At 60.9% G+C, this 57671-nt stretch carries 47 protein-coding genes and 4 tRNA genes (1 of these 51 running past the window's edge); 28 read left to right on the top strand and 23 right to left on the bottom strand.

Annotation, left to right across the window (positions count from 1 at the left end; translation table 11 throughout):
- The 15 genes from ACF8EA_RS06095 to ACF8EA_RS06025 form a co-directional block, all read left to right on the top strand.
- Window positions 1-632, top strand: partial view of a FimV/HubP family polar landmark protein gene (locus ACF8EA_RS06095; protein WP_392521297.1) — the 3' end only. The gene continues 2104 nt to the left of window position 1, outside the view; 632 of the gene's 2736 nt are visible here — the last part of the coding sequence; its start codon lies beyond the left edge, outside the window; it ends in the stop codon at window positions 630-632.
- Between the two features lie 194 nt (window positions 633-826).
- The gene (gene truA, locus ACF8EA_RS06090; RefSeq protein ID WP_274118697.1) at window positions 827-1687 is read left to right on the top strand and encodes a tRNA pseudouridine(38-40) synthase TruA; all 861 of its coding nucleotides are present in this window, start codon (window positions 827-829) and stop codon (window positions 1685-1687) included.
- A gap of 61 nt (window positions 1688-1748) precedes the next feature.
- Window positions 1749-2369: a phosphoribosylanthranilate isomerase gene (locus ACF8EA_RS06085; protein WP_021784488.1), complete on the top strand. Its 621-nt coding sequence runs from the start codon at window positions 1749-1751 to the stop codon at window positions 2367-2369.
- A gap of 223 nt (window positions 2370-2592) precedes the next feature.
- On the top strand, window positions 2593-3486 hold the full coding sequence (gene accD / locus ACF8EA_RS06080) for an acetyl-CoA carboxylase, carboxyltransferase subunit beta (RefSeq protein WP_021784489.1): 894 nt from the start codon (window positions 2593-2595) through the stop codon (window positions 3484-3486).
- Window positions 3486-4793, top strand: a complete 1308-nt coding sequence (gene folC, locus ACF8EA_RS06075; protein WP_392521296.1) for a bifunctional tetrahydrofolate synthase/dihydrofolate synthase — start codon at window positions 3486-3488, stop codon at window positions 4791-4793. Before accD ends, folC begins: the two co-directional genes overlap by 1 nt.
- Window positions 4777-5421, top strand: a complete 645-nt coding sequence (locus ACF8EA_RS06070; protein ID WP_103443909.1) for an SPOR domain-containing protein — start codon at window positions 4777-4779, stop codon at window positions 5419-5421. The genes folC and ACF8EA_RS06070 overlap by 17 nt, the downstream gene beginning before the upstream one ends.
- Before the next feature lie 196 nt (window positions 5422-5617).
- On the top strand, window positions 5618-6175 hold the full coding sequence (locus tag ACF8EA_RS06065) for a CvpA family protein (RefSeq protein ID WP_021784492.1): 558 nt from the start codon (window positions 5618-5620) through the stop codon (window positions 6173-6175).
- A gap of 42 nt (window positions 6176-6217) precedes the next feature.
- Window positions 6218-7723 (top strand): amidophosphoribosyltransferase, encoded by a 1506-nt coding sequence (purF, locus tag ACF8EA_RS06060; RefSeq protein WP_004574897.1) that lies wholly within the window; start codon window positions 6218-6220, stop codon window positions 7721-7723.
- 16 nt (window positions 7724-7739) lie between these two features.
- Window positions 7740-8951, top strand: coding sequence for an O-succinylhomoserine sulfhydrylase (locus tag ACF8EA_RS06055; protein WP_021784493.1), 1212 nt, complete (start codon window positions 7740-7742; stop codon window positions 8949-8951).
- The gene (locus tag ACF8EA_RS06050; protein ID WP_323600561.1) at window positions 8948-9721 is read left to right on the top strand and encodes an SDR family oxidoreductase; all 774 of its coding nucleotides are present in this window, start codon (window positions 8948-8950) and stop codon (window positions 9719-9721) included. Before ACF8EA_RS06055 ends, ACF8EA_RS06050 begins: the two co-directional genes overlap by 4 nt.
- Window positions 9722-9940: 219 nt before the next feature.
- Window positions 9941-10016: transfer RNA gene (locus ACF8EA_RS06045), tRNA-Val, on the top strand.
- A 65-nt stretch (window positions 10017-10081) separates the two neighbouring features.
- Window positions 10082-10158, top strand: a tRNA-Asp gene (locus ACF8EA_RS06040).
- 99 nt (window positions 10159-10257) lie between these two features.
- Window positions 10258-10334: transfer RNA gene (locus ACF8EA_RS06035), tRNA-Asp, on the top strand.
- Between the two features lie 142 nt (window positions 10335-10476).
- A tRNA-Asp gene (locus ACF8EA_RS06030) sits at window positions 10477-10553 on the top strand.
- A gap of 200 nt (window positions 10554-10753) precedes the next feature.
- Window positions 10754-11572 carry a DUF2242 domain-containing protein gene (locus tag ACF8EA_RS06025; RefSeq protein ID WP_392521295.1) on the top strand — a complete coding sequence of 273 codons (819 nt, stop codon included), beginning with the start codon at window positions 10754-10756 and terminating at the stop codon, window positions 11570-11572.
- Between the two features lie 92 nt (window positions 11573-11664).
- Here ACF8EA_RS06025 and ACF8EA_RS06020 read toward each other — a convergent pair whose 3' ends face one another.
- Both ACF8EA_RS06020 and ACF8EA_RS06015 read right to left on the bottom strand, forming a co-directional pair.
- Complete coding sequence (locus tag ACF8EA_RS06020) at window positions 11665-13011, bottom strand: MFS transporter (protein ID WP_392521294.1); 1347 nt, start codon at window positions 13009-13011, stop codon at window positions 11665-11667.
- Window positions 13012-13422: 411 nt separating this feature from the next.
- Window positions 13423-14259 (bottom strand): IclR family transcriptional regulator, encoded by an 837-nt coding sequence (locus ACF8EA_RS06015; protein ID WP_392521293.1) that lies wholly within the window; start codon window positions 14257-14259, stop codon window positions 13423-13425.
- Window positions 14260-14341: 82 nt separating this feature from the next.
- On the opposite strand from ACF8EA_RS06015, the gene ACF8EA_RS06010 reads away from it, so the two are divergent.
- The 7 genes from ACF8EA_RS06010 to ACF8EA_RS05980 all read left to right on the top strand — a co-directional run bounded on the left by ACF8EA_RS06010 (window position 14342) and on the right by ACF8EA_RS05980 (window position 23552).
- Complete coding sequence (locus ACF8EA_RS06010; protein ID WP_392521292.1) at window positions 14342-15148, top strand: enoyl-CoA hydratase/isomerase family protein; 807 nt, start codon at window positions 14342-14344, stop codon at window positions 15146-15148.
- Window positions 15149-15151: 3 nt separating this feature from the next.
- Window positions 15152-17233, top strand: a complete 2082-nt coding sequence (locus ACF8EA_RS06005) for an acetate--CoA ligase family protein (RefSeq protein ID WP_392521291.1) — start codon at window positions 15152-15154, stop codon at window positions 17231-17233.
- Window positions 17234-17448: 215 nt separating this feature from the next.
- Window positions 17449-18276: an ABC transporter ATP-binding protein gene (locus tag ACF8EA_RS06000; RefSeq protein WP_392521290.1), complete on the top strand. Its 828-nt coding sequence runs from the start codon at window positions 17449-17451 to the stop codon at window positions 18274-18276.
- Between the two features lie 26 nt (window positions 18277-18302).
- Window positions 18303-19070 (top strand): ABC transporter permease, encoded by a 768-nt coding sequence (locus ACF8EA_RS05995; protein WP_176684513.1) that lies wholly within the window; start codon window positions 18303-18305, stop codon window positions 19068-19070.
- Between the two features lie 84 nt (window positions 19071-19154).
- A complete protein-coding gene (locus ACF8EA_RS05990; RefSeq protein ID WP_392521289.1) occupies window positions 19155-20108 on the top strand; it encodes an ABC transporter substrate-binding protein in 954 nt (317 codons plus the stop codon).
- Window positions 20109-20186: 78 nt separating this feature from the next.
- Entirely contained in the window at window positions 20187-21440 is a 1254-nt protein-coding gene (locus ACF8EA_RS05985) for an OprD family porin (RefSeq protein WP_392521288.1), read from the top strand.
- Window positions 21441-21467: 27 nt separating this feature from the next.
- The gene (locus tag ACF8EA_RS05980) at window positions 21468-23552 is read left to right on the top strand and encodes a 3-hydroxyacyl-CoA dehydrogenase NAD-binding domain-containing protein (protein WP_392521287.1); all 2085 of its coding nucleotides are present in this window, start codon (window positions 21468-21470) and stop codon (window positions 23550-23552) included.
- Between the two features lie 9 nt (window positions 23553-23561).
- Here the strand turns inward: ACF8EA_RS05980 and ACF8EA_RS05975 are convergent, their stop codons facing one another.
- Entirely contained in the window at window positions 23562-24671 is a 1110-nt protein-coding gene (locus ACF8EA_RS05975; RefSeq protein WP_392521286.1) for an AbrB family transcriptional regulator, read from the bottom strand.
- 100 nt (window positions 24672-24771) lie between these two features.
- Here ACF8EA_RS05975 and ACF8EA_RS05970 point away from each other — a divergent pair, with 100 nt between their 5' ends.
- Entirely contained in the window at window positions 24772-25674 is a 903-nt protein-coding gene (locus ACF8EA_RS05970) for a LysR family transcriptional regulator (protein ID WP_392521285.1), read from the top strand.
- Window positions 25675-25796: 122 nt separating this feature from the next.
- Here ACF8EA_RS05970 and ACF8EA_RS05965 read toward each other — a convergent pair whose 3' ends face one another.
- The gene (locus ACF8EA_RS05965) at window positions 25797-26723 is read right to left on the bottom strand and encodes a LysR substrate-binding domain-containing protein (RefSeq protein ID WP_392521300.1); all 927 of its coding nucleotides are present in this window, start codon (window positions 26721-26723) and stop codon (window positions 25797-25799) included.
- A 151-nt stretch (window positions 26724-26874) separates the two neighbouring features.
- Between ACF8EA_RS05965 and ACF8EA_RS05960 the strand changes: the two genes are divergently transcribed.
- Window positions 26875-27798 (top strand): carbon-nitrogen hydrolase family protein, encoded by a 924-nt coding sequence (locus tag ACF8EA_RS05960; protein ID WP_392521284.1) that lies wholly within the window; start codon window positions 26875-26877, stop codon window positions 27796-27798.
- 134 nt (window positions 27799-27932) lie between these two features.
- Here ACF8EA_RS05960 and ACF8EA_RS05955 read toward each other — a convergent pair whose 3' ends face one another.
- The 7 genes from ACF8EA_RS05955 to ACF8EA_RS05925 form a co-directional block, all read right to left on the bottom strand.
- Window positions 27933-28826: an alpha/beta fold hydrolase gene (locus ACF8EA_RS05955; RefSeq protein ID WP_392521283.1), complete on the bottom strand. Its 894-nt coding sequence runs from the start codon at window positions 28824-28826 to the stop codon at window positions 27933-27935.
- 3 nt (window positions 28827-28829) lie between these two features.
- Window positions 28830-29513, bottom strand: a complete 684-nt coding sequence (locus ACF8EA_RS05950; RefSeq protein ID WP_392521299.1) for a substrate-binding domain-containing protein — start codon at window positions 29511-29513, stop codon at window positions 28830-28832.
- 148 nt (window positions 29514-29661) lie between these two features.
- Entirely contained in the window at window positions 29662-30597 is a 936-nt protein-coding gene (locus ACF8EA_RS05945) for an SMP-30/gluconolactonase/LRE family protein (protein WP_392521282.1), read from the bottom strand.
- Between the two features lie 36 nt (window positions 30598-30633).
- Window positions 30634-31578 (bottom strand): amidohydrolase family protein, encoded by a 945-nt coding sequence (locus ACF8EA_RS05940; protein WP_392521281.1) that lies wholly within the window; start codon window positions 31576-31578, stop codon window positions 30634-30636.
- 56 nt (window positions 31579-31634) lie between these two features.
- Entirely contained in the window at window positions 31635-32453 is an 819-nt protein-coding gene (locus ACF8EA_RS05935) for an SDR family NAD(P)-dependent oxidoreductase (RefSeq protein WP_392521280.1), read from the bottom strand.
- Between the two features lie 10 nt (window positions 32454-32463).
- Complete coding sequence (locus tag ACF8EA_RS05930) at window positions 32464-33024, bottom strand: carboxymuconolactone decarboxylase family protein (protein WP_392521279.1); 561 nt, start codon at window positions 33022-33024, stop codon at window positions 32464-32466.
- Between the two features lie 11 nt (window positions 33025-33035).
- Window positions 33036-34388 (bottom strand): cation:dicarboxylate symporter family transporter, encoded by a 1353-nt coding sequence (locus tag ACF8EA_RS05925; RefSeq protein ID WP_392521278.1) that lies wholly within the window; start codon window positions 34386-34388, stop codon window positions 33036-33038.
- Between the two features lie 166 nt (window positions 34389-34554).
- Between ACF8EA_RS05925 and ACF8EA_RS05920 the strand changes: the two genes are divergently transcribed.
- Window positions 34555-35481, top strand: a complete 927-nt coding sequence (locus ACF8EA_RS05920) for a LysR family transcriptional regulator (protein WP_392521277.1) — start codon at window positions 34555-34557, stop codon at window positions 35479-35481.
- Window positions 35482-35836: 355 nt separating this feature from the next.
- On the top strand, window positions 35837-36718 hold the full coding sequence (locus ACF8EA_RS05915; protein WP_392521276.1) for an alpha/beta fold hydrolase: 882 nt from the start codon (window positions 35837-35839) through the stop codon (window positions 36716-36718).
- A gap of 427 nt (window positions 36719-37145) precedes the next feature.
- Here ACF8EA_RS05915 and ACF8EA_RS05910 read toward each other — a convergent pair whose 3' ends face one another.
- The 11 genes from ACF8EA_RS05910 to ACF8EA_RS05860 form a co-directional block, all read right to left on the bottom strand.
- Window positions 37146-38186, bottom strand: coding sequence for an AraC family transcriptional regulator (locus tag ACF8EA_RS05910; protein ID WP_028698028.1), 1041 nt, complete (start codon window positions 38184-38186; stop codon window positions 37146-37148).
- Window positions 38187-38190: 4 nt separating this feature from the next.
- The gene (locus tag ACF8EA_RS05905) at window positions 38191-39309 is read right to left on the bottom strand and encodes a nitrilase-related carbon-nitrogen hydrolase (RefSeq protein WP_319298408.1); all 1119 of its coding nucleotides are present in this window, start codon (window positions 39307-39309) and stop codon (window positions 38191-38193) included.
- Between the two features lie 172 nt (window positions 39310-39481).
- On the bottom strand, window positions 39482-42037 hold the full coding sequence (locus ACF8EA_RS05900) for a fimbria/pilus outer membrane usher protein (RefSeq protein ID WP_392521275.1): 2556 nt from the start codon (window positions 42035-42037) through the stop codon (window positions 39482-39484).
- A gap of 83 nt (window positions 42038-42120) precedes the next feature.
- On the bottom strand, window positions 42121-42867 hold the full coding sequence (locus tag ACF8EA_RS05895) for a molecular chaperone (protein ID WP_392521274.1): 747 nt from the start codon (window positions 42865-42867) through the stop codon (window positions 42121-42123).
- A 71-nt stretch (window positions 42868-42938) separates the two neighbouring features.
- Complete coding sequence (locus ACF8EA_RS05890) at window positions 42939-43538, bottom strand: fimbrial protein (protein ID WP_323600564.1); 600 nt, start codon at window positions 43536-43538, stop codon at window positions 42939-42941.
- 117 nt (window positions 43539-43655) lie between these two features.
- On the bottom strand, window positions 43656-44303 hold the full coding sequence (locus ACF8EA_RS05885; RefSeq protein ID WP_012053262.1) for a response regulator: 648 nt from the start codon (window positions 44301-44303) through the stop codon (window positions 43656-43658).
- Between the two features lie 69 nt (window positions 44304-44372).
- Window positions 44373-47585: a response regulator gene (locus ACF8EA_RS05880; protein ID WP_392521273.1), complete on the bottom strand. Its 3213-nt coding sequence runs from the start codon at window positions 47583-47585 to the stop codon at window positions 44373-44375.
- A gap of 84 nt (window positions 47586-47669) precedes the next feature.
- On the bottom strand, window positions 47670-48863 hold the full coding sequence (locus ACF8EA_RS05875; RefSeq protein ID WP_319298390.1) for an EAL domain-containing response regulator: 1194 nt from the start codon (window positions 48861-48863) through the stop codon (window positions 47670-47672).
- Window positions 48860-51667: an ATP-binding protein gene (locus tag ACF8EA_RS05870; protein WP_392521298.1), complete on the bottom strand. Its 2808-nt coding sequence runs from the start codon at window positions 51665-51667 to the stop codon at window positions 48860-48862. The genes ACF8EA_RS05875 and ACF8EA_RS05870 overlap by 4 nt, the downstream gene beginning before the upstream one ends.
- A 70-nt stretch (window positions 51668-51737) precedes the next feature.
- The gene (locus ACF8EA_RS05865) at window positions 51738-52727 is read right to left on the bottom strand and encodes a fimbrial protein (protein ID WP_392521272.1); all 990 of its coding nucleotides are present in this window, start codon (window positions 52725-52727) and stop codon (window positions 51738-51740) included.
- Between the two features lie 25 nt (window positions 52728-52752).
- Window positions 52753-53457 carry a molecular chaperone gene (locus tag ACF8EA_RS05860; protein WP_392521271.1) on the bottom strand — a complete coding sequence of 235 codons (705 nt, stop codon included), beginning with the start codon at window positions 53455-53457 and terminating at the stop codon, window positions 52753-52755.
- Window positions 53458-53913: 456 nt separating this feature from the next.
- On the opposite strand from ACF8EA_RS05860, the gene ACF8EA_RS05855 reads away from it, so the two are divergent.
- On the top strand, window positions 53914-55950 hold the full coding sequence (locus ACF8EA_RS05855; RefSeq protein ID WP_392521270.1) for an FAD-dependent oxidoreductase: 2037 nt from the start codon (window positions 53914-53916) through the stop codon (window positions 55948-55950).
- Between the two features lie 160 nt (window positions 55951-56110).
- A complete protein-coding gene (locus ACF8EA_RS05850) occupies window positions 56111-57004 on the top strand; it encodes a 1-aminocyclopropane-1-carboxylate deaminase/D-cysteine desulfhydrase (RefSeq protein WP_392521269.1) in 894 nt (297 codons plus the stop codon).
- On the opposite strand, the gene ACF8EA_RS05845 is transcribed toward ACF8EA_RS05850, so the two are convergent.
- The gene (locus tag ACF8EA_RS05845) at window positions 56995-57540 is read right to left on the bottom strand and encodes a cytochrome b (RefSeq protein WP_010953021.1); all 546 of its coding nucleotides are present in this window, start codon (window positions 57538-57540) and stop codon (window positions 56995-56997) included. The two genes, ACF8EA_RS05850 and ACF8EA_RS05845, sit on opposite strands and share 10 nt — an antisense overlap.
- Window positions 57541-57671: the final 131 nt, after the last annotated feature.

Genomic DNA, 57671 nt, shown 5'->3' with positions numbered 1-57671 from the left:
CCGTACAGGAAGAGGCTCAGCCAGAAGAGCCACCGTTTGCCGTGGATGCCGAGCTGCAAGCCGACGCCGACGCTGATTTCGAGGCCATGCTGGCGCAAGCCGAGCCTCAGCCTGCCGTGGACCTGTCTGATTTCGACCTCGACATCAGTGAACCTGTGGCTCCAGCCACTCCGGACACGGTGGAGCAGGGCCCGGTCGATGTCGCCGCCGAACTGGCTGCCTTCGACAGCAAGCCTGAGTTTGACCCGGTCTCCGAGTTTGACCTGCCATCGGACTTCGACTTGTCCCTGTCGCTGGACGACGATTCGCCGGCAGCCAAGAGCTTTGCCTCGGAGCTCAGTGACGTCAACGCCGAGCTGGACAAGCTGTCGCAGAGCCTCGAAACGCCTTCGTTGGAGCCGCACTTCACCAGCGAAGACGCGGTTGCGCAGCCAGAGCCCGAGCCATTGGACGACCTGGACTTCGACTTCTTCTCCGGCAGTGACGAAGTCGCCACCAAGCTCGACCTGGCCCGTGCCTACATTGACATGGGCGATAGCCAGGGCGCGCGCGACATCCTTGATGAAGTGGTCAAGGATGGCGACGACAGCCAGCGCCAGGAAGCCGAGGACATGCTCTCCCGGCTGGTTTGATGCAAGCAGGGCAGGCCTCTTCGCGGGCTTGCCCGCTCCTACAGGGACCCCACGAATTTTCGACCTTGTGAGTGAGCTGTGGGGGCGGACGCGCCCGCCACGAGGCCCGCAAATGCAGTGCGCATCCACCGGCAGCCCTACAAGGCTGCCGTTGTCGTTATAATCCCCGCCATTCCGTACACCCCACAGGTTTCATGCTCTTGGACATCATCGACACCGCTACCGCCGAATCCGCGGCCGAAGGCTACTCCCGCATCGCCCTGGGCGTGGAATACAAAGGTGCGCGCTACCGCGGCTGGCAGCGCCAGGCCAGCGGCGTGCCGAGTGTCCAGCAAGCCCTGGAGCAAGCGCTGTCCAAGGTCGCCAACGAGCCGATTTCGGTGATTTGCGCCGGGCGTACCGACGCCGGCGTTCACGGCTGCGGGCAGGTCGTGCACTTCGATACCCGTGCCGTGCGTGACGAGCGCGCCTGGACCATGGGCACCAACTTCAACCTGCCGCACGACATCAGCGTGGTCTGGTCGCGGCCAATGCCGGCCGACTTTCATGCCCGCTTCAAGGCCTGCGCCCGGCGCTACCGCTATGTGATCTACAACGATCCGATTCGCCCGGCGCACCTGGCCGAGGAAGTGACCTGGAACCACCGCCCGCTGGACGTCGATCGCATGGCCGAGGCCGCGCAGTTCCTGCTCGGTACCCATGACTTCAGCGCCTTCCGCGCCAGCCAGTGTCAGGCCAAATCACCCATCAAGCACATCTACCACCTGCGTGTTACCCGCCATGGCCAGATGATCGTGCTGGACGTGCGTGCCACCGCCTTCCTGCACCACATGGTGCGTAACATTGCCGGTGTGCTGATGGCCATCGGCGCCGGCGAGCGTCCGGTTACCTGGGCCCGCGAAGTGCTGGAAGGGCGCAACCGCCGCGAAGGTGGGGTAACGGCCCACCCATACGGGCTTTACCTGGTGCAGGTGGAGTACCCCGAAGCGTTTGCGTTGCCCAAGCGTTACATCGGCCCACACTTTTTGAGTGGTTACGAGGCGTTGGCAGACTGACGGGCGAAAAGCCATTTGCTAACATCCGCCCTTTCGCCGCAACAATCAGGGTTCGTGTTCCATGAGCAATGTTCGCAGCAAGATCTGCGGGATTACCCGCATCGAAGACGCACTGGCCGCTGCCGAAGCGGGTGCTGATGCCATCGGCTTCGTCTTCTATGCCAAGAGCCCGCGGGCAGTGGACGTGCGCCAGGCGCGGGCGATCATCGCCGAGTTGCCGCCATTCGTGACCACGGTCGGGTTGTTCGTCAATGCCTCGCGCTGCGAGCTGAACGAGATCCTCGAAGTGGTTCCGCTGGACCTGCTACAGTTTCACGGCGATGAAACCCCGCAGGACTGTGAAGGCTACCACCGCCCCTGGATCAAGGCCCTGCGTGTGCGCCCCGGCGACGACCTTGAGGCCGCCTGCCGGCTTTACGCGGGTGCCCGCGGCATTTTGCTGGACACCTATGTGCCGGGCGTACCCGGGGGAACCGGTGAGGCGTTCGACTGGTCATTGGTGCCGGCGCGTCTTGGCAAGCCGATCATCCTCGCGGGTGGGCTGTCGGCCGATAACGTTGGCCAGGCCATTGCACAGGTAAAGCCTTACGCGGTGGATGTCAGCGGTGGCGTCGAGCAGGCCAAGGGCATCAAGGATGCGGCGAAGATCGAGGCCTTCATGAAGGCGGTGAAACAGGCTTGATGGCAGATGTGACGGCTGGCTGCGCGCCATCGTCCATAGCTTTCGCAGCCCTGCTGGGCCGCCGCCAGTACCAATGGCGGCAAGAAAATACATTAGCGGTGGAGTGGCGCGCTGGAAGCCCCGGCGGCCGGTCCACCATCGTTTCATAAAAGATTTTGAGCTCAAGGGCAGGGCAGGGACGGTGATGCTGTCCCCCCGCCTGCCAATACTGGAGAAAGAAAGCATGAGCAACTGGTTAGTCGACAAACTGATCCCTTCGATCATGCGTTCCGAGGTGAAGAAGAGCTCGGTGCCCGAGGGCCTGTGGCACAAGTGCCCGTCCTGCGAGGCCGTGCTGTATCGTCCGGAGCTGGAAAAGTCCCTGGATGTCTGCACCAAGTGCAATCACCACATGCGTATCGGCGCACGTGCGCGTATCGACATTTTCCTTGACGCTGAAGGCCGGGCTGAACTGGGCGCTGACCTGGAGCCGGTCGACCGCCTGAAGTTCCGTGATGGCAAGAAGTACAAGGACCGCCTGACCGCTGCGCAGAAGCAGACCGGCGAAAAGGACGCGCTGATCTCCATGAGCGGCACCCTGATGGGCATGCCGATCGTGGTTAGCGCCTTCGAGTTCTCGTTCATGGGCGGCTCCATGGGTGCCATCGTCGGCGAGCGCTTCGTACGCGCGGCCAACTATGCCCTGGAAAACCGCTGCCCAATGGTTTGCTTCTCCGCTTCGGGCGGTGCGCGCATGCAGGAGGCGCTGATCTCGCTGATGCAGATGGCCAAGACCTCGGCCGTGCTGGCGCGCCTGCGCGAAGAAGGCATCCCGTTCATCTCGGTCCTGACCGACCCGGTGTATGGTGGTGTTTCCGCCAGCTTGGCGATGCTAGGTGACGTCATCGTCGGTGAGCCAAAGGCCCTGATCGGCTTCGCCGGCCCACGCGTGATCGAGCAGACCGTACGCGAGAAGCTGCCTGAAGGCTTCCAGCGCAGCGAGTTCCTGCTGGAGCACGGCGCCATCGACCTGATCATCTCCCGTGGCGAATTGCGCCCGCGTCTGGCCCGCCTGCTGGCGCAGATGACCGGTCAGCAAACCCCGGAAGAAGCGCGTGAGGCGGCTGCCGTCGCGTGATGAAACAACGATCCCTGGGCGAATGGCTCGCCTACCTCGAGCAAGTGCACCCCTCGGCCATCGACATGGGCCTGGAGCGGTCGCAGAAGGTGCTTGCCCGCTTGTCGCTGGGCAAGCTGGCGCCGCGCGTGGTGACGGTAACCGGCACCAACGGCAAGGGTTCGACCTGTGCCTTCGTGGCTTCGTTGCTGCGTGCCCAGGGGCTCAAGGTCGGTGTATACAGTTCGCCGCACCTGTTGCGTTACAACGAGCGGGTGATGATCGATGGCCAGGAGGCCAGCGATGAGCGCCTGTGCGAAGCCTTCGCCGCCGTCGAGGCGGCACGGGGCGATATTTCCCTGACCTACTTCGAGATGGGTACGTTGGCCGCGTTCTGGTTGTTCTACCAGTCGCAGCTGGATGCCGTGGTGCTCGAGGTGGGCCTTGGTGGCCGCCTGGATACCGTGAACGTAGTGGATGCCGACTTCGCATTGGTGACCAGCATCGGTGTCGACCATGTTGATTACCTGGGGGATACCCGCGAGCTGGTGGCCTTCGAGAAGGCTGGCATCTTCCGCCCGGGCAAGCCGGCCTTGTGCGGCGACCTGGATCCGCCCAAGCCGTTGCTGGACAAGGCCGCCGAACTGGCTGCGCCACTGTTCCTGCGCGGTCGGGAATTTGACCTGGCCAGCACCGATGGCTGCTGGAGCTGGCGCGGTACTGCGGCTGATGGCGCGCAGGTAGAGCTGCATGACCTGCCTTTGCTTGACCTGCCCATGGAAAACGCCACGCTGGCCCTGCAGGCTTACCTGCTGATGGGGCTGCCGTGGGACGCGGCGCAGGTTCGCCAGGCGCTGCTGGATACCCGTATCACTGGGCGTCTCGACCTCCGTAATTTGAACTGGCAGGGCAAGCCGGTAGCGTTGCTGCTGGATGTCGGGCATAACCCGCATGCGGCGCAGTACCTGGCCAGGCGCCTGGCGGCCCGGCCGCTGAAGGGGCGTCGCCTCGCGGTATTTGGCCTGCTCGCCGACAAGGATCTGGAGGGCGTTATCGCGCCGCTGCAGGGCCTCATCGACGACTGGGCGGTGGCGCCGCTGGATACCCCGCGCAGTCGCCCGGCCGCAGAGCTGGTCACGTCCTTGGCGAACCTCGGTGCCGCGGTGAAGTCTTATGCCAGCGTCGACGCAGCCCTTGAAGGGCAATGTGCGCAGGCGACGGCGGATGATCAGATCCTGCTGTTCGGTTCGTTTTTCTGTGTCGCCCAGGCGCTGGAATGGCTGGAGCGGCACGCCCAGGAGGGTGGAATAGATGGCTGTGCTGGATAAAGGGATGAAACAGCGCATGGTGGGTGCGCTGGTGCTGGTGGCGCTGGCGGTTATCTTCCTGCCGATGCTGTTTACCCGCGAGGACGAGATGCGCCAGGTGCACGTCGAAGCCCCGCAGGCACCGGCCATGCCCAGCCTGCCGGAAGTGAAGGTGGAGCCGGTTGCCGTACCGGAGCCGCAGGTTATTCCGGAGGCGCCGCAGCAGGCGCCCGTGGTGATCGACGAGTCGACTGCCCCGGCCAGTACGCCGAGCCAGCCAATTACCCCGTCACCGCAGACCCAGGCGCAGGTTCAGCCGCCCAAGCCGCAGGCGCCCGCGCCCAAGGTAGAGGCCAAAGCTGCTGCAACACCAGCGCCTGCCGCACCATCGAAGATCGACGTCAATGGCCTGCCAGTCAGTTGGTCGATCCAGCTGGCCAGTCTGTCCAACCGCGCCGGTGCCGAAAAGCTGCAGCAAACCTTGCGTAGCCAAGGTTATAACGCCTATATCCGTACAGCGGGTGGCATGAACCGTGTGTACGTGGGGCCGTTGATCGAGCGCGCCGAGGCCGAGCGCGTGCGCGACGCGGTCAACCGTCAGAACAGCCTCAAGGGCTTTGTGGTGCGCTTCCAGCCCGAGCGCAGCTGATTCCCCGGGGCGGCCATGCCGCCCATTTGCGAGTGGGCCCGCTCTTTCAGGTACCGCGTCGCTGCAAGGCGCACACAGAACCTGTGGGAGCGGTCTTGGCTGCGAATCGCCCAACACCAATCCAGCTGACATTCCGCTTACTCCCGGCCCGCCGCTCTGGTAAAATGCGCCGCCTCAAACGTCTGCAGGCAGCACCGTGGCATTTACCTTGGTTGATTGGGCGATCATCGCGATCATCGCCGTCTCCACATTGATCAGTCTCAAGCGCGGCTTCGTCAAGGAGGCCTTGTCCTTGCTCATCTGGATCATTGCCGGTGCGGTTGCCTGGATGTTCGGCGGTTCGCTCTCGGTGTATCTTGAGAGCTATATCCAGACGCCATCGATGCGCGTCATCGCTGGCTGCGCCATTCTTTTCGTCGCCACCTTGCTGGTGGGGGCCATGGTCAACTTCCTTGTCGGTGAGCTGATCCGCGTGACCGGGCTGTCCGGCACCGATCGTTTCCTGGGCATGGCCTTCGGCGCAGCGCGCGGGGCCTTGCTGGTAGTGGTGGCCATAGGCCTGATCAGCCTGGGGCCGGTTCAACAAGACACCTGGTGGCAGGAATCACGCCTGATACCACAGTTTCTCTTGGTCGCCGACTGGTCGAAAAACCTGATTCTGGGTTTCACCGACCAATGGACGCCCAGTGGCCTGATCAGCACTCCGGCTGATCTTCCGTTCAAGGAACAGTTGCTCGGGCCGTCCAAGCCCTGAGCACTATTCACTCAAGTTTCATCAAAGTAGGGGTTGCGTCGCATGTGTGGCATCGTCGGTATCGTCGGTAAGTCGAACGTCAATCAGGCGCTGTATGACGCGCTTACGGTCCTCCAGCACCGCGGCCAGGACGCTGCCGGTATCGTGACCAGCCATGACGGCCGGTTGTTCCTGCGCAAGGATAATGGCCTGGTGCGCGACGTGTTCCAGCAGCGCCACATGCAGCGCCTGGTAGGCAACATCGGCATTGGCCACGTGCGCTACCCGACTGCGGGCAGCTCGACCTCGGCCGAGGCCCAGCCGTTCTACGTCAACTCGCCTTACGGCATCACCCTGGCTCACAACGGCAACCTGACCAACGTCGAGCAGTTGGCCAAGGAGATCTACGAGTCCGACCTGCGTCACGTCAACACCAACTCCGACTCGGAAGTGCTGCTGAACGTGTTCGCCCATGAGCTGGCGGTGCGCGGCAAGCTGCAGCCGACCGAAGAAGACGTGTTCGCTGCGGTCTCCCATGTGCACAGCCGCTGCGTTGGCGGTTACGCCGTGGTGGCCATGATCACCGGCTACGGCATCGTCGGTTTCCGCGACCCCCATGGCATTCGCCCGGTGGTGTTCGGCCAGCGTCACACCGACGAAGGCGTGGAATACATGATCGCCTCGGAAAGCGTTGCCCTGGACGTGCTCGGCTTCACCCTGATCCGCGACCTGGCACCGGGCGAAGCGGTGTACATCACCGAAGAAGGCCAGCTGTTCACCAAGCAGTGCGCCGAAGCGCCAAAGTTGCAGCCGTGCATCTTCGAGCACGTCTACCTGGCTCGCCCGGACTCGATCATCGATGGGGTCTCGGTGTACAAGGCGCGTCTGCGCATGGGTGAAAAGCTGGCCGACAAGATCATGCGCGAGCGCCCCGATCATGATATCGACGTGGTCATCCCGATCCCGGATACCAGCCGTACCGCCGCGCTGGAACTGGCCAACCGGCTGGGCGTCAAGTTCCGCGAAGGTTTCGTCAAGAACCGTTACATCGGCCGTACCTTCATCATGCCCGGCCAGGCTGCGCGCAAGAAGTCGGTGCGTCAGAAGCTCAACGCTATCGAGCTGGAGTTCCGCGGTAAGAATGTGATGCTGGTGGACGACTCGATCGTGCGCGGCACCACCTGCAAGCAGATCATCCAGATGGCCCGCGAAGCCGGCGCCAAGAATGTCTACTTCTGCTCCGCGGCTCCTGCAGTACGCTACCCCAACGTCTACGGCATCGACATGCCGAGTGTTCACGAACTGATCGCCCACAACCGCACCACCGAACAGGTGGGTGAGTTGATCGGCGCCGATTGGCTGGTCTATCAGGACCTGCCAGACCTGATCGACTCGGTCGGCGGCGGCAAGATCAAGATCGAGCAGTTCGATTGCGCGGTGTTCAACGGTGAGTACGTCACTGGCGATATCGACGAAGCCTACCTCGACCGCATCGAGCAGGCCCGTAACGACTTGGCCAAGGTCAAGAACCAGGCCGTCAGCGCGATCATCGACCTTTACAACAACTGATTTTGGGAGCGACGGCATGACGGATCAATGGGATGCCGGGCGACTGGACAGTGACCTCGAGGGTGTCGGTTTCGACACCCTGGCGGTGCGCGCTGGTCAGAACCGTACCCCGGAAGGCGAGCACAGCGAAGCGCTGTTCCTGACCTCCAGCTATGTGTTCCGCACGGCAGCCGATGCTGCTGCGCGTTTTGCCGGTGAAACGCCGGGCAACGTCTACTCGCGCTACACCAACCCGTCGGTGCGTGCCTTCGAGGAACGCCTGGCGGCCATGGAAGGGGCCGAGCAGGCCGTGGGTACGTCCACCGGCATGGCGGCGCTCCTGGCCGTGGTCATGTCGCTGTGCAGCGCCGGTGACCATGTGCTGGTGTCGCAGAGCGTATTCGGCTCCACCATCAGCCTGTTCGAGAAGTACTTCAAACGCTTTGGCGTACAAGTGGACTACGTGCCACTGGTCGACCTCACCGGCTGGGAAAAGGCCATCAAGGCCAACACCAAACTGCTGATCGTCGAATCGCCCTCCAATCCGCTGGCCGAGTTGGTCGATATCACTGCGCTCAGCGAAATCGCCCATGCACATGGTGCCATGCTGGTGGTGGACAACTGTTTCAGTACCCCGGCGTTGCAGCAGCCGCTGAAGCTGGGTGCCGACATTGTGTTCCACTCGGCCACCAAGTTCATCGACGGCCAGGGCCGCTGCATGGGCGGTGTGGTTGCCGGCCGTACCGAGCAAATGAAGGAAGTGGTCGGTTTCCTGCGTACCGCAGGTCCAACCCTCAGCCCGTTCAACGCCTGGATCTTCACCAAGGGCTTGGAAACGCTGCGCCTGCGTATGCGTGCACACTGCGAAAGCGCTCAGGCCCTGGCCGAATGGCTGGAGCAGCAGGACGGCGTGGAGAAGGTGCATTACGCCGGCCTGCCCAGCCACCCGCAGCACGAACTGGCCAAGCGCCAGATGAGCGGTTTTGGTGCAGTGGTCAGCTTTGAGGTCAAGGGTGGCAAAGAGGGCGCGTGGCGTTTCATCGACGCGACCCGAGTGATTTCCATCACGACCAACCTGGGTGACAGCAAAACCACCATCGCTCATCCGGCGACCACCTCACACGGTCGTCTGTCGCCGCAGGAGCGTGAAGCGGCGGGTATCCGCGACAGCCTGATCCGCGTTGCCGTGGGCCTGGAAGACGTGGCCGACCTGCAGGCTGACCTGGCGCGCGGGCTGGCAGCATTGTGATCGAAATCAGCGGCAGCACCCCGGGCCACAATGGCCGGGTAGCCTTGGTCACAGGTGCCGCCCGCGGCATCGGTCTGGGCATTGCCGCATGGCTGATCTGCGAAGGCTGGCAAGTGGTGCTGAGTGATCTGGACCGCCAGCGTGGTACCAAAGTGGCCAAGGCGTTGGGCGACAACGCCTGGTTCATCACCATGGACGTTGCCGACGAGGCCCAGGTCAGTGCCGGAGTGTCCGAAGTGCTCGGGCAGTTCGGCCGGCTGGACGCGCTGGTGTGCAATGCGGCCATTGCCAACCCGCACAACCAGACGCTGGAAAGCCTGAGCCTTGCACAATGGAACCGGGTGCTGGCGGTCAACCTCAGCGGCCCGATGCTGCTGGCCAAGCACTGTGCGCCGTACCTGCGTGCGCACAATGGGGCGATCGTCAACCTGACCTCTACCCGTGCTCGGCAGTCCGAACCGGACACCGAGGCTTATGCGGCAAGCAAGGGCGGCCTGGTGGCTTTGACCCATGCCCTGGCCATGAGCCTGGGCCCGGAGATTCGTGTCAATGCGGTGAGCCCGGGCTGGATCGATGCCCGTGATCCGTCGCAGCGCCGTGCCGAGCCGTTGAGTGAAGCTGACCATGCCCAGCACCCAACGGGCAGGGTAGGGACCGTGGAAGATGTAGCGGCCATGGTTGCCTGGTTGCTGTCACGCCAGGCGGCATTTGTCACCGGCCAGGAGTTTGTGGTCGATGGCGGCATGACCCGCAAGATGATCTATACCTGAGCACCTTGTTTAATCTGCGTCTGTCTCTTCGCGGGTAAACCCGCTCCTACAGTCGGACATTAACCGTCGTAGGAGCGGGTTTACCCGCGAAGAGGTCGGCACAGGCAATCACATCACGTTGCCTTTTTGAAAAAAATTCAATGGGGCTATTGACTTAGCTTCGCCACCTGCGTAAATTTCGCGGCCTCAGCGAAGCAAACGCAACAAGCAACATCGCGAGGGTGATTAGCTCAGCCGGGAGAGCATCTGCCTTACAAGCAGAGGGTCGGCGGTTCGATCCCGTCATCACCCACCACTTCCTGAGATGTTCCTGGAGTATCGGATTCGCAAGAAGCCTATATCCAGAGAGGAACGCACTGCGCAGCGGTAGTTCAGTCGGTTAGAATACCGGCCTGTCACGCCGGGGGTCGCGGGTTCGAGTCCCGTCCGCTGCGCCATTTTTCAGTAACAGATGGGTGCCTTGCACCGGTCTGAGGCCACAAGGCAAACGCCTTGGGCTGATCCCAGTTTCAATCGGGCGCAAGCCTGAACGATACGCAGCGGTAGTTCAGTCGGTTAGAATACCGGCCTGTCACGCCGGGGGTCGCGGGTTCGAGTCCCGTCCGCTGCGCCATCTTCGTTTCAAGGTCCCTAGAACGCCTTGAAGCAAACACAAGAGAAGCGATCACGTTATCGCTTTTTTTGTGCCTGCCCTGAGGCCATTGCGCCGGAAAGGGTAGACCCAGTTTTCAATCGGGCGAAAGCCTGAATGATACGCAGCGGTAGTTCAGTCGGTTAGAATACCGGCCTGTCACGCCGGGGGTCGCGGGTTCGAGTCCCGTCCGCTGCGCCATCTTCGCTTCAAGGCCCCATGAACGCCATGAAGCAACGTTAAAGCGACCTTCGGGTCGCTTTTTTCGTTGGTGCACCTGGCAAATGCCGGCCTTTACCCGGTTCTACACCAAGCTTACAGATTCTTCACCGACCAGTGGTTCCTGTGCCTGCCTGCTGTGTTGCACAATAGGCACTTCCCTCACATACCCGGAATTCGCAATGACCAGATCTTCCGTCTTTGGTGCGCTCGGGCTGGCCCTGGTGCTGGCGGGCGTGACCGGTTGTTCCTCGAAAAAAGCGGCCGTCTATGAGCACGAGAACTTCGATGACTCGGGCACCTTCTCGCGCAGCTTTCCGGTGAGCGATGCCGGCTCTTGCGAGGCCGCCCGGCGTGCTTTGCTCAGCCAGGGATACATCATCACCAGCAGCGGCGCCAACCAGGTGGTGGGTAACAAGAGCTTTCAGCAAAACAGCGAGAACCACCTGCAGATCAGCTTCAATGTCACCTGCGCACCGGACGTGAGCGACGACCAGCACTCGACCATGTTCGCCAACGCCCTGCAGGACCGCTATGCGCTGAAAAAGTCCAACACCTCGGCCAGCCTGGGCGTGGGGGTGCTGGGTTCGGTGTCGATGCCGATCGGCTCCAGTGACGACTCGATGGTCAAGGTAGCTAGCGAGACGGTGACCGCGGCACAGTTCTATGACCGCTATTTTGCCTTGGTGGAGAGTTACCTGCCCAAGCCGAAGAAGGTCGAAAAGGCCAAGGTCGAGGCGCCCAAGGTGGAAAAGCCGGCGGTGGACCTGGGGCTGCCGGAGCAGGCTGCGGCGAACCCGGTGGCGCCGGCCCCGGCAGCTGCACCTTTGGTTGAAGCGACGCCTGCACCTGCGGGGGTAGCCCCGGCCAGCGAGGCGGCAGCGGCGCCGGTGGTGGATGACAGCCAGGGTTCGCAGCCGGTGGCCCCACCGGTGGAAGCTGCACCCATTCAGGTGCAGCAGGATGCCCAGCCGGCCGAGCCTGCTGCCCCCTCCCTTTGATTGCGAGCGTGAAGCGCTAACCCCTATGGGAGCAAGAGGCCGTCGCCCTGACGTATGTAGCCAGGCAGTCCCCTCGTACTGCAGTGCAAGTCTTATGACGTGCCCGAGGCGTGGGCGTCACCGTTCTGTCTCATCAGTCGCCCTGGTTTCTCCTTGACCATGCAACCCAATACAACGGTCAGCACGGTGGCTAAGCAAAGCATGAATGCCATGCCCATCAAACCGGCGCTGAACGAGCCGGTAACGTCTTTTAGCCAGCCGACAGCGTAAGGACCCACCAATCCGCCCAAGCTTCCTGTTGCGTTGATGAATGCAATGCCACCAGCGGCTGCTTGCTTGCTCAGAAAGGTAGAGGGAATGCTGTAGAAGCAGGTACGTACGGAACACAGACCGATGAGGGCAACTGTCAGCCCGAACAAAGCGGGCAGGAGGTTACTGTAGACCACCGAGAATATGAAACCGGCAGCCCCGGTGCCGCAGGTGAGTGCCAAGTGAAGGATATAGCGTCTTTTATGAGCAAGTAACTTGGCCCACAGCAGCATGGCAACACTGGCAATCATGTAGGGTGCGGCGGAGATCCATCCGATCTGCATGGTCGTCAGGTTATGACTCTTCAGAATTTGTGGGAGCCATACACCGATGCCCAAAATGCCGATGATGTAGCTGAACAGAATGGCTGCGAGCAACCAGACACGTGGGTCCTTGAGTGATTGGCGGAAGCTGTGCGCGCTTTTGGATTCGTGCTCAGCGTCCAAAACAGCTTGCAGAGCTGCTTTCTCTTTCATCGTAAGCCAGTTGGCATCTGCCGGTTTGTCGGCCAGCAGGCGTAAACACAAAAGGCCCAGGAAGCATGCTGGAAGCCCTTGGAGAACGAGCAACCATTGCCAGCCAGCGAAGCCCCAGATGCCATCCATTTGCAACATGGCGGCAGACAAGGGGCCGCCAAGAACGGACGACATAGGGATCGCGAACAGAAACCACGCCATAATCTTCGTACGGTAGTGAGCGGGAAACCACAAGGAAAGGAAGAAGATGACGCCAGGGAAAAATCCTGCCTCAGCAATCCCCGCGAGCAATCGGATCACCGCATAGCTGGTGGGGCCTTGTGCCAGGGAGGTTGCGGCGGCAAACAGTCCCCACGTGATCATTATTCTGGCAATCCACCGTCGAGCCCCATATTTGTAGAGTGCCAAGTTGCTCGGGACTTCAAATATGCAGTAACCCAAATAGAAAATACCCGCTGCGAAACCAAACTGCGACGCGGTTAGCCCTAGGTCATCATTCATCGTGAGGGAGGCGAACCCGACGTTGGTGCGATCCAGATAGTTGAAAAAATAAGCAAGGGCCAAAAGCGGAACAAGCCGTAGTGCGGCTTTTTTACACGCGCGTATTTCCGCAGGATCTCTTTCCTGCGCAGTTGAAGCAGTCAAGGTAGTCATCTGGCGACCATTATTTTTTAGAGAAAGAGCTCGGCAGCATAGAGCAGCTAAAACTCAGACCGCCAAGACCTTTAGACCATGACTTGCCATACCATCACGGCATACGTTTGCCATGCCCTACAGGCATTGCACTCTATAAAGACAAAGCATTAGTGTTTTTTCGGATAATGAATAATATCGCTGGTCACGTTCCGGCCCTGTTGGGTATCCACTCTACCGACCAGAACAGAATTCTCATGTTTGGTCGTGGCGTCTGGCTTATGCTCAGGTCTTTCACACACCGCTTGGCTACCGTGCGGGTATGCCAGGCGTTTTTTTTGCCCGAGTTTCGTGGACGGTACGGGGCATAACGGCTGTAGGCCTGCTTATCGCCGTCTGGAAGGAGCCATCGCGAGGATCGAACCTGAATGCTCACTCATCCTCAGGCAGACTAAGTGATGCACGGATGGCGTCTGCGAGGGTCATGAGGATCGGCGCGTACCGTTCGATCACATTTTCCGGCGCTTCGGCGGTTGAGAGGCTGATGTTCAGAGCGTGTGTCTTGTAAACCGGGTGATCAAGCGGAGTCGCGATAGCAATGACCTCAGGCTGCCAAGAGGCTGCGCAATAGCCATTGGCTTTCACATCAGCAATCGCCGCTTCAATATCTCGCACCAATTGCCCCGCCTTGGCTTCGCATCGTCTCGAACTGAACAGCTCGATCAGCGGTCTTCGTTGCGCAGCGTCCAGAATCGAAAGGTAGGCCCTGCCCAGGGATGTCATATCCATGGGCAGCCGTTGGCCGGTCAGTACGTTTCGCGGGGATTTGCGTTTACTGAAGCGTATGGATTCCAGGTAGATCATCTCGTCACCGTCCGCTGCGGCAAGGCCAACATTCACTTGGTGTTCCCGAGCCACCTGCGCCATCAGAGGCGTAGCGACTTGAAGCAGGAAACTGCCGTGATACATGGAGTGAGCCATGGCCAATACCGAGGGCGCTAGCCTGTAGCCACCTGAAATGGTGTCGTAGTCGAGAAAGCCAGAACGAACGAGGGTTTGTGAAAGCCTGCTTACAGTTGATTTGGACAAACCTGTGGTTTCGCTCAGGTCACCGTTGGTGAGGTGCTCGCTGCCTGGCCTGAATGCACGAAGGATATCCAATCCGCGTTCTAGCGAGCGATTCAATGGTGCCTTGCCCTGCCCGGGAATGTAGGGGGAGGTGGTACCTCCCTCGCCTTGTTCCATCAGGTGGAACGGTCGCGTTGTCATGAAAACCCCTCTCCCTCAGATTGCAAACAAGCTTGGCTCATCGCCGGGCGGTCAATCAACCGAATAATAAGAGAGGTACCGCATGACGACTTCCCCGGAACTGTCGACACCGATCGACCTTGCCGTTACCAACGGTATTGCAACCCTGACCCTCAACCGCCCAGAGGCGCGTAACGCCATCAGCGACGATATGCGGACTTTGCTCATCGATCACCTCGAGCATGTCGCAGCGGACAGCAGCATCAAGGCGCTGATCGTGACTGGCACTGGCAAAGGGTTCTGCGCGGGTGGCGACATCAAGGGCATGCAAGCCCGGATGAGTGCACCGGCCGGTTCGGTCGCCTTCAACGGTTGGAAGCGTCAGCAACGCGTCCATCACGCGGTATCGCTGCTTCATAATCTGCCTAAACCCACCATTGCTGCGGTCAATGGCGCGGCGACCGGTTTGGGCTGCGATATGGCCCTGAGCTGCGACTTCATCATCGCTTCCGAGCAAGCCTCGTTTGCCATGAGCTACATCGCCCGAGGACTGATCCCTGATGGCGGTGGCTTGTACTTCCTTCCCCGCCGTGTGGGGCTGAGCAAGGCCAAAGAGTTGATTTTCAGCGGCCGTACCGTTAGGCCATCCGAAGCACAGCAAATCGGCATGATCGACCGTGTGGCCGCGCATGAGAACCTTCTCCCGGAGGCTCAGGACTGGGCTCTGCAAATTTCTGCTGGTTCGGCAACCGCTTTGGCGCTGAGCAAGTCGATTCTCAACAACACCTTCGAGCTGACCCAGAGCCAGATTTTTTCCATGGGCAGTCAAGCCCAAGGTATCTGTTACACCTCCAGCGAGCATCAAGAGTCGGTCGCTGCCTTCCTTGCTCGCAAGGCAGAGCGGAGCTGAATCATGGACCAGATTGCACGCCTTCTCAGCCCCGGCAGCGTCGCCGTCATCGGCGCATCGGGTGATGCCCGGAAGACCTCTGGCCGTCCTATCGCATTTCTTCGCAAACACGGTTTCAAGGGCCGACTGTACCCGGTGAACCCGCGGTATGAAGACATTGACGGATTGCGCTGTTACCCCTCCGTGGAGGCTTTGCCTGAGGTGCCGGACGTCGCAATCATTCTGCTTGGGCCGGAGCGGGCCAACCAGGCTGTCGCCGAGCTGGCTGCTCGCGGCTGCCCAGCAGCAATCGTACTGGCGGGAGGTTATGGTGAGACCGGCACGACCGGAGCGCTACGCCAAGAGGAGCTCAAGGCAGCACGAGGCTCGATGAGAATTCTTGGCCCTAATACCATCGGGCTGGTTAACCTCACGGAGCGCGTGACCCTGTCTGCGAGTGGTGCATTGGACATGGACGAACTGCTCGCCGGCCGCATCGCTGTGGTTTCCCAGAGCGGCGGTATCCTGGGGGCACTTCTCTCTCGCGGTGTCGCTGCTGGAATCGGTTTCTCGAAGCTTGTTTCGACCAGCAACGAAGTGGATCTGGACGTCGCAGACTTCGTTGATTACCTCGCTGATGATCCAGCCACATCGGTCATCGCGCTCTACATAGAAGGGCTGCGCGACAGCGAGAAATTCAGCCGAGCCGCTGGCAAAGCCCGCAAAGCTGGCAAGCCAGTGGTGGTCTACAAGGTTGGGCGTTCCGAGGCAGGTGCCCACGCCGCCAATTCGCACACTGGCGCGCTGGCCGGCTCCGACGACTTGTACTCCGCTTACTTCCGACAGCTAGGTGTGATTCGCGCGGAGACCTTCGCCGATCTGCTCGATATCCCCTTTGCTTTGGCTAGCGGCAGACCGATGAATGGCCACCGTGTGGCAATCCTGACCTCGACCGGTGGCGCCGGGACGCTGATTGCCGATAACCTCGGCATGAGTGGTTTCGAGACGCCTGCACCTGGGCTGGAAACTGCTGAAAAGCTACGCAACCTGGATATCGGTGACCAGGCAGTGCTCGATCGCAACCCTATCGATCTGACGCTTGCTGGCTTGCAGCCCGAGTTGATGCGCAGCGCCATCGGCATCCTGCTGGACAGTGATGACTATGATGCTGTTGTCAGCGTGGTTGGCTCATCGGGAGTCGCGCAACCTCATTTGATGGCGGACGCTATCCGCGACAGCTTGGCCAGCTCGGAGAAACCAGTCCTGGCTTACATCAGTCCGCACGCCCCCGCTGCGGCTCAGCGGATCAACGGTTCGGGGGGGGTGGCGTTCACCGCCCCTGAGAGCTGTGCCAGCGCGCTCCGGGCTTTGCTGATGCGCACCAAGTCAAGCCCGCCAGGCGAGCCGGGGGTCGCTCCATCTGCTGCTGAAGGTTCGACCCAAGCGCTGCCAAGTGGCCCGCTTGATGAAGCACGGAGCAAGCGCTTGTACGCGAGCTTCGGCATTCCTGTTACTCGAGAGCGGGTGGTGAAGAATGCCCTCGAGGCAGCGCAGGCTGCGCGTGAGCTCGGCGGGCATGTAGCCTTGAAAGTACTGTCTGAGCGGATCCCGCATAAGAGTGAAGTGGGCGGAGTGGCCCTGCATCAGTCTTCGGACACCGTCGGTGATTGCCTGGAACGGATGCGTGACGAGGTCGGCGGTCATGTTGGCTTTACCCCGGAGTCGTTCCTTGTCCAGGAGATGGTCACTGGTGGGCAGGAGTTGATTCTCGGGTTCCACCGAGACCCTCAGCTCGGTCCGGCACTGCTGCTCGGAATGGGAGGCGTCACTGCGGAGCTTTTTCAGGATACGACTCTGCGTCTGCTTCCTGTAAGTGAAGATCAAGCCCGCGAGATGCTCAGTGAGCTGAAAACCTACCCGCTTCTGGATGGCTTCCGAGGAATGCCGAAGGCAGATGTCGACGCTGCCGCCAGGTGCATCGCAGCGTTTTCGAAAATGGCCATGGCGCTCGGCGAGCGATTGGTTGAGGCGGAAATCAATCCGCTGCTTGTTCGCCCCGCAGGTCATGGAGTGGTCGCGCTCGATGGTTTGACGATCGTTGCATGAATACTGGCTGTTCCACTCTGTGGAACAGTCTCTTTGACCCTGTATTTCGCACTTGCATAATCAAAGAACGCTTCATTTCTGACTCATAAAAATAAGTAGGTCGCTATGAACACTCTCTATACCGCCTCTTCAAGGCCCAGCGCTCTGTCGACCACTTCAGTAGCGACGCTCGAGAATTTTGAGCTGAATGCCGCCCTAGTGCCGGGAGTATTGCCATGACCGCCGTGTTGAAAAGTGCCACCTCACCCGAGCCCATCGGCGCAAAAGCCACCTCGCCGACGGTCATTTCATTTGAAGGGGTTTCAAAGTCTTTCACCGTGAAGGGCGTTGCCAAGCAAGCCTCACACAGTATCAATGTCGATATTCAACAAGGCCAGGTGGTAACGATCATCGGCCCCTCGGGCTGTGGCAAGTCCACACTGCTGAACATGGTCGCCGGGCTGTTTGCACCCACCACGGGTGAAGTGCTGTATCGGGGGCAGGCCGTTCAAGGCATCAACGGTCGCACTGGCTACATGACCCAAAGCGATCATTTGCTGCCATGGCGTGACGTGACCGGCAACATCGCCATTCCTCTGGAAATCCAGGGTGTCCCTAAAGCCAGGCGCCAGGCGCGAATCCGCGAACTGCTCTCCCTTGTAGGGCTCGAAGGGCATGAGAAGGCCTATCCCAGTCAGCTTTCCGGAGGCATGCGCAAACGCGCGGCCCTGGCTCGCCTGCTGGCTTACGATCCAGAAACCTTGCTGATGGACGAGCCGTTCGCGGCCCTCGACGCACAGTTGCGCATGCGCATGCAAACCGAGCTGTTCAAGCTCAGCCGTCAGCTCAACAAAACCGTGTTGTTCGTGACGCATGACCTGGATGAGGCCGTTGCCTTGGGCGACCGTTGCCTGATCTTCTCTGGACGTCCCGGAACTATTGTTCGCGATGTGAATATCCCGCTAGGGGATGACCGCAACATTCTCCAGCTACGCAAGGACCCGCGTTATCACGAGTTGTGCGGCGACCTTTGGGAGTTCATCACACCCTCCCATGACGCCTAAGGTCCTTCTTCCGGAGAGTTACGAACATGAAAATCTTCCTCGGCCGTGTCGCCATCTTTGCAGTGCTCTTTCTGTCGTGGCAATTCGCTTCAGGCCCCTTGATCGACCCGTTTTTCGTGAGTTCGCCATTGGAAATCGGGAGCCGCTTCATTGACCTGGTTGCCAGTGGTCGCCTGTTCTCGCATGGTTGGATAACCGTCGTTGAAACCCTTGCAGGCTTCTTCTTTGGTGCTTGTGCGGGTATATCGGTAGGCCTCATCCTCGGTCGCAATGAGCTTTTGGCTAAATTGCTCGACCCGATCCTTGTCTCGATTTACAGCCTGCCGAAAGTTGCCTTGGCACCGCTGTTCATCATGTGGTTCGGTATCGGCATCGAGATGAAAATCATCCTTACCGCAACCATCGTCTTCTTCCTGGTGTTCCTGAACACCTATAGCGGCGTTCGTGCCGTAGAACGTGAGCAGTTGGAAATTCTGCGGTTGATGGGTGCCAAAGAGCATCACCTGATCACCAAAGTCGTCCTGCCTTCGGCCATTCAGTGGGTCTTTACCGGCCTCAAGATGTCGGTGCCCTACGCGCTGATTGGCGCCATCGTGGGGGAGATCATGGCCGCCAACCGAGGTCTGGGTTATCTGCTGCAAGATGCCGCCGGTCAGCTGGATACGGCAGGGGTGTTTGCCGCACTGATTGCAATCATCTCGCTTGCACTGATCCTCCAAGCCGCTGTGCGCAAACTTGAAGCGTCCTTGATGCCATGGAAAAAAGATCAAGAAGAACGTGAACTGTCTGTTTGATTGACACCAACACAACAACAAGAAGAAGAGGTCCTCGCCATGTCTATAAAAAGTCTGATCTCTGCGCTGGGGTTGAGCGTTGCCATGAGTGCAACCAGCTTTTACGCGCAGGCTGCCGAAACCGTTAAAGTTGCTCTGGGTACAGAGGGGTTCGTTCACATGCCCCTGTTTGTGGCTCTGGACGGCGGCCTGTTCGAAAAGCACGGGCTCGACGTCGAGCTGGTGAAATTCAAAGGCGGTGGCGCAGCGGCCTCTGGCCTTGCCAGCCGTTCGGTGGAGTTCTGTTCTTGTGCGACACAGAACGCAATCAATGCCAAAGTAAAAGGAGCGGATATCACCTTGCTGGGGCGTATGGTCGGCCAGTACGCAAGCAACGTGGTCATTCACAAGGACCTGGCTGATCGTCTCGGCCTGACGGCCGATTCCACCGTTGAACAACGCCTGGCCGCGTTCAAGGGGCTGCGCCTGGCGGTCAGCGGGGCAGGTGGCAGCGCTGATTTTCTGGTGCGTTTCCTGGGCCAGGAAGCCGGCCTGAATGCGGAGAAGGATTTCACCCTGCTGTATTTGAACAACGGCGCCGCCATGTTGGCAGCCTTCGGGCAGGACAAGATCGACGGTTTTGCTCTTTCATCGCCAGCGTCAGACAGCGCCGTAATCGACCATAAAGGCTACACGCTGCTCGACATGTCTGCAGGCATGGTACCGGAGCTTGATGGCTATCCGTCGATTGCCCTCAGTGCTCGCCGGCAGTGGGCAAACGAGCATCAGGACACCGTTAAAGCCTTCCTGGCAGCACTTGGCGACGCCACGAAGCTCATCAATGACCAGCCACAAGAAGCGATGAAGACTGTCCGCAGTCGCTTTGAAGGGGTCAACGATCAAGTGTACGCAGCCGCGTGGGAAAACAACCGTAAGTCGTTCCCGCAAACCCCTTATTTGACAGATGAAGAGGTCGAACGCGCCATCAAGTTCCTGGGCGAAATCCAGAAAGAGAAAATTCCAGGTAAAGCTCACGACTACCTGACCCAGGTGCGCTAAACCCTTTGCGACCTCCTGCCTGATCGACGTGGTGGCCATGGATTGCTGCTGCGCCCGTCACTTCATAGGTAAGTAGTAATGATGATCAAAAGTATGCCGCTCTGCGCGGCAGGGGTTGGCTTTGCCGTGTATCTGCCGCTTGCGGGCGCGCAGGGGTTCTTTGAGGACAGCAAAGCTTCGATGGAGCTGCGTAACTTCTACATGAGCCGAGATTTTCGTGAAGGCGCGGGTCAATCCAAGCGCCAGGAATGGGCACAAGGTTTCATCCTGCGCTATGAGTCTGGCTACACGCCTGGAGTTGTAGGTTTCGGCTTCGACGCGATAGGCATGCTCGGCATCAAACTGGACTCAGGGCCGGGTCGGTCGGGCACTGGTTTGTTGCCGGTCCAGGATGATGGGGATGTACCTGACAATTATTCCAAGGCCGGCGGTACCCTCAAGGTCAAGGTATCGGACAGCGAGCTTCGGGTCGGGACGTTGATTCCAAAATGGCCGACCTTGGCCTCCAACAATGGACGCCTTCTGCCCCAGACGTTTGATGGTGCCCAGATACAGATCAACGAATGGAAAGCTCTGGAGCTTACCGGGGCGAAGATCCAGGACACTGTTTATCGCGATCAATCCGGTTCGACAGGGCTGGCACTGAACAACAAGAACCGTCGGTTCAGCGGTCCTCTTGATGGCGGTGATTTCGACCTGATGGGGGTGAGGTACCACGCTGGCGATGCAACAGATCTGTTGGCTCAGTACGCGGTCCTCGAAGACGTCTACACCCAGCGATTCTACGGACTGACCGATCGCAGAAAGGGCGAGTGGGGCTCTTTCACAAGCGATGTGCGCTTCTTCGATAGCGACGATGAGGGACAAGCCCGCGGTGGCCCTATCGACAACCGTGCGCTCAGTGTCATGGGTACCTACAAACTGCGTGGCCACTCCTTTGGTCTCGGCTACCAGAAAATGTCGGGTGACTCGGCATTCCCATATGTGGATGGCACCGACCCCTACCTGGTGAACTTCGTTCAGATTGGCGACTTTGCCGAGAAGGACGAGCGCTCGTGGCAAGCTCGCTACGACTTCGACCTTACGAGCGTGGGGATTCCTGGGTTGACCTTCATGGCTCGTTACCTGAAAGGCAGTCAGGCTGATGTACGCGGTGTGGATTCGGGTTCGGACCGCGAACGTGAACTCGACGTTGAGTTGCAGTACGTGTTGCAGAGTGGATCGCTGAAGGGCCTGAGCATGCGTCTGCGCAGCGCTACCTACCGCGCTGACTTCGCTCGGGATGCCGATGATGTGCGGGTGATAGTCAGCTATCCACTGTCGCTTCTGTAATCAATGTCCTTCACCAGGAGAGAAACGATGAACTCCCTCGTAGCGTTTCAACGCGAAGGTGATGTCGGTTTGATCATCATCAACAACCCGCCAGTCAATGCCCTCTCTCGTGAGGTCCGTGCGCAGGTACTGGCGCGATTCGAGCAGGCGTCGAGTGACGCTGCTATCCAGGCAATAGTCATCTTGTGTGAAGGACGTACCTTCATCGCCGGTGCCGATATCAAGGAGTTTGACCTGCCGTTGCAGGCGCCCCACCTGCCGGACGTACTGGCGGCAATCGAACGCTCGCCCAAGCCTGTCATCGCTGCGATGCATGGTTCGGTCCTGGGTGGTGGGCTGGAGCTTGCGCTTGCCTGCCATTACCGCATCGCAGCGCCAGGCACTCAGTTTGGGCTACCCGAAGTCAGTCTGGGCTTGATCCCTGGTGCCGGGGGAACGCAACGCCTGCCACGCTTGTGCGGAATGCAGGTGGCCGTCGATATGGTGGTGGGCGGGGAGCAGATCAGTGTTGAACAAGCATTGGCGGTCGGATTGCTGGATCGCCTGGGTCGCTCGTTCGTGTTCGGATCTGCTTTTGAATTCGCCAAAGAGATTGTCGGGCAGCCCATACCGCGCTCTGGTGAGCAGAGCGTGGCTGCATTCGATCCCAATATTATCCAGCGAAGGTCGCAGGCGATTCTTCGCAAGGTCGCTGGGCAGGAAGCACCACCTCTTGCGCTCCAGGCACTGCAAGCAGCTTGGCAGGTGCCCTTCGATGAGGGCATGGCGCTGGAGCGGGAGCTGTTTATCTCGCGACGTCAAAGCGCTCAGGCGCGTGCCTTGAGGCACGTGTTCTTCGCCGAGCGTGATCTTGCCTCGCGCCGCCGCGCGTTGGCCAAACAAGCCCCGGTACGCACCGTCGGTTCGGCTGCGGTGATCGGGGCGGGCACAATGGGCAGCGGCATCGCGCAGTGTCTGGCCAACGCGGGCATCAAAACACTGCTGATCGACACTCAGCCCCCGGCACTTGATCGTGGGCGGGCGACGATCGAGCGCTACTATGCCTGTGCGCTGGAGAAAGGCCACCTCTCCCCGGAACAGGCGGCTGAGCGTGCCGGCCTTATCCGTTACGAAGGAAGCCTTGAGCAGGTCGTGGATGCGGATCTGATCATCGAGGCAGTTTTTGAAGACCTGTCTGTCAAGCAAGACGTTTTCCGACAGCTCGATCGTTTTGCCAAGCCTGGGGCGATTCTGGCCACCAACACGTCGTACCTCGATGTCGAAGCGATTGCTGGGGTCACTGATCGTCCAGGTGACGTTATCGGGATGCATTTCTTCAGTCCCGCTCACATTATGAAACTGCTCGAGGTCGTGAAAACCGCCCACCTGCAACCGGATGTGCTGGCTACCGTGCTGCAACTGGGTGGCCGGTTGGGCAAGACTGCGGTTGCGGTTGGAAACTGTTATGGCTTCGTCGGGAATCGGTTGTTGGCCGTCCGTGAGCGCGAAGCGACATTCTTGCTCGAGGAAGGCGCATCGCCAGAGGATGTCGACCGAGTGCTGCGTGGCTTCGGCTTCCCTATCGGCCCGTTCGAGCTCCGTGATTTGGCTGGCGTTGACATCGCTTGGCTGAACAGGAAAGGCCGGGGGGCGCACCTCGGGCAGGCTGAGCGTAGTTGCAATCTGATTGAGCAACTGCACGAAGCAGGCCGTCTCGGCCAGAAAACCGGGGCGGGTTATTACCGATACGAAGAGGGTCAGCGCAAGGGGTGTCCTGATCCTTTCGTTGCAAAAATGCTCGTTGAACACCGGCATGCAAGGGGGCTGGAGCCTCGTGTCGTCTCGGACGATGAGATCCTGCAGCGGTGTTTGTTCGTGATGATCAACGAAGCTGCGCACATGTTGGAACAAGGCATTGTCGATAGCCCAAATGACATCGATCTGGTCTGGATTCATGGCTATGGATTCCCGCGCTATCGCGGCGGGCTTCTTTACCACGCAGACCAGGTCGGGCTGGCGCGAATAAGCGAAACTCTTGAGCAATGGTCTATCGAACATCCAGATCGGGAGTTGCATGTCTGCGCTTTGCTCCAGGCCAGAGCGAAGAACGGCGTCTCCCTCAGCGAAACCTGAGGCTGCGATTCACTTTGGGTCGGCTGATGACCACGACTTCGGCTGACCTTCTTTTTCTGTCGGGACTGGAGGCGCGGCCCTCAATGCCGGCCGCGCGATGACCATGCTTATCAAGACCACGGAAAACAGTCGCAGCGTTTGGCTGGCGAGCACGAAGCCCGTGTCTGCGTGCGTTTCGACAGCGAGGATCGCCATCGCGTCAAGGCCACCCGGGCTTGTCGCGAGATACATCGAGAGGAAATCAATGCCCATAAGCTTCGCGAGACACCAGGCGGAGCCGGCACACAGCAAAATCAGTGCGATAGAGCTGAGGACCATCGCTGGTATCTGCCGCCAGACGTACGCGACGGTTCGTTGGTCAAATCTGAGGCCGATGTAGCAACCGATCAAACCGTAGCCCAGGCTGAAGATCCAGCCCGGAAGATCAATGGTCATTGCACCTGCAAGCTGCAGACCACCCCCAAGCATGAGTGGCACCAGCAGTGCGCCCGCTGGCAGCCGTGTTCCGGCTGCGACACCGACCAAAATGACGCCGAGGCTCAACGCCAGGTCAGTCAGGCTTCCTGCCGGGCCCATATTGGCGGCTCCCGAGGAGGGCGTATGTGCCCCCAGAAGATGGCTCACAAATGCTCCGACCATTACCACGCAAACCACCCGGACGTACTGCATGGTCGCTACCACACGTGCATCAGCGCCATAATCTTCCGACATCGCCACCATCGCAGATGCAGCACCGGGTGCTGTTCCCCACGTTGCTGTTGCTTTGGACAGACCACTGAACCGGATAGCTCCCAAACCTACCAGTGCGCTCATGGCCAATGTCAGGGCGGTAACGCCCAGCATCTGGTGCCAGGATTGAGCGAGTGTCTGAATGACTGGCCAGGTCATCGAATGTGCGACCAGCACGCCTACGCATCCTTGGCCGAAACGAAACGCATGACGATGAACGCGGATGGTCACCCCCAGTAGGCCGCAGGCGATACCCGCTAGCATGGGGCCGAGAAACAAGCCTGCGGGAACGTGCAGGTAATGGAGTAACTGCCCGGCAGCGCCGGCTGCGAGAACCACGCAAAGCCACTGCAGCAGGGAAGGCTTGGAGATTGAAGAGGGTTTTGGCACTTGAGAGTCCTCGGATGCTGTGCCTGGCAATTATCCGAGGGGCCACCAGACGCGGTCCATTTGCTGTTTTTGATGAACCGATTACCGAGAGTTATGAATCATGGATCTTAGGGACCTCACTTACTTCGAGACCATTGCCCGAACGGGCCATCTCGGTAAAGCAGCGGAGCTGTTGCACAAGAGTCAGCCGGCGCTCAGCAAGAGCATTCAACGTCTCGAAGAAGCTTTGGGCGCGCAGCTCTTCAGGCGGGACGGTAGAAGAATCAAACTCACCGAGGTGGGCGACCTCCTGCTGAAGCGTGGGCGTGAGTTACAGCTGAGCATCGCGCAGACCGAAAGAGAGATACGAGATTTTGCCAACGGGCAGATCGGGACCATACGGTTGGGCTGTTCCGCAAGCATGGCCGAACATCTCCTGCCACAGCTGGCCTCCTTTTTGCTGGAGCGTGCACCGGAGCTGCGATTGAAACTCTCGATAGGTCAGGATGACATGCTCAGGGAGTTTCTGAGCTCTGGACGGCTGGATGCAATCATCTGCCCTTTGAGTGCAGGCGATCCTCATTTGCTCACGTTCCCTATACTTCAGGATGAGGCGGTAGTCGTGGCCAGCGCAGACCACCCTATCTTTTCGTCTGTCATCAACATCGCCGCTCTTAGCCAGTACCGCTGGGTTTTGCCCGGCGAGGCCGTGGCGTCCAGGCGCTGGATCGACGAGGCCTTCAGGTCACATGAGTTACCTGCTCCTACAGTCCAGATCGAAGCGAACGCTGTATCCCTGCTGCCGAGACTGATTGCCAAAACGCAATTGCTAAGTTTCCTGGCCAGGGAAACATTGGTGTCTGGACGTTGGCAATCCGCCTTGCGAGAAGTCCCTGTTCAAGAGACCACGATGACCCGGACCGTTGCGGTATCCGTGCGAGCGGAGGGCTATCTGGCACCGGCTGTACGGTTGATGGTTGATTTGCTGAAGACAGACGGGAAGCGGTTTTTCTCCGAAGCCTGATGCCGATGGGGGAAGCGGCTCATTTCCACTGGCGAAGCGCTCTTCGACAGCGGCGGGCACGTCGATTGGCTGCGCCGACCCTATTACGTATGCAGAGCTCTGATGCGGCGCTGCCCGTTGGGTCAGCCCGCGATCACGACGCCAGGCAATTGGGCAATGACGTCGCGAATCAAGGTTATGACCAGGCGAATCGCAGGATCTCGAGCATTATCAATTCGCCATCCCAACTCTATGGAGTAGCGCGGTAAGCTGATCGGGCAAGGGTGGCATTCGACGCTGCTGAAACTTGCCAATGCCTTGGCAGCATGCGTCGGCAAGGTCGCTACGCAGTCACTGTGTTGCAACAGCGCAGGGAGTGCAGCGAAATGGGTCGTTGAGGCCTCGACCGTGCGATGCTGTGACTGTGCCGCCAGCACTTCGTCAACCACGCCAACATAGCCCCCCGAAGAAACCAGAATGTGGCGCTTTTCAAGGTAAACCTCGGGTGTCAGCTCAGTGCTGACAGCATGGGATGCCATAAGGCAAGTGTAATCACCCGTCGCAAGCGCCAGACGCCCCAGCGTTTTCGACGCAACGGCTCCCGACGTCAAGGCCAGGTCAAACTGCCGGTTCATCAACGCGTCGCTTGTCAGCAAGCTGTGGGTTTGCTTGAACACCAGGCGGATGCCAGGCGCTTCCTCGCTCACTTTGTTGATCAACAGCCTGCCAATTGCCAGTTCGAAGTCATCCGACATGCCCAGTGCAATGGTGCGCCCATAGATAGCCTTATGGTCATGGAGTGCCAGCATCAAACCTTGCCGACATTTGTCCAGGGCGGCGGCTACGATAGGGCGCAATTCTTCGCTTTTTGCAGTGGGTCTGAGGCCGCGCCCTGTTCGCTCGAACAAGTGGTCGCTGAACACCACTCTTAGCCTGGACAGCGCAGCGCTCACAGCTGACTGGGTGAGACCTAGCCGAATGGCGGCGCGGCCTGCACCGCCTTCTTCATACAACGCTTCGAAAACCTTGAAGAGGTTGAGGTCCATGGAGGCGATGTCCAGCTTGTTCATGAATGAGAGGACCTTTTCAGGCAAAGAGGCAACGACACGCAATCTTCGTGCGATATGAATTCCATTAATATCAGATCCTGGCTGCGCAATGTTGCTCAATAACGGCATGAGATTGAACATGGCAGTCAGTCAACCCACACGAGATCTCACCATGTCCCGTACGACCGTTGCGGCGCTGCAAATAGGTTCCCATCCACTCGGAAAGTCCGAGACCTTGAAATCCATCCTAGGCTACGAGGAAGCGATAAGGTCGAGCGGGGCGAAACTGGTCGTATTGCCCGAGGCGATTCTTGGCGGTTACCCGAAAGGACAGACATTCGGCACTTTCCTGGGATATCGCCTGCCGGAGGGGCGCGAGACATTCCAGGCATATTTCGAGAATGCCATCGATGTGCCCGGTGCTGAGACGGAAGAGCTCGCTGCCTTGTCCGAACGGACGGGGGCGCATCTGGTTGTCGGAGTGATCGAACGTTCCGGCAATACACTTTTCTGCAGCGCACTGTTTTTTTCGCCCGATGGTGGACTTATCGGCAAGCACCGCAAGCTGATGCCAACGGGTACCGAGCGACTCATCTGGGGGCAGGGTGACGGCTCGACCTTGCCTGTGGTCGATTCGCCAGCAGGCAAGCTCGGCACAGCGATCTGCTGGGAGAACCACATGCCGCTGTTACGCACTGCGATGTACGCAAAAGGCGTACAAGTATGGTGCGCACCGACAGTCGATGAACGTGACGTCTGGCTGGCCAGCATGCGACATATCGCTCATGAGGGGCGGATGTTTCTGGTCAGTGCCTGCCAGGTGCAGAAATCGCCACGCGAACTGGGTATCGAGGTACCAGCCTGGGATCCGGAACGTCCGCTGATTCAGGGCAATAGTGTCATCGTTGGGCCGCTGGGTGATGTGCTGGCGGGTCCGCTGCGCGGGGAAGAAGGGTTGCTGACTGCAGATATCGACATCGATGAGCTGGTGCGTGCTCGCTACGATTTCGATGTGGTTGGCCATTATTCGCGGCCTGATGTCTTTTCGTTAAGCGTCGATGAGCGCGCCAAGCCCGGTGTTAACTTTTCAAAATGAAGAGGTTTTCGCAACCTGCGCCGGACTTTGAATGACTTCACGCAGGTACCGTGACGTCGTCGGTCGGACAGGGTCAGTGAAACCTGTATGTGTAGACCAGGACGGGCGCTTAGCGGCTCCCGTCCTGGTTTCCATCAATGCGCGTACTGGGCTTTGGCAAAACTCGCAATGGCGTCGGCCATAGCCTTGGGTTGCTCAGGTGCCATCGCATGCCCTGCGTTCTTGAGCACCACAACCTGAACCCGATCGCCCAGCATGCTGTGCAGCACGCCCGAGAACCGGCGTGGGGCAACTGTGTCGGACTCACCCTGCAGGTCCAGGATCGGAGCCTTGCCGGCGGCGAAGTAGTCGTCTACCGGGGTGGTATTGCGAGCGTGGGACTGAGCGTCATGGGTTTTGTCGTGCCACCCGCCGAGCCATACCCGTGGGTCGTTGCCTGGGGCGAAGAAGGCTTTGCGCAGATAGACCAAGCGCTGTTCTTCGGAGAGGGACATGTCACCGGCGCCATCGATGGCCTGGCGCATTTCAGCGTTGATGGGTTTCTCTGTCGACCCTGGTGGGACCTTGCCTGCAGAGGCGGCTGCGAGCACCACGCCACGCACTAGGTCGGGCCTGTCGGCCGCCAGTTGCCGAGCCGGGAAGTTGCCCCAGGCGTGGCCTACGACCACCACAGGGCCTTGTTTCTCGTGTTCGACCACTGCCGCGATATCTCGGGCAAAGTCATGGATGGACAACCTGTCCATCGGGCCTTTGCTTTGGCCGATACCGCGTGGTTCCGGGCGGACGACCCTGAAGCCATCTTGCTGCAGGTAATTTGCCACCTGGTCATAGTCACGACCCGAGCGCCCCAGCGAGGGAAGCATCACGATGATCGGTCCTTTGCCTTGGGCGTTGACCTCGATTTGCACATTGTCGTAACGCACGATTTCCTGCTGCACCGCATGTATTGCGGCAGGAGTACTAGCTGTCGCGAAAGACGCTGCCAGTGTCAGGGATGTACCCATGATGAAGCGAGATAGCGTTTTCATTTTTTATTTTCCTTGGGCAGTTTGGATGTGGGCAGGCTCTAGACCGCTTTCCTCAAGCAACGTGTGCGCTTCGGTGCTTTTGAGGTACGCGATGAACTCACGTGCAACTTTGGCGTTGTCGGTGGTGCTGGCCACGGCTGCATGGAAGCGGCTGACCTTCTGCACTTCTTCGGGGAGGGGGCCCAGGTAATCCACACCAGGGGTCACCTTCAGTTCGCTGATCTGCTGCATGCCGATATCCGCTTCGCCACGGGCAAGCGCAGTGCCCACCAGTTCTTTGCCCTGGATTTCAACGGTTTTGTGCTTGACGAGATCGGTGATGCCCAAGCGTGCAAACAGCTCTGTGCGGATGTAGACACCGCTGGTGCCTTGGGAATATGCGATCTTGTCCGAGCTCAGCAGCGCGGCACGCAGGGCTGGTACCGTGGACACATCCAGATGTGGATGGCCTTTTGGCACGCCTACGCCGATTCGGGAGTCAGCGATTTCCTTGCGAGTTGCCATGTCGAAAGCCCCGGTCGGGCCAAGCAGGTCCAGGGTCTCGCTGGCCATGATGGCCAGGTCCATAGGTTCCTTGTGCCTGATTCTCTGCGGTATGGAGTCAGGGGAGTCTCCCAACGAAGGTCCCCAGCTGATACTGAGTGTGTTGCCACTGGCTTTTTCGTACGCCGGTTGCAAGTGGGCCATAGCCCCTTTCAACGCGCCGCTCGCGATTATCTTGAGTTCGGATGCCTCAACGCCGGCAGAAAGGGTCAGAAGGCTTGCTAGGCCAGTCGAGAGCAATAGCGGAGCAGATCTTGTTTTTTTCATATAGCTACCTTCGGAAGGGCGCCCTTCAGGCGCCGCGAGTGTTGACGAACAGCGAGTACAACGAGGTTGTGGAGGCCATTAGCAGGCGATTACGCCGCGGGCCACCAAAGCAGAGGTTGGCGCATCGCTCAGGCAGATCGATGTGTCCAATGGGAGTACCGTCAGGCGCGAAAACTCGGACGCCATCCAGGCCTGGTTCAGGGGCGCCCCAGCCACACCACAGGTTTCCATCGACGTCGACGCGTATCCCGTCCGGCAGGCCAGTGCCTGCATCGATGAGCGCTCTGCGCTCGCTGAGCTGGTGCTGATCATCGACGCTGTACGCAACGATGCGGCGTGGACGAGCTCTTGACTCGACCAGGTAGAGGGTCTTCTCGTCAGGCGAGAACGCGAGCCCATTGGGGCCTTCAACATCTTCTGCAACGCAGTGAAGCGTTCCGTCCGGGGTCAGGCAGTACACGTTAGCCGGCAGCTCTGCTTCGCCCTGACGCCCCATGTAATCGCTGACCAAACCGAAGGGCGGGTCGGTGAACCAGATGCTGTCATCCGACTTCACCACGATGTCGTTCGGGGAGTTGAGCGGTTTACCATCGAAGTGGCTCGCCAGAACAGTGATGCAGCCGTCGTATTCCGTGCGCGTGACACGTCGTCCACCGTGTTCACATACGAGGAGACGGCCTTGCCGATCACGTGTCATGCCATTGGCCTGGTTGGCCGGTTGGCGAAACACTCCCATGACACCCGTGGCCTCATCCCACCGCATGATGCGGTCGTTGGGCAGGTCTGTGAGGAGCACGTACCGGCCATCTGCGAACCAGGCCGGCCCCTCGGCCCATCGCATTCCGCCACCCAGGCGTTCTACCTTTGCGTGGGTAAGGCGGTAATGGGCAAAACGTGGTTCAAGCTCCCGTACGGCCGGATCTGGCACACGGGTGCTTGGACGCCAATCTCTATCGTCCATTGTTCGTTTCCGTCAGTGTGTTCAGGCGGGGAATGCTTAGCGGTACAAGCGGGCCGGGTTGTCGACCAGTACGGCCTGCCTCAGCGTCTGGCTGTCGCATACCTGTTGAAGGAAGTCGAGCAGTTGACGGTCATCCGGAGGAGCACCCTTGATGTTTGGATGCGGCCAGTCAGACCCCCAAATCGCCCGCTCGGGAGCGAATTCGAGAAACTCCCGAACGTAATCCAATGCTTGCGGCCATGGGCCAGGCTGGCCCTGCATCGCGCGATCGATGCCGGAAAGTTTGATCCAGCGGTCCGAATGCCCAAGATGCGTCTTCAGAGCAGCAAGCGCCTCTCGATCGAGGGGGTTCGTGAAGTCTGGGCGTGCCATGTGGTCAATGACCAGTGGTGTCTTCAGGTCCTTCCACTGGTCCAGGAACGGCAGCAAGTTGCGCAGCTCTCCGTGTACCAGCACATGCCACCCGAATGGAGCAATCTGCTCGGCGAGCTGCCGCAGTTTTTGAGGGTCCCGTGCACCGGGCAAGTGTCCCATCAGATTGAAACGGATGCCACGTAGCCCGCCGTCGTGCAGAACTTGGAGTTGCGCATCGGTGGTGGTTTCGTCGATCAGACCGACGCCGCGGTAGCGCCCGCCGCTTTCAGCGATTGCGGCCAGGATAGCGGTGTGATCAGTACCATAAGGCGCAGCTTGAACCAGGACGCCATGCTCGATGCCCAAGCGTTGATGCAATGCCAGGAGATCGGAAAAGGGGGCGGGTTCCGGGGTGTATGCGGCGTTGGCTGGAAGCGGGAAACGATCCCAGGGGCCGTAAATATGGGTGTGGCAATCCCACATCCCGGACGCAGTGATTGGACTGGACACGGTGGCTCCAATTGTCTGGCCGATTGCTCCGCCGAGCAGGGGGATACCTGCGGCAGCGATCGCTGTTTGCTTGATGAACAGGCGGCGCGACGCCTGAACGTGGAGTTGATCGTCCATGCTGACTTGCTCTTGTTGTTTGTCGGAGGACGGGGGCCTGGCCGGCCCCTTTTGAATCAGCCGCAGCGGACGGTCATGCCGCCGTCGACGACGATTTCGGTACCTGTCACGAAACGCGACTCATCACTGGCCAGGTACAGTGCTGCGTAAGCGGTATCACGACCATCGCCCATGAAGCCCAGTGGGATGCGAGCCAAGCGGGAGTCGAGCAGTTTGTTTACGTCACCGCCGGTACGCTGCCCTGCGAGACGGACCTCGACCATAGGGGTGTGAAGCTGCCCGGGTACCACGGTGTTGACGCGAATTCCTTTTGGCGCGTACTCAACAGCCGTCACACGGCCCAGCTGGATGACACCGGCTTTGCTCGCGGCGTAGGCAACTTGCGCAGAACCGGTGAAGCGGATACCCGAAGTCGAAGCAGTGTTGATGATCGAACCGCTGCCTTGAGCTTCCATCACCGGGATAACGTGTTTGCAGGTCAGATACACACTTTTGAGATTCAGGGCGATCTGAGCGTCGAACTTGTCCTCTGGCAGCGCTACTGCACCACCCGCAGCCGAGCCGCCGACGTTGTTCACCAGGATATCGACAGTGCCGTAGGCTTTCGTACACGCCTCTACCATGGCAGCCACTGCCGCGCTGTCAGTGACGTCGCAGGCATACGGGGTGACGTCACCACCGGCTTCACGAATCCGGCCCAGTGTTTCCTCCATGGCCCCGAGGTCGCGATCGACTGCGAAAACCTTGGCACCGGCAAGGGCAAACAGTACAGCTACAGCACGGCCATTACCCCAGCCGGCACCCACACAACCTGCGCCGGTGACAATCGCGACCTTGCCTTTCAAGCGATCGCTGGTTGGAATAACTTCAGTCATGGGGTAATCCTCAATTCAACGTGGTAGGCAGTTCGGGCGCAACGCCAGCCGGTGGCGGCACTTCGAATACCTTGATGGTCATGGAAATAAGCGTGTAGTAGCCGGCAATGCCAACGAGATCCACGGCGGCATCGTTGCCCAGCAGCTCGGTGAACTCTTTGTAGAGGCCGTCGCTAACACTGCGGCTATCGTGGAGCTCACGAATGAAGCGATACACCAATGCTTCATCGGCTTTGTTGAAGTTCGGTTCTTCACCGTCGCGGATTGCGTCGATGATCTCCAGTGTCAGCCCTGCTTCGAGGGCGAAGGGCTTGTGTGCCGCCCACTCATATTCCGCAAGCCAGTGACGTCCCATCAGCAGGATCGCCAATTCGGAAAGGCGTGGCTCCAGGCAGCTGTCATAGCGGCAGTAGCGTCCAAGCGCCTGGGCGCACTCAGCCAGTTCTGGCCGATGGAGCCAGATGGCCAGCGGGCCACGTACGCCTTTCCTTGGACCGTTTGCAATGCGGTCGAAGACAACGCGCTGTGCATCATTCAGTTGTTGCGGATCGATGGGAGGCAAGCGATTCATGGCCATTCCTGTTACGAGTGCTGAGTTTGCGATTGAGCGTGAGACTGGCCCTTGGAGGCGGTATCCGGCGCCACGACTTGAGCTGCACTGACATCCGATGGGCGCAGCAGGCTGCGGCCAGGTGCACGACCCGTTTCACGTTCGAATGCCTCTGGGTCAAACGCGCCTTCCCAGCGGGCAATGGCGAATACGGCGATCGTGTTGCCGACGATGTTGGTCAGTGCGGTGGCGGTGGCCATGATTCGATCGATACCGAAAAGAAGGCCCAGGCCGCTAAGGGGCAGGGTCTGAACGGATTGCAGGGTGGCAGCCAGCTTGATGAACGCACCACCTGCGACGGTGGTACCGCCTTTGGAGGTAATACTAAGAATTGCCAGCAGGCCGGCTTGTTGCCACAGCGAGAACGGCGTGTCCGTTGCCTGTGCAATGAAACCGATGGCGATCGCCATGTAGATGGCGGTGCCGTCCAGGTTGAAGCTGTAGCCGGCCGGTAGTACGAAACCAACGACGACTTCATCACAGCCTGTGCGCTTCAGTTTCTCGATAAGGCGCGGGAAGGCGACCTCGCCGGACGCAGTACCGAAGACGAGCAGAATCTCGTCGCGGATCAACCGCAGCACGGTCATGAATGGCAAGCCAACCGACCAGCTGATGGTGCCGAGCACACCGAATACGAACAGGAGCGAGGCGGCGTAGTAGACGGCGATGAGCTTGAGAAGATAGAGCAGGGTGTCGCCACCGTAGCTACCGATAGCGGCGGCCATTGCGCCGAATGCGCCAAGGGGGGCCAGCTTCATGATGAAGCTGAGCATCTTGAAGAGGATGGTTTGAGCCTCGTCAATTGCACGCACGGCTACGGACTCAGGACCGCACGTACGATTGATAGCGATACCGGCCAGGACTGAGATCAGCAGGACCTGGATGATGTCGCCTTTGGCGAAGGCATCTACAAGGGTGTGCGGGATCAAGCTGAGCAGATAGGTGATGACCGAGACTTCACCTGCTGCGGCTGTTGCCTTGATGGCGGCCGAGGACTCATTCATCCCGGTTGCATGCAGACCTACGCCTGGCTCGATGACGTTCACCAATACGAAGCCTACGAGCATCGCGATGGTGCTGACGACCTCGAAATAGAGAAGCGATTTCACCCCAAGTCGGCCGAGCTTACGCATGTCTTGAACGTGGGTGAGGCCATGCACCAGCGTCACGAAGACGATGGGAGCCAGCATCATTTTCAAAAGGGCGATGAAGGCTTGGCCGAGCGGTTTCATGGCAGTGGCCCATGTGGGGGCGGCGAAACCGAGGATGACGGCAGCGACAAGTGCTATCAGCACTTGTACGTGGAGTTTCTTCAACTGGTTCATGGTAATTCCTCGCCCACGGAATGGGCGTCATTGTTCTTGTGGTTCGCATGCCGGGATGGCCAATTCCACTGGCATAGCTATTGGATGTGAGCATAGAGATCTGGCGTAACCGGTGCAAAAACCTTATTTTGATAAAAAGCTATGCCAGTTAAGCATGGGGTGGTAGATGGATATCCGTGAGCTTCGTTCCTTCGTCAAGGTTGCCCAATGCGGCGGATTCAGCCGTGCTGCGAGGGAGTTATTCATCGCCCAGCCGGCGCTCAGTCGACAGATTGCAAAGCTGGAGGAGCAACTGCAGGTCGAGCTTTTCACTCGGCATGGGAGAGGTGTGGAACTGACGGCAGCAGGCTCTCGTTTGCTGGAGCGCGCAGAGGTCATGCTGCGCTATATGGAAGACACTGCAGACCATGTGCGCCATACCGCGGACGAGGAGCGGGGGCATCTGGCGATAGGCCTACCCCCGGCGATTGGATCGATTGTCGGCCCTCAACTGATTCGGAAATTCAAGGAACGATGGCCAAAGGCGTCGCTGCACGCGCTCGAGGGCCTCAGCACATCGCTTCAGGAATGGTTGCTGGAGGGCCGCATCGATGTGGCGGTTGTTTACAACCAACCGTTGGTCGAGGCATTTGATGTACGGCCATTGTTCAGCGAACGGATGGTGCTGGTTGGCCCACCCGGCGAGGTTCCGCGTAACGTTCGCCTGACTGCGCTTGGCGATTTTCCTTTGATTTTGCCAGGTTTGCCGCATAGCAACCGTCGCCTGGTGGAGCAGGTCGCCGCGCAAAATGCGGTTCGCCTGAATGTCGTGCTTGAGGTTGATAGCGTTAGCCTGACCAAGCGGCTGGTCGCTGAGGGGCTTGGCTACTCGATTCTCGCGCATGCGGCTGTTCAGGACGACATGAACAGTCGTGCGTTGGTAGGTCATGCAATTGAAAGGCCTGGTATCCGTTCAACCGTCTCCTTGACCAGACTACGCGAGCGACGCAGCTCTCGTCTGGCCTTGAGCTATGAAAAAATCTTGCTAGAGGCCCTGGAGGAATTGGTTACGGCGGGTGCCTGGAAAGAGGCAACCCACTGGCTGGCGCAGTGAAGGACGTGTTCGTACCTGTGCACGCTCGGTATCAGACCTCTAGGCTCTGTACGAAAAGCCTTGATACTTGTTCATGCTGCGTTGAAAACAGCCTCGGAATGCTCATGTACTCCAGTACACTCCGCTTCCTCGGCTGTTTTCGCCTTGCCTGACCTGCGTCTCAAGACTTTTCGTACAGAGCCTAGTGCCTGAACGGGTATTTCACCGTCAAGGCGTGCTGAAAAAGAGCCATGCTCAATATTCATGAGTAGCTATCGATACACGGTATTTGTCAAGGTTTGTTAAATGCATAGTCTGCTGTCAGCGAGGAAGGTATCAGCCTCCGCATCTCAGATAAAAACAAGAGGTATAGACCATGCGTTCTACATACTTTGCGACTTCACTGACGCTGTTAGGTTTTTGCTTGGCTAGCCAATTTGCCCACGCCAGGAATGACGTATCCGTCCTGACTGCCAGCAAGGGCGATGTCCACATTGAGGCGTTGGTCCAGGGCTCTGGAAAAACCATCGTGATCCTGCCGTCCAAGGGCCGTGGCGCTCACGACTACGATCAGGTAGCCAGTTACTTGGCTGATGATGGTTACCGCGTCATTCGGCCTGAGCCGCGGGGTGTCAATGGGAGCCGGGCTCCCATGAACACGCCGACGTTGCACGACTTTGCTGCCGATGTTGCGCTGGTGATGGACAAAGCGCACACCGGGCCTGCAATTGTCGTCGGTCACGCCTGGGGAAGTCAGCCAGCCCGGGTCCTGGCGGTTGATCGCCCAGATCTTGTGAAAGGCGTTGTATTGGCTGCCGCATCTATTGGCAAGTTGCCTCCGGGATCGTCGGAGAAGCCCTACGGCAGGATGGTTGAGGCCATCAAGGGGGCGGGGAATTATGCTTTGCCTGAAGCTCAGCGTCTCAAGTACCTTGAACTGGCATTCTTCGCCCCTGGTAATGATGCACGGGCCTGGCTGACAGGCTGGTATGACAAAACCCATGTGGCTCAGGATCACGCCCGGGATACCACGCCCGTTGAAAGTTACTGGTCTGCCGGAGACACGGTGCCCATTCTGGACCTTCAGGCTGAAAAGGACGCCGTGGTAATTCCCGATATCCTCAAATCCATGTTGGGTGATCGCGTTGAACATCAGGTAATTGCCGGCGCGGGCCATGCGTTGGCCCCTGAGCGACCGAAGGAAATGGCTGATGCGATTTCCAGATTTGCCGACCGGGTCTACGCAAGCAAGGACTGAGCGCTCCGGCTTGACTCGCTGAGCGGCCACACAACTTTAACGTGAACATCTATCCTGTTTCAGGTTCTGGCCATCGCGGATGGCCAGTCCGGACTTTCTGACGAAGCGCGTAGTTGAAGCATGGCGTACCTGATAGTTGAACATCGGTTGGCTTTGCCACGTTTGGTGGAATGCGTTCAATGATGGGCTGGTGCTGCTTTCTCCACCGCCTCAGAACCGTCTACTCTGGAAATGGTACAGAGCCTAAGTACCGGATCATAAGCTTGTCATCATCCCTTCATCCCACCTGCTTAGGCTGAAGGCGATACCTACAAAGGCAAAATGAGCAAAGAGGACGCAGGGCAATGGATGAATACCAGGAAGAACTACTCGAAACCCAGGCTTACGAACTGGACACCCCGGAACCGGCCGACGACGCCACCGAACTCTAGCCCGGCTGCCGCTGGCTGCGGCGGAACTCCCCCGGCGTGAGGCCTGTCCAGCGCTTGAATGCGCGCTGGAAGGCCTCGGCCGAAGCAAACCCCAACAGATAGGCAATCTCGCCAAAGGCCAGCGCCGTGTCACGGATGTAGGTCTCGGCCAGGTCGCGCCGGGTTTCGTTGAGCAGGTCGCGAAAACGCGTGCCTTCCTCGGCGAGCTTGCGGCGCAAGGTCCAGCTTGGCAGTTGCAAGTGCAGCGCCACTTCTTCCAGGTCCGGTTCACGGCCGCCATTGAGCAGCGGGCCCAGCAGGTGAGTAATGCGCTCACCCAGGCTGCGCACCCGCGTGCGCTGCAGCAACTCTGCTTCGCACAGCTGCAACAGGTGCTGCCAGGTACTCGGGCAATGCCCGGGGTTGGCCAGTTGCAAGGTGGCGCGGCTCAGGCGCAGCTGATTGCCGTCCGCGGCGAACTGCACAGGTGTGCTGCAGAGTGGTTGATAGCGCGCGGCATAGGAGGGCGCGGCAAACTCGATGTCCAGGCGTTCGGCCTGCACCGGGGTGCCGGCAAGGTCGGCCAATTGGGCCAGCCACCCGGCCAGCAGTGAGTCGACCACAAAGCGGTTGTAGTCGTTATATGGGCTGATGGAGTAGAAACGCAGCCAGGCGCCCTGGTCATCTTCCTGAAAGCTGGAATGGCCACGGTAGTTGGCCGCGTAAAGCGGCTCGAAACGCAGCAGGGTGCGCGCGGCCTCGCCGAGAGTGGGGGCCTGGGCCGCAGTGACCCCGGCCAGACCTGTATGTGCCAACCGGCTCAGGCGCCCTATGCGCAGACCTAAAGCGGCCTCACCGCTCATTTCGATAGCGGCGTGTCCCAGGTGCATGTAGCGGGGGATGGACAGGCGTGCGCCGGCCTCGCTCAGCCGTGTCGCATCCAGGCCGTAGCGGCGCAGCAAAGGTTCAGGGTCGTGGCCCAGTTCGCGCAGGGCTTCGCTCAAAGGCTGGACAAAACCAACCGACAGTTCGCCCAGACGCACGCGGGGGCGGGCCATGGGCTTACAGCCACACATTCAGCAGGCGGGCACCCGGGCTGGGGGGGGCGGCGAGCAACGCTCCCGACTGATGAGCAAAGCCCTGGCCATCGCTGCCCTGTTCCCAGAACTGCCCGCGCATGAACACGCTCATGCTGCTGATGCCGGCTCCGGCCACTTCGGTCAGGCGTTGCCAGGCCGCCTGTTCACTGACTTCGCCGCGCTGCAGTGCCAGCCCGGCGCTGGCATCCTGGTGGCGATTTCCCCGCCAGGGTGCTTGCCAGCTGCCCTTGCCACTGAGAAACGCCGGGTTGGCGACCAGTTGTACGGCTTGTTCAGTCAGTTGTCGGTGGTTGTCCGGGTACCAGCTGTCGCTGCCTACCAGCACCCCCAAGCGCCCGGCCGGGGTCTGCACGACCTGCAGCGGGTGCTGGCGGCCGCCGTGGACGTAGCGGCGCATTTCACTGTCGGGATATTGCTGACGCTGCGGCTCGCCCAGCAGCGAGCCATCGCCGGCAAACACCACACTGCTGTTGAACAGTGGGCCACGGCCGGCATGCAGCACGCCCTGTTTCACATAGGGTTCGGGCAGCACGATCGAGCCGGCCACCAGGGTGACGCCAAATTCCTTTGCCAGGCCGCCAAACAGTTGCTGGTAGTCTGTGGCCATTTGCTCGGCCTTCATGCGCAAGTGCGCATCGGCACGCCAGTCGTCGCCCTCAGCGCCAAGAACCGCGAGGCCGTAGCGAAGCGGGTTGCTCAGTTCCAGCCATTGCAGGGCCTCGCGGCTGTGGCTGACCTGGTACAGCTCGTTCTTCTCACCACGCGCCCACAGCCAGGTACCGATATGCTCCGGCAGCACCACCACGGTGCGCGGCCCCACCAGCCCCTGGGCACGGGCTTGCTCCAGATAAGCGGCGAGCTTGCGGTGCAAGCGTTGCAAGTTCTGATAGTCGCCTGGGAACAGCAGTGGTTCGACACCGAGCAGGTTGCCGTGCTCGCCCGGTACGCCATGGTTAAGCGCCAGTTCGATGCGCAGGTCGGACAGGTAGTGGCCTTCCGGGCGCTGTTGGGTCCAGAAACCGTAGCCGCAGACGGCGGCGATCATCACCAGCGCCAGGGCGCTTGCCAGGAGTTTTCGCATCAAGCGTGGGTATTCGCTAAAAGTGGAGTGGCCATGCAGGAAATCAAGGACATGGTGCGGCCCTATTCATCAGCATCGGAATCCTTGTTGCGCTGCCTTCTTGCAGATTCGCGTTTGATCATACCAAAGCTACCGGGCGCTTATGAGCATTCTCTGCAGACAAGTCCTGGTGTCACGGCCGGCAAGCCAGGCGCTGACGTTCATAGTTAACTGCCTTGTCCCGTTCCGGAAGGTTGTAAGGTGCCGAACACTGGCGCTCACCCCACTTGATGGTCAGGCTGCCCTGGTCCTGTTCCAGTAGTAACAACGCCTTGCCGCTCGGGTCGGAAATTGCCAGTTGCTGGCCCGCGGCGTCCTCGACCGAGGCCCCGAACGGTATCAGTTGACCGCGCTCGTCGAACAGCTCGAACTGCACCCGACGCCCGCTCTTGCCGGTATAGCGGGCAAGCACCACGGCGCCGCGGCGAGGCACCAGTTGCTGGGTGGCGTTGTCGATCTCGATGTCGCCCCCCAGGTCACGGGTGTCCAGGCTGATCCAGTTGACCCGATAGGGCTGGGCGTTGGGGATCACCGCATAGCCATTGCGCCCGGTCTCCACACCGCTATAGCTGCTGATCTTTGCGCCCTTAACGCCCGGCACTTCGGCCAGGGCGAAGGTTTCGCTGAGCGTCTGGCCGAGGTTGATACCGCCCTGGTGGGCTACCACGGCGCCGGCAATGTTCAGGTTCTGCGAGTCGTAGCCGCGCCCCTGGCTATAGCCCAGGCTGATGTCGGCGACCGAGGTGCGGGTGTTCAGGTTGGCCGATGCCGAGCTGCCGCTGGCGCGGCTGTGGCCGCCCTGGATCGAGTAGAAGGTGTCGCTGGTCTCTGACAGGTAGCCGTTGATGCCGGCCTGGGTGGTGTCGTTGCCCTTCTGCGTACTGGTGGTGACGAACGCCCGCGGTGCGCGGGCGCGGCTGCCTAGCGGGAACGACACCGACAGGTTGAGCTGGGTATCTTGCCCCGAAGGGCCTGAGGTCCCCAGCTCCTTGGTGCGGCTGACGTCGAGGTTGTAGGAGATCTCGCCCCAGTTGTTGCTGTATCCGGCGGTCAGGCTCTGCGAACCGCCGCGGTTCCAGTAGCGCTGGTCGGTGGCCGTCAGGTACAGGCTGCCGAACGCGCGGTTGCGGCCCAGGCTCTGGTTGATGGTCAGGTCGGTGCGGGTCTTGGAGTTGCCACTGCGCTTGATCGCGTTGGCGCTCAGGTCCTCGACATGCTGGGTGAGGGTGCGGAAGCCCTCGGTGGAATAGCGGTAGGCGGCCAGGGTAAAGTTGGTGTCGGTGCCGGTGAACGTCTTGGCGTATAGCGCCCGCAGGCTGTTGCCTTGAGTGGTCTGGCCCTGGGCCTTGCTCGAGGAGTGGGTGACATCGAGCGAGAAGGCGCCCAGCAGTGTGTTCAGGCCGCTGCCCACGGCCATTGCCTTATAGTCTTGCGTGGCTTGCAGGCCAACGACGCCAGTCACGGTGTTGGTCAGGCCGTAAGCCAGCGTTGTACTGAGCATCTGCGGCGCGGCCAGGCCCTGCGTGTTGCTGTTGTAGCGCCCGGCGGACAGGCTGTACTTGACCTGACCGCCACGGACCATGAGCGGCAGGCTGGAGAAGGCCTGCACGGTGACCCGCCGACGGCCGTCGGCCTCGATGATGGTGACTTCCAGGTCGCCATTGGAGCCGCTGGGGTAGATGTCGCTGATCTCGAACGGGCCGGGCGGTACGTTGGCGGTGTAGAGTACGTAGTTGTTCTGGCGAATCTCGACCCTGGCGCTGGTCTGCGCCACGCCACGCACCACGGGTGCGTAGCCGCGCTCGCTGTCGGCGCGCATGCCTTCGTCCGAAGCCAGCTTCAGGCCCCGATAGCGCACGCTGTCGAACAGGTCGGTGTCGCTGAAAATGTCACCGGCGCTGAACTGGCCTTTGAGCGCGGTCAGGTCGTGCTGCACATAGCTGCGGTTGCTCTTGAAGGTGTCCGGCTGCCCGGTGCCGCTGCTGAAGTTCGACTCGTTGCGCAAGCGCCAGCTGCCCAGGTTGATGCCGTTGCGCAGGCTCAGGTTGTTGGCGATGCGGGTCTCGGCATCGCCGGCGCTGCGGTTGGTGTTGAACTGATAGTTCACGAACGCTGCAGACACCCCTGCGTCCCACAGTTGTGGGTCGACGTAGCCGCGCAGGCCGCGTTTCATGGCGACCTGCGGGATGCTGGCGGACAGGCGCAGGTGACCCGAGTCGTAGCTCAGGCTGGCCTGGTCGATCAGTGCGGCCAGGTCGTGGCAGGCCAGGGCGGTATCCAGGCGCCCCTGTGCCTTGAGCTTGTCCATGTCGATGCCCAACTGCTCGAGCAGTTCCAGGGTCAGGCAGGGCTCCACCCGACCAGTCTGTGGGTTGCGGTTGAATTCGATGTCACGCCGGCCTACCAGCACTTCGTTGCTGTACAGGTCTACCCGATAGTTGCCCGGCAGCACGCTGTTGGCCGACAGCAGCATTTGCAGGTCGACCGCCGATTGCGCGCCCTGTAGAAAGGTGGTGTTGAAACCCTGCAGGTGGGCGGCGTCCTGCGCCGTTGCAAGGCTGGGCAGCGCGGAGCAGATGACCAATGACAGGGCGTTGAGCTTCCAGGCCGGACGAAGCGTGCCGCCACTGAACGCGTGCGCGCCTGCATCGGCTCCCTCGACGGGGTGGGGGGCGATGGACAGAGACATACCAGAAACCTATTTCATATCCCGGCACGGGCTGGGCACGGGGAGGCCGCACGCGACCAGGGCACGAGGTGGGGGCTACGATTTCACAAGGTGATGGCGGGTTCGGCAGGCTTGGCGCTACCCGGCTGGGCAGTGTTCAAACGCAAGGAATATCCATGTTGGGCGCCATAGTCGTTGATGCTCTTGAACGTCAGCGTCAGCGGGCCGTCCATCTGGGATAATGCCGAGGTGAATGTCTTTTGTTCGCCAGGGGCGATCATGGCCGAATCGGCGCTGAGCACCGTTTGTTTTCCGCGTTTAAGTTCGATATCGGCCATCGACACGTGATACAGACTGGGGTTGTTCACGGTCAGTTGTGGCTTCCCGGCGCGCTGGGTCAATTGCCAGACCAGTTGTTCGGGGGCCAGCAGGGCATTGCCGGGCAAGTTGGCCGGGCGGAAGAAAATCTTGATACGTTGGCGCACCGCCAACTGCAAGGTATTGGCCTTGGTACTGGCTTGCGGAATTTCCTGGACATTGAGCCAGACCACCGACTCGCGATCGGTCGGCAGGCCCTGGCCTTCGTAGAGAATGCGCAGCAGTTGTTCCTGCTTGGGCAATACCCGGGCCAACGGTGGAGTAATGGCGAACGGCGCCTGTGCGCTGTCGCTGGCATCCACCCAGGATTGCACCAGGACTTCCTGGTTGCCATTGCGCACGATGACATTGGCTTCTTTGTACGCACCGTCGAACACGACGCGCGTAGCGCTCAGGGAGATGCTGGCAGCTGCCTGGGCGGCGACGAGCATGCCCAGCAACCCGAGAACGGGATACAGAGAACGACGCAACATGGTTGGGTACCTTGCGGGGCGAAGAAGTGGCGAGGCTGGTCAGCCTCGCGCAGGGAACAGTGGCGAAGTGATTACTCGTACTGCAGGATGAACGGCAGGGTGGCGTCACCACGACCGGCGGTGGCAGTGCCGGCGGCGCCAGTGGTTACGTACGCCGCAGAGAAGCTCAGGGTGGCGTCGCCGCCCTCGGCTCCAGTACCGTGTACGTCGCTCTGGATCTTGGCGGTGGCGGCCGAGCTGAGGTCGATCAGGTTGCCATTAGGGTCGAGCAGGGCAATGCCAACGTTGGCGGCAGTGCCGGTGCCTTTGGTCAGGGCCAGGACCTTTTTGCCGGTCACCAGGCCCGAGCCGCCGCTGTTGGCATCGAAGATCATCGCCACCTTGGTGCCGAGGTTGCAGTTGACGTTGAGGTTGAAGTCCTTGCCGGTCACGCGGCCTGCCGTCGGGTTCTCGGCGGTGCCCATGTCCTTGATCGAGACGCTGCCCATGTCCACGGCGATCATGCGGTCGGCGTTGGCGCCATCGACCGAGCAGGCGTCATTGTTGATCACGCCGGTGAAGGAAATCTTGCCGCTGCCACCGGTGACTGGCCCGGTGGCCTCGACGGCCAGTGCACCGGCCGAAGCGGTCAGGAGCGAGAGGGTCAGGGCGGCCAGGGAAAATTTATTCATATTGATGTCCACATGAGAGTGAGTAAGTGCTGCAACTTAATGCACGCTCACAATAAGTCAGGTGGTTTCTCTGGCCCATCAGACGAATCTTAATGGTCGGACAATGACGCTCGCTAGTTAATTAAAGATATGACTCGCCAAGCAGTAGGCCAACAGTTCCTGGTCGCTGTTCACTTCAAGTTTGCGCATCGCGGAAACTTTCTGTGCACTAATGGTCTTGGTACTTCGATGTTGGCTGCGGGCGATCTCACTGACACTTTGTCCGGCAACAAACAGGCGCAGTATTTCGAATTCCTTGGGTGACAGGTTTTCCACCCGTTGATCGATGGCGGTGTTACAGGCGATCACCGATTGCCTAGCCGGTGCCGGCGCCCGGTAGGTGCTGTTGCGAGCGACGGCATTGAGGGCCTTTTCGATTTCACCATGCAACTGGCTCTTCTGGATCACGCCGTCCACGCCTAGTTCCTGCAGCCGTGTCAGGATCAGCGGGTTGGAAATCATGGTCAGCACGAGGATGCGGACGGCGGGATAGTGACGTTTGAGATAGTCGATCAGTTTCAGGCCGTCACCGTAGGGTGAGTCTGCCGGCATGTTGTAGTCGGAGATGACCATATCCACGGGTTGGCGTTCGAGCAGCTCTATCAGCCCTTGCGAACAGACGGCTTCGCCGACCACGCTAAAGCGTGGGTCGCGTTCGACCAGTTCCCGGACGCCGAGCAGCACGATGGGGTGATCGTCGGCGATGATGACCTTGAGTTTTTCCATAAAAGACGACCCGTTAGCCGGTGCGGATGGGAGGGTTGTTTCCATGCGTTATCAGCGCTGAAGTTGATTCTATGCGAGGGCATCGAGTATTGCTGAGAGCCTGTCCAGTACCCCCCACAGCTTATCGGCCAGGGCCGCGTCGAGCGGCGAGTCGGCCAGCGCGGACTCCAGTGCGCAGCACTGCTCGGCCAGAGGCCGGGCCTGTACCGCGCCGAGGGCGCCGGCGATGCTGTGCAGACGCTCGCCAAGGCGCCGCTGGTCGCCTTGCTCAAGGGCCAGGCGCAACTGCTGCATATCCTCGCGCAGGGTGCTGATGAACAGCGCGCGCATGGCGTCGGACACTTGCACAGTATCGGTGGCTGCAGCGGAGGTTGAGGCGCTGAGGCTGTCCGCTTGCGCACGGCTGGGCGCTTCGGCCAGTGCTGGCCGACACAGACGGACCAGATGGCTGCGTAATGCCTGCAGACTCAACGGTTTGACCATCCAGGCATTCATGCCCACCTCGAGGCAACGCTGGCCTTCTTCGCGCAGTGCATTGGCGGTGACGCCGATGATCGGCAACCGGGCGTCGTGCTGGCGCAGGGTCCTGGCTAGTTCGTAGCCATTCATCAACGGCATGTTTACGTCGGTCAGGACCAGGTCGAACAGGCCTGGCTGCCAGCGTTGCATGGCCTGTTCGCCGTTGGCCGCGACCACCGTGGTGCAGCCCAGCGCCTCGAGTTGCTCCTGCAGGATCGCCTGGTTGATCGGATTGTCCTCGGCCACCAGGATATGCAGGCGCAAAGCGGCGCGTTGCTGCTGCGCGGTGTTCTGGTCATCGGGCGACCCACCCTGGCGCACCACCGCGATGAGCTGGGCAATGGCCCGCACGTCATGCAGGTCTACCCGCCAGCAGCCGTCGACGAACGCGCCGGGCGCAGGGCCGTCGCTGCTGGCGCAGATCCGCTGGCCATGCCAGGTGCCAGCGTCCGGGCAGTCGAGCAGGTCTACCAGCAGGGCCTGGTGGTTGTCCTTCTCCAGCGGTGGAATCGTCAGGGTTGCGGCAATACCCAGGCGCTGCAGCCAGTCAACGCCATGCTGGGCAAGCTCCGGTATCGGCGCACGCACATACACCGGGGTCGAGTCGGGCACTGCGCTTGGGCTGTCGCTCAGTGCCCCCTGGGCCAGTGGCAGGCTGATGTTGAGGGAGAAGCTGCTGCCCAGGCCCGGCTCACTGACCACCTTGATCTGGCCACCCATCATGTCGGCCAGCCAGCCGCAGATCGGCAGGCCCAGGCCTGCACCGCCCTCGCTGGAAGCGTCGGCGACCTGATAGAACAGCTCGAAGAGCCTGGCCTGCTGCGCCTGGGAAATGCCAATGCCGCTATCAGCAACCTGCCATTGCAGGCGCACTTGGGTGTCGTCGAGCTCCAGCACGCGGGTGCGCAGCACCACCCGGCCGGTGTCGGTGAACTTGATGGCGTTGCTCAGCAGGTTGTTGAGGATCTGGCGGATGCGTATCGGATCGCCCACCAACTGCGTCGGCAGGCGGGCGTCATGGCAGGCATATAGCAACAGGCCTTTGCGCTCGGCGAAGGCGCGATAGGTGCGCACGGTGTCCTCGAGCATGTCCAGCGGGCAGAACGCCACGGGTTCGAGCGCCATCTGCCCGGATTCGATCTTGGTCACGTCGAGCACGTCACTGATCAGCTGGAACAGGGTTGCCGAGGAGCGCTGGATGGTGTGCAGGTAGCCTTGCTGGCGTGTATCCAGGTGCGTCAGGCCAAGCAGCTCGAGGGTGCCCAGCACGCCGTACAGCGGGGTGCGGATCTCGTGGCTCATGGTGGCCAGGAACAGGGTCTTGGCGGTATTGGCGGCGTCGGCGGCGCGCCGGGCTTCGTCAAGCGCCTGGGCGTCCTCGATGTGGCGGGTGACGTCGTTGAATGCGTAAAGGCGCACGTCTTCGCCGTGGTAGCGGGTCGACACGAAACCGACCTGCAGGTGGCGGCCTTCGACCTGCAGGTAGTGCTCGCCACTGCGGGTGTTGCCCACTGCCGAGGCGAGGGTACTGACCAGCTCGCGAGTGCCCTGCCATTGCTGCGCCCGCTGGTTCTCCAGCAGCACCTCGTTGTCGGCGCTGCGGACCACGCACAGGCCAGTCGGGGCGGTGTCGATGACCACCCGGCTGAAGGCCTCGCTCTCGGTGATGACCTCGTGGGCCGCGCGCGCAGGCAGGATGACCTGGCGCTGATACCAACGGATGGCCACCCGGCCCAGCCCGATGAGCACCAGGAACGTGGCGGCGATGCTGGCCAGTGACCAGAACGCGTAACGGAAGAAGTGCCGGTAGGTCACGGTGTAGATCGCACTCCAGCCACCGTTGGCCTGTTCGTGGAGACGGAACACCAGGCCTTCGGGCTTGATGTTGAGGCCTTCATGCACCCCCTTCAGGGGCGTGGGCGCGCCGATCAGCACCTCGCCGGATGGGGCAATGAGGTTGAAGTGGTCATACACGGTCCAGTCCATGATGCGTTCGAAATCATCGATCTGGGCCAGGTCCACCAGCGACGCCACTTGCGTGGCTTGGCCTTCTGCCTTGCCCGAGTGCAGGGGGACGTTGGCGTAGGCCAGCACGCGTGGCGGGGAGGCCTGGTCCGGCTGCTCGACATAGCTGCGCCAGACGATCCTGCTGCCTGGGCCCCAGTCGTTGTCCTGAGGCTGGCGCGCAATGACCTGCCTGATCACATCGATGAACGGTTCATTCTCCAGCTTGCCCCGCCCGCGTCCTGCGGCGGGAACCGTGATGTCGTAACGGGCATCCGGCGAGAACAGGAACACCTGTGGCGAACGGTACGGAGAGGCCGACCAGAACATGCTGTAGAAGCTGGCCAAGTTCGCCCCCAGGGTAAAGATGTCCGATACTTCGCGGTCAGCCAGGTTGTGCGGGTCGAATTTGAGGCTGAACGGCATGGAAAATGGAAAGATCTGGCCCTTGTAGATGTCCGGCCCTTCCTCGGGCATTGGTGCCAGCGCCGGCTCGAGCGCACGTGGGTAGTCGAGCAGCTCCCCCTTGGCGCTGCGTTGCACGAGGGCCTCGAGGAAGGTTTCCTGCTCCTGGACATTCTCCATCAGCCGGGCGAAATGGATGCTGACCGTGTCGCTGTGTTCGTCGATCAGGCGCTCGAGCGACCAGAGACTGAAGCCGGCCAGCAGCAGCGCCAGGCCCAGCAGGACGGTCATGCCTTTGTTCAGGCGCAGAGAGCTGCGGGCCAGGTTTTCCAGCAGGGCGTTGTACTGTTTCATGCAAGGGTCCGCAAGGGCGTGGGGGCATCGATACCCAACGAATATTACCTTTGATGCCCGGCCGGCGCTGTGAGTTACAGCCGGTCAGTAGGCTGACGGGGGACCGTCGTTGTGCAGCAGGCGCTGGAACTGCTCCGCCGACACGGCATGGGAGATCAAAAAGCCCTGCACCTGGTTGCAGTCGACCTTGCGCAGCATTTCGAGCTCTTGATGCGTCTCGACCCCTTCGGCGACCACGGTGAGCCCGAGCTTGCGACCCAGGGCAACGATACTGGCCAAGGCCGAGGCCAGGCTCTCGCTTTCATCGCAACGCTGCACCAGCGCCCGGTCTATCTTCAGTTCAGTGAAGGGCGTCGAGACCAGGCTCATGTACGAGCTGTAGCCTTTGCCGAAGTCGTCCTGGGACAGGCCGAAGCCTTTCATACGCAAGCGGCAGGCGCCTGCATAGAAGTTGCTCAGCTCTTCGGGAATGGAGCATTCCATCAGCTCGAAGCACAGCTTGCCGGGCACGCCTTGATGGTGCAGGACGAATTCCAGCAGCCGGTCGGCCAGGTCATGGCTGTTCAGCAGGTGGGTCGGCAGGTTGATCGAGACCGGGATGTCATAGCCCCGTTCGCGCCAGCGCGCCTGGGCATCCATGGCTTGCTTGAGCATCACCCACAGCAGCCTTTCCTCCAGGCCGTAGGCATTGATCGTTGGCAGGAAGGCGCCTGGCAGCAACACCCCTTGCTCCGGGTGCATCCAGCGCACCAGGGCTTCGGCTGCGACGATGCGACCATTGTGCAAGGACTTCTTGGGTTGGAACCAGGCCTGGAAAGCGCGGTTGTTCAAGGCATCGACCAGGGTCTGGCGATCGAACTCGGGCGTGGCCGGTGCCGCCTGGGCCGGTGCCTGATGGTGCAACTGCAATTGGTCGATCAGGCTGCGCAGCGCGGCGGGTTCGACCGGCTTGGAGATCAGCCCGAGCACGTCCACGCCGAGGTTCTTGGCCACCAGGCTCGCCGCCATGAGCATGCGCCGCGAGGCCACGCTCATGATCGCCAGGCCTGGCTTGTGACGCAGGCCGGCAAGGTGCTGGATGAACTGCACACCGTCCATACCGGGCATCAGCAGGTCGGTCAGGACCAGGTCGAAGTCACGTTGGCGCAGTCGCTCCAGCGCTTCCTGGCCATCCCGGGCCGCTTCCAGGTTGAAGCTGCCAAGCTCGCTGAACAAGTGTTGCAGGTACATATGCTGGAAGGGGTGGTCTTCGACGATCAGGATGTTAAAGGTCTTCAAGGGCTACCTCGATACGGGGCCAGGCAGTTGAACAGGACTTGCAGGTTGAAGGGCTTGATCAGGCAGCGATCCATGCCGGCGGCCAGGCACAGTTCTTCCTCGCCGCGCAAGGCATTGGCAGTGGCGCCGACGATGGGGCGGGTGCAGCCCAGCCGGCGCAGGGCCCGGGTCAGTTCGTAGCCGTTCATGCCGGGCATGTTGACGTCGGTCAGCAGCAGGTCGAAATGCTCGCGCTGCCAGGTTTGCAAGGCCTGCTCGCCATCGCTGACCAAGGTTACGCTGCAGCCGAGCTCCTCGAGCTGGTCGCGCAGGATCAACTGGTTGATGACGTTGTCCTCGGCAACCAGCACGTGCAGCCCGAGCGGCTCGATCAAGGGGGCCGGCGCGGCGGGGTCCCTGGGACGGCGCAGGCCCTGGGCCTGACCGACAGCATGGTGCAGGGCACCCAGGTCGTTGAGGTTGACCTGCCAGTGACCGGCCTCGTGCCGCGCCTCCCTGCAGTCCTGGGCGCTGGCCAGGATTCGCGGGCCGGGCCACTCGGCGACCAGCCAGCGATCTACATTGCCGGGATGCAACTCAACCAGCAGTTCGCCGGGCAGGGCGCTGCCTGGCGCTGGCGCGCCGACCTGCGCGCGCGCACCCCAGCGGCAGAGCCAACCACTGATGGCTTCAGCCAGTTCGTGTACTGGCGATACCACGTGAATGCGTTCACCCAGCAGGTTGAACGGGGCGCTTGTGCGGCCTGACGCCACTTCCAAGGGTAGGGTCAGGCTGAAGCTGCTGCCCAGGCCCAGCTCGCTGACCAGGCGCAACTGGCCGTTCATCAATTGCGTCAGGCGCTGGCAGATCGGCAGGCCGAGCCCGGTACCGGGGATGACTTGGCTATAACCTTCGGTCTGGTAGAAAGGGTCGAAGATGAACGGCTGGTCTTGTTCGGCGATGCCCTTGCCCGTGTCCGAGACCTGCCACAACAGGCAGGAGCGTTCGCCGTCACGGTTGAGCAGCCTGGCCCGCAGCACCACGCGGCCGCAATCGGTGAACTTGACCGCATTGCTCAGCAGGTTGTTGAGGATCTGGCGGATCCGGTTGACGTCGCCGATCAGGTGTTCGGGCAGGCGTGGGTCCAGGCAGCTGTAGAGCTGCAGCCCCTTGCTCCTGGCTGCCGCGCTGTAGCCCTGGACCACCTCGCGGACCAGGTCCGGGGCACTGAACTCGCTGAGTTCGAGGGCCAGCTGACCGGCCTCGATCTTGGACACGTCCAGCACGTCGCAGATCAACTGCAGCAAGGTTGACGAGGAGCCTTCGATTGCCCGCAGGTAATCGCGCTGCTGGGCGTCGAGCACGGTGCGCGACAGCAGCTCCAGGGTACCCAACACGCCGTACAGCGGTGTGCGGATTTCGTGGCTCATGGTCGCCAGGAACTGGGTCTTTGCTTCGTTGGCGGTGTCGGCCGCGCGCCGGGCGTCGTCCAGCGCGGCCTCGATCTGCTTGCGTGCGCTGATGTCGCTGAACGCGCAAAGCAGCACCTGCTCGCCCTTGTAGCGGGTTGGCGAGCAGCTCAGGTACAGGTGGCGGCCTTCGGCGCTCTCGAAATAGTCGCTGCACTGGTCTTCGTGTCGCTCGAAAGCCTGCTCGATCCATTGCGCGCTGCGCGCGCCGCGTGCCGGGTCCTGGCCCAGCCACTGCTGGGCCAGGTGGTTCTCCAGCACCACCTGGCCATCGCTACGGCGCAACACGCACAGGGCGACAGGTGCGGTTTCGATGACGTCGCGGCTGAACATCTCGCTTTCCACCAGCGCACGGATGCGTTCGACCGTGGGGGTGAACAAGCGCTGGTCGAACCGCTGGATCAACACCCGTATCAAGGTGATGCTGAGTACGCAGAACAGCAGGGCACCGAGCAGTTGCTGCCACAGACCGGCGAGGATCGCGGACAGGTCGATTGCGTAAACCAGTTGCCAGTCCGAAGACATCAATGGCTTGCTGATGACCAGGTACTCTGGCAGGAGCCCCTGGCCGGCGAAGCCGAAGAAGTTGTTACCCACGGGATGGCGCAGCGAACGGTCCAGCGTCGGGCCTGGGGTGTTGGTGAACACCAGCATGCCGTCGGCATTGAACATCATGAATTTACCCGCGCTGGCATCCTCGAGTGACGGCGACACTGCATGGCTGTCGATTTCCAGGCCCAGCCAGCCAGAGTCCGGGTCGCGTGCGTCCAGGCGCAGGAAGATGAACAGGCGCGAACCTTGGGTGCCCTGGTCGGCCAGCCACAGTTCCCGAGGGGCCGTGGCCCGCTGCCCAGTAGCGCGCAGTTGCTCCAGCAGGCTAGATGAAGGCAGCGAGGCCTGGGCGTCAGCGTTGTACAGCCAGCGCATGGGGGCCTTAGCCGCTGTGTCGACATACAGCAGGTTGACCTGCCGGGCCTTGAGGTAGGCACACATGCGCTGGGTCAGCCACAGGCTCCAGCGCTTGCCCGGCTGGCTGCCCAGTTGCAGGTGCACTTCCTCGCCCGGTGCCAGGGGCAGCCAGTCGACACCCGGCGCCGTTTGACGCACGGCTGCGAGGCTCAGGCTCTCCAGCAGCGCCTCGCGGTTGGTGAAGAAGGTATGGGCCTCGGCGATCGCGCTGCTCATGGCGCCATGGCGCCGAGCGATATCGGTGTTGAAGGTAAAGGACAGGAAATTGTAGGCCGCGCCGAGAATGCCGGCCGATAGCACGATCGCCAGCAACCGAAGCAGGCGGCGTGCTGCCTCGGGGTTGGAGAGAAGGGGGTTGATCTGTTGCAGGTAGGCTTTGAGTCGCATCCCGCAAATGTAGGCAGGCCGCTGGCAACTGGACATCAGACGATCCTTAAAGGCCGCCTGGCCGAAGGTTTTACTGGTAGTACAGGTCGACCAGCGCCGTGGCTTCGAACGGACCGGAAATGGGCGCCGAGCGCCAGATAAGGTCGGCGCGGAACGGGTTGTGGATCACGCCCGGCGCAGCCAGGTCGGCCAGCTTGAACCAGGTGGCGAAAGGCACCGGCTGGTTGCTGTCCTGCTGGGTCAGGGCGATGCCGACTGAGGTGTTGTTGGCGGGCACCAGCAGCTTGTCGATGACACTGGCGCTGCCTGCGACTGGGGTGAAGCGGGCGCTGACGGTGTAGGGCGTGTCGCAGGATCTGGTCAGGTCGAGGCTGAAGCTGGCCGAGCTGGCGACCTGGCCGACCTGTGCCGAGCTGGCCAGGGCACGGCGGAAATTGACCACCGAAGGCAAGATGGTCAACTCGGGAGAGCAAGGCACGAAGCGGATGTTGTTCATGCCGGTGACGACATAGTTGAGGTTGCTGTTGGGTTTGGGGTTAAGGCCGCCCCTGCCGTCCAGCTGGAACACCCGGTACTCGCTGAGCGTGCTGGCTTGTCCGTCGGTTGGCGTTGCGCCGTTCTTTTCGATGAACACCGTGAAGTTCAGGGTGAAGCGGGCCTTGTCCCAGCCCGCACAGTTCGCCCAGTTGCAACCATGAAGCGAGTTGTAGCCAGTGGTGACGGCGCCTGAAGTCTGGGTGATGTTCTGCGAGCCGTAGCGAATCCCGACCCGTATGCCCTTGCCTATACTGGCGTTGGCCGGGTTGACATAGAAATAGACATCTTCCTTGATGCCGGTTTCATAGTCGTCGGCGCAGATGACCGGAACCGAGTGTGGTGCCGATTCCCAGATGATCGTGCCGTCGGGCGCGTCGGCCGGTACCGCCAGTGCGGTGCCCAGTGCTTCCTTGAATACCGCCGCCATGGACGGGTCCAGCTTGCAGGACAGCGCATAGCTGGTGGTGGGGCAACTGGCGGCGACGAAAAGCAGGCCAAGCAAGTGTTTCCGGATCAGGTTCATGAGTGGGTGTCCTGTGGCGGTGTGTTCACGGCAGCGCGATGTGGTGGCGCTTCTGCAGGCCGATATCGGTGAGTTCGCTGAACGCCACGCGACTTTGCGCGGGCAGGGGCGAGGGCGCCTTGAGGGTGAGCGATGCCCCCGGGCGCAGCAGGACGTAGTCCGCAAGCTGGCGCGACTGCCCGGGGCTGTCGAGCTGGAGGTTGACCAGCGAAACATGAAAGGCACTCGGGTTGCTGACTTCGATCAGGCCAGGCTGACGTGCGCGCCATGCCAGGCCCTCGACCGCCTCGCTGGCCGAGCCTGGCAGGCCGGCGGGGCGGTAGAACAGCTTCAGGCGCTGGCGAACGGCGAATTGCAGGGTATTGGCCTGTTCGGGTTTGCGCGGGATCTCGAGGATGTTCAGCCAGAACAGTGACTCCCTGTCCTCGGGCAGGCCCTTGCCGGCGTACAGCACCCGCAGCATGTGCCGGCCGTTGGGCGGTATCAATGTCAACGGCTGGACGATGGCGAAGGGCGCATCGTCGCGTTCGTCGGTACTGCTGACCCAGCTTTGCATGACCGTGTCGAGGTCACTGCGATTGACCACGCTGATGCTTGCTTCCTTGTTCGAGCCTGGGTAAATGAGGCGTGTGCCCTCGACTTTGAGCTGGCCCCAGGCACTGGACGCCAGGCCCATCAGCACCAGCGCCGCCATGGCTGGGCGCGAGAGGGTATCAAGCAAGCGCGACATGGTCAGGGCAGGGCTCCGGTGAGGTTGACAGGGAAGGGCCTGAGCATCCTAGACAGCTGGGCCGCCCCCGGCTTTGAGACGTTTCTTAAATTGCCGCGTGGTTAAATGCCTGCTTTGTGAATTGCCGCAGTCGCACAGCAACCCGGCCACCGCAACATCCGATGCCCCTAGTCCCTTTCAACAATGTATCCGGCAAAGGTGGTGGACAGGCCGGTCAGCAAACACCGCACCCGTGACCCATTCAGATTGAAGTGCAAGCCCAGGTCCAGCTGATACCGGCAGGGCTGATTCACCAGTCCTCGGGCAGTCTCGATGTTCATCATGATCATTAACTTGTCAGTTTCGATCATTGAGGCAATTCAAACGGCTGTTTAATGTCGCAGGCAGACAAACGACGGGGCCCGCCACCCAGTGAGGTGCCCGCATTCCGTGATCACGCCATCAGGGGACCTTTCCATGGCCGCCGACCGCTACCCGCACCTGCTTGCCCCGCTGGACCTGGGCTTTACCACCTTGCGCAACCGCACCCTGATGGGCTCGATGCACACCGGCCTCGAAGAGCGCCCCGGCGGCTTCGAGCGCATGGCTGCATACTTTGCCGAGCGCGCCCGCGGTGGCGTTGGCCTGATGGTCACTGGCGGCATTGCGCCCAATGATGAAGGCGGGGTGTATTCCGGTGCGGCAAAGCTCAGCACCGAGGAAGAGGCCGACAAGCACCGCATCGTCACCGAGGCGGTGCACGCTGCCGGTGGCAAGATCTGCCTGCAGATCCTGCATGCCGGGCGCTACGCCTACAGCCCACGCCAGGTGGCACCTAGCGCGATCCAGGCGCCGATCAACCCGTTCAAGCCCAAGGCGCTGGACGAGGAGGGTATCGAGAAGCAGATTGCCGACTTCGTCAATTGTGCCGTGCTGGCCCAGCGTGCCGGTTACGACGGTGTCGAGATCATGGGTTCGGAAGGCTACTTCATCAACCAGTTCCTGGCCGCCCACACCAACCACCGCACCGACCGCTGGGGCGGCAGTTATGAAAACCGCATGCGCCTGGCAGTGGAAATCGTCAGCCGGGTGCGTGGCGCGGTAGGGCCGAACTTCATCATCATCTTCCGCCTGTCGATGCTCGACCTGGTCGAGGGTGGCAGCACCTGGGACGAGATCGAGCTGCTGGCCAAGGCCATCGAGCAGGCCGGCGCTACCTTGATCAACACCGGAATCGGTTGGCACGAGGCGCGTATTCCGACCATCGCCACCAAAGTGCCGCGTGCGGCCTTCAGCAAAGTCACCGCCAGGTTGCGCGGCGTGGTGAGCATTCCGCTGATCACCACCAACCGCATCAACACCCCGGAAGTGGCCGAGGCGGTGCTGGCCGAGGGCGATGCGGACATGGTCTCGATGGCCCGACCGTTTCTCGCCGACCCAGACTTCGTCAACAAGGCCGCTGCCGGTCGCGCGGATGAAATCAACACCTGCATCGGCTGCAACCAGGCCTGCCTGGACCACACCTTCGGCGGCAAACTGACCAGTTGCCTGGTCAACCCGCGTGCCTGCCACGAGACCGAACTCAACTACCTGCCTGTACGTGCGGTGAAGCGCATTGCCGTGGTAGGCGCCGGCCCGGCTGGCCTGGCGGCGGCCACCGTGGCGGCCGAGCGGGGCCACGCGGTGACCCTGTTTGACGCCGCCAGTGAGATTGGTGGCCAGTTCAACGTGGCCAAGCGGGTGCCGGGCAAGGAAGAATTCTTTGAAACGCTGCGTTACTTCCGCAACAAGGTCAAAAGCACAGGTGTGGACCTGCGCCTGAATACCCGCGTCGATGTGCAGGCACTGGTGGATGGCGGCTTTGATGAAATCATCCTGGCTACCGGCATCGCCCCGCGTACCCCGGCCATTGCGGGCGTGGAGCATGCCAAGGTGCTCAGCTACCTGGACGTGCTGCTCGAGCGCAAGCCGGTGGGCAAGTCGGTGGCCGTGATTGGCGCGGGAGGTATCGGCTTCGATGTGTCCGAGTACCTGGTGCATCAGGGCGTGGCCACCAGTCAGGACCGAGGGGCATTCTGGAAAGAGTGGGGCATCGATACCCAGCTTCAGGCGCGAGGTGGCGTGGCCGGGATCAAGGCCGAGCCGCATGCTCCGGCGCGGCAGGTGTACCTGTTGCAGCGCAAGAAGTCCAAAGTGGGTGACGGGCTCGGCAAGACGACCGGCTGGATTCACCGCACCGGGTTGAAAAACAAAGGGGTGCAGATGCTCAACAGCGTCGAGTATCTGGCTATCGACGATGCCGGCCTGCACATTCGTGTGGACGGCGGCGAGCCGCAGGTGCTGGCGGTGGACAATGTGGTGATCTGTGCCGGGCAAGATCCGCTGCGCGAGCTGCAGGAAGGGCTGGAGGCGGCGGGGCAGTCGGTGCACCTGATTGGTGGCGCGGATGTGGCGGCCGAGCTGGATGCCAAGCGAGCGATCAACCAAGGCTCGCGGTTGGCGGCTGAGCTCTGAGGTCGTCGGGGCTGCGTGAGCCCCATACCTGCGCGGTAACTGGTGGGAGCGGGCATGCCCGCGAAACAGGCGACGCGGTGGATGGCACCGCCTTTGCCGGTGTTCGCGAGCGAACCCGCTCCTGCAAGCGCTTCCGGGCTTTCCCTGTAAACTGCGATCCATGCATGTATTCGACCTCCCCCAAGCCCCGCTGCAATTTCTGGACTTACCCTGGCTGAATCAAGCCCAGGTCCAGGCTGCCATTCTGCGCCTGGACCTGATCGACCCGCTGATCAGCGGCAACAAGTGGTTCAAACTACGCCACCACCTTCAACAGGCCGGCGCCAGCAATGCCCCGGGCCTGATCAGCCTCGGCGGCAACTATTCCAACCATCTGCACGCCTTGGCCGCTGCCGGCAAGCGTTTCGGCTTCGCCACCGTCGGCCTGTTACGCGGCCATGCCCAGGACACGCCAACCGTGCGTGACCTGCAGGCGCTGGGCATGGAACTGCATTGGCTAGGCTACGGCGGCTACCGTGCACGCAACGAACCCGGCTTCTGGGAACCTTGGCAAGCACGCTATCCAGGCTGGCACTGCATCCCCGAAGGGGGCGGCGGGCTGGCCGGTGCGCAGGGCTGCGCACTGATCATGCAGCAGGCGCGCGCGCAGATCGCGGGATTGGGCTGGTCAGACCATGACGCCTGGTGGCTGGCTGCTGGAACGGGGACTACCTTGGCCGGCCTTGTGCTGGCCGAGGCGGGTGCACATGCCGTACATGGTGCGTTGGCAGTGCCCAGGGATCATGGGGTGCCAGAGACGGTGGCAGCACTGGCCGGCACGCACGGCTACCAGCTGTACGACGCCTGCCGTGGCGGTTTCGGAAAATTCGACGATGAGCTACTGACCTTCATCGCCGACTGCGAGCGGCGCACTGGCGTGCCGCTCGAAGCCCTCTATACCGGCAAGGCTTTGCTGGCCTTGCGTGATCAGGTTGCTGCCGGGCAGTTCAAGCCCGGCAGCCGCCTGATCTTCGTGCACACGGGTGGCCTGCAGGGCCGACGCGGTTACTTGTAGGGCAACATGCGCAACAACGTGTTGTCGCGTTGCACATAGTGGTGGTAAAGCCCGGCCAGTGCATGCAGGCCGATCAGCCAGTAGCCCCAGCTGCCAATACGCTCATGCCAGCCTTTGATGAACTTGGCCTGGTCCGGGTTCGGGCCGATCAGATGTGGCAGCTCCAGGCCGAAGAACGGCACCGGTTTGTCGGCGGCGCTGAGGATCAACCAACCGGCCAGCGGCAGACCGATCATCATCAGGTAAAGCGCTAGGTGCATCAGGTGCGCCAGGCCGGTCTGCCAGGCTGGTGGTTTTGGCACGATGGGCGGAGTCGGACGGCTCAGGCGCATGGCCAGGCGCAGCCAGACCAGCACGAACACGCTCAGCCCCAGCATGAAGTGCAGGTCCTTCATCAGGTTGCGTTCGGCGCTGTCCTTGGGAAACAGCCCACGCAGTTCGATAAGGGCATAGACGGCAGCCAGCAGCACCAGCATCAGCCAATGCAGGGCGATGGACAGGCGTGCGTAATGGGTTGTAGGGGGGGATGAAACCATGATCGGTCCTCGTCATCAGGTCGGGAAGGCGCTCTTGCTGGCGCTCAGGTGCCATTGTAATGGTTACCAGAAACGAATCTTTGCGCTGGGTCTGTGAAAATTGTGTTGCCAGCCACCGGCCCCTTCGCGGG

It is taken from the genome of Pseudomonas sp. YQ_5 (assembly GCF_043103305.1).
GTDB classification, from domain to species: domain Bacteria; phylum Pseudomonadota; class Gammaproteobacteria; order Pseudomonadales; family Pseudomonadaceae; genus Aquipseudomonas; species Aquipseudomonas putida_Y.
Note: the sequence above shows the minus strand (reverse complement) of the source record. Positions and strands in the feature narration are given on the sequence as shown.

What these genes read in the sequence shown, in the direction of transcription:
- truA (WP_274118697.1), top strand. Translation starts at nt 827, where the DNA reads ATGCTCTTGGACATCATCGACACCGCTACCGCCGAATCCGCGGCCGAA.
- ACF8EA_RS06085 (WP_021784488.1), top strand. Translation starts at nt 1,749, where the DNA reads ATGAGCAATGTTCGCAGCAAGATCTGCGGGATTACCCGCATCGAAGAC.
- accD (WP_021784489.1), top strand. Translation starts at nt 2,593, where the DNA reads ATGAGCAACTGGTTAGTCGACAAACTGATCCCTTCGATCATGCGTTCC.
- folC (WP_392521296.1), top strand. Translation starts at nt 3,486, where the DNA reads ATGAAACAACGATCCCTGGGCGAATGGCTCGCCTACCTCGAGCAAGTG.
- ACF8EA_RS06070 (WP_103443909.1), top strand. Translation starts at nt 4,777, where the DNA reads ATGGCTGTGCTGGATAAAGGGATGAAACAGCGCATGGTGGGTGCGCTG.
- purF (WP_004574897.1), top strand. Translation starts at nt 6,218, where the DNA reads ATGTGTGGCATCGTCGGTATCGTCGGTAAGTCGAACGTCAATCAGGCG.
- ACF8EA_RS06055 (WP_021784493.1), top strand. Translation starts at nt 7,740, where the DNA reads ATGACGGATCAATGGGATGCCGGGCGACTGGACAGTGACCTCGAGGGT.
- ACF8EA_RS06025 (WP_392521295.1), top strand. Translation starts at nt 10,754, where the DNA reads ATGACCAGATCTTCCGTCTTTGGTGCGCTCGGGCTGGCCCTGGTGCTG.
- ACF8EA_RS06020 (WP_392521294.1), bottom strand. Translation starts at nt 13,011, where the DNA reads ATGACTACCTTGACTGCTTCAACTGCGCAGGAAAGAGATCCTGCGGAA.
- ACF8EA_RS06015 (WP_392521293.1), bottom strand. Translation starts at nt 14,259, where the DNA reads ATGACAACGCGACCGTTCCACCTGATGGAACAAGGCGAGGGAGGTACC.
- ACF8EA_RS06010 (WP_392521292.1), top strand. Translation starts at nt 14,342, where the DNA reads ATGACGACTTCCCCGGAACTGTCGACACCGATCGACCTTGCCGTTACC.
- ACF8EA_RS06005 (WP_392521291.1), top strand. Translation starts at nt 15,152, where the DNA reads ATGGACCAGATTGCACGCCTTCTCAGCCCCGGCAGCGTCGCCGTCATC.
- ACF8EA_RS06000 (WP_392521290.1), top strand. Translation starts at nt 17,449, where the DNA reads ATGACCGCCGTGTTGAAAAGTGCCACCTCACCCGAGCCCATCGGCGCA.
- ACF8EA_RS05995 (WP_176684513.1), top strand. Translation starts at nt 18,303, where the DNA reads ATGAAAATCTTCCTCGGCCGTGTCGCCATCTTTGCAGTGCTCTTTCTG.
- ACF8EA_RS05990 (WP_392521289.1), top strand. Translation starts at nt 19,155, where the DNA reads ATGAGTGCAACCAGCTTTTACGCGCAGGCTGCCGAAACCGTTAAAGTT.
- ACF8EA_RS05985 (WP_392521288.1), top strand. Translation starts at nt 20,187, where the DNA reads ATGATGATCAAAAGTATGCCGCTCTGCGCGGCAGGGGTTGGCTTTGCC.
- ACF8EA_RS05980 (WP_392521287.1), top strand. Translation starts at nt 21,468, where the DNA reads ATGAACTCCCTCGTAGCGTTTCAACGCGAAGGTGATGTCGGTTTGATC.
- ACF8EA_RS05970 (WP_392521285.1), top strand. Translation starts at nt 24,772, where the DNA reads ATGGATCTTAGGGACCTCACTTACTTCGAGACCATTGCCCGAACGGGC.
- ACF8EA_RS05965 (WP_392521300.1), bottom strand. Translation starts at nt 26,723, where the DNA reads ATGAACAAGCTGGACATCGCCTCCATGGACCTCAACCTCTTCAAGGTT.
- ACF8EA_RS05960 (WP_392521284.1), top strand. Translation starts at nt 26,875, where the DNA reads ATGTCCCGTACGACCGTTGCGGCGCTGCAAATAGGTTCCCATCCACTC.
- ACF8EA_RS05955 (WP_392521283.1), bottom strand. Translation starts at nt 28,826, where the DNA reads ATGAAAACGCTATCTCGCTTCATCATGGGTACATCCCTGACACTGGCA.
- ACF8EA_RS05950 (WP_392521299.1), bottom strand. Translation starts at nt 29,513, where the DNA reads ATGGCCCACTTGCAACCGGCGTACGAAAAAGCCAGTGGCAACACACTC.
- ACF8EA_RS05945 (WP_392521282.1), bottom strand. Translation starts at nt 30,597, where the DNA reads ATGGACGATAGAGATTGGCGTCCAAGCACCCGTGTGCCAGATCCGGCC.
- ACF8EA_RS05940 (WP_392521281.1), bottom strand. Translation starts at nt 31,578, where the DNA reads ATGGACGATCAACTCCACGTTCAGGCGTCGCGCCGCCTGTTCATCAAG.
- ACF8EA_RS05935 (WP_392521280.1), bottom strand. Translation starts at nt 32,453, where the DNA reads ATGACTGAAGTTATTCCAACCAGCGATCGCTTGAAAGGCAAGGTCGCG.
- ACF8EA_RS05930 (WP_392521279.1), bottom strand. Translation starts at nt 33,024, where the DNA reads ATGAATCGCTTGCCTCCCATCGATCCGCAACAACTGAATGATGCACAG.
- ACF8EA_RS05925 (WP_392521278.1), bottom strand. Translation starts at nt 34,388, where the DNA reads ATGAACCAGTTGAAGAAACTCCACGTACAAGTGCTGATAGCACTTGTC.
- ACF8EA_RS05920 (WP_392521277.1), top strand. Translation starts at nt 34,555, where the DNA reads ATGGATATCCGTGAGCTTCGTTCCTTCGTCAAGGTTGCCCAATGCGGC.
- ACF8EA_RS05915 (WP_392521276.1), top strand. Translation starts at nt 35,837, where the DNA reads ATGCGTTCTACATACTTTGCGACTTCACTGACGCTGTTAGGTTTTTGC.
- ACF8EA_RS05910 (WP_028698028.1), bottom strand. Translation starts at nt 38,186, where the DNA reads ATGGCCCGCCCCCGCGTGCGTCTGGGCGAACTGTCGGTTGGTTTTGTC.
- ACF8EA_RS05905 (WP_319298408.1), bottom strand. Translation starts at nt 39,309, where the DNA reads ATGCGAAAACTCCTGGCAAGCGCCCTGGCGCTGGTGATGATCGCCGCC.
- ACF8EA_RS05900 (WP_392521275.1), bottom strand. Translation starts at nt 42,037, where the DNA reads ATGTCTCTGTCCATCGCCCCCCACCCCGTCGAGGGAGCCGATGCAGGC.
- ACF8EA_RS05895 (WP_392521274.1), bottom strand. Translation starts at nt 42,867, where the DNA reads ATGTTGCGTCGTTCTCTGTATCCCGTTCTCGGGTTGCTGGGCATGCTC.
- ACF8EA_RS05890 (WP_323600564.1), bottom strand. Translation starts at nt 43,538, where the DNA reads ATGAATAAATTTTCCCTGGCCGCCCTGACCCTCTCGCTCCTGACCGCT.
- ACF8EA_RS05885 (WP_012053262.1), bottom strand. Translation starts at nt 44,303, where the DNA reads ATGGAAAAACTCAAGGTCATCATCGCCGACGATCACCCCATCGTGCTG.
- ACF8EA_RS05880 (WP_392521273.1), bottom strand. Translation starts at nt 47,585, where the DNA reads ATGAAACAGTACAACGCCCTGCTGGAAAACCTGGCCCGCAGCTCTCTG.
- ACF8EA_RS05870 (WP_392521298.1), bottom strand. Translation starts at nt 51,667, where the DNA reads ATGCGACTCAAAGCCTACCTGCAACAGATCAACCCCCTTCTCTCCAAC.
- ACF8EA_RS05865 (WP_392521272.1), bottom strand. Translation starts at nt 52,727, where the DNA reads ATGAACCTGATCCGGAAACACTTGCTTGGCCTGCTTTTCGTCGCCGCC.
- ACF8EA_RS05860 (WP_392521271.1), bottom strand. Translation starts at nt 53,457, where the DNA reads ATGTCGCGCTTGCTTGATACCCTCTCGCGCCCAGCCATGGCGGCGCTG.
- ACF8EA_RS05855 (WP_392521270.1), top strand. Translation starts at nt 53,914, where the DNA reads ATGGCCGCCGACCGCTACCCGCACCTGCTTGCCCCGCTGGACCTGGGC.
- ACF8EA_RS05850 (WP_392521269.1), top strand. Translation starts at nt 56,111, where the DNA reads ATGCATGTATTCGACCTCCCCCAAGCCCCGCTGCAATTTCTGGACTTA.
- ACF8EA_RS05845 (WP_010953021.1), bottom strand. Translation starts at nt 57,540, where the DNA reads ATGGTTTCATCCCCCCCTACAACCCATTACGCACGCCTGTCCATCGCC.